51 protein-coding genes (1 of these 51 running past the window's edge) are annotated in these 57,671 nt (G+C 57.1%); 26 read left to right on the top strand and 25 right to left on the bottom strand.

Going from position 1 to position 57,671, the window contains the following annotated elements; genetic code table 11:
- Together H6G07_RS19945 and H6G07_RS19940 are read right to left on the bottom strand one after the other, a co-directional pair.
- Positions 1-1,003 carry the 5' portion of a hypothetical protein gene (locus tag H6G07_RS19945; protein ID WP_073610047.1) on the bottom strand. The gene continues 383 nt to the left of window position 1, outside the view, so 1,003 of the gene's 1,386 nt are visible here — the first part of the coding sequence; it begins with the start codon at positions 1,001-1,003; the stop codon falls past the left edge of the window.
- A gap of 194 nt (positions 1,004-1,197) precedes the next feature.
- Positions 1,198-1,914, bottom strand: a complete 717-nt coding sequence (locus tag H6G07_RS19940) for a hypothetical protein (RefSeq protein ID WP_073610046.1) — start codon at positions 1,912-1,914, stop codon at positions 1,198-1,200.
- Between the two features lie 167 nt (positions 1,915-2,081).
- Here H6G07_RS19940 and H6G07_RS19935 point away from each other — a divergent pair, with 167 nt between their 5' ends.
- The 4 genes from H6G07_RS19935 (at position 2,082) to H6G07_RS19920 (ending at position 5,948) form a co-directional block, all read left to right on the top strand.
- The gene (locus H6G07_RS19935) at positions 2,082-2,993 is read left to right on the top strand and encodes a glycine betaine ABC transporter substrate-binding protein (protein WP_073610045.1); all 912 of its coding nucleotides are present in this window, start codon (positions 2,082-2,084) and stop codon (positions 2,991-2,993) included.
- A 118-nt stretch (positions 2,994-3,111) separates the two neighbouring features.
- Positions 3,112-4,077 (top strand): ABC transporter ATP-binding protein, encoded by a 966-nt coding sequence (locus H6G07_RS19930; RefSeq protein ID WP_073610044.1) that lies wholly within the window; start codon positions 3,112-3,114, stop codon positions 4,075-4,077.
- A complete protein-coding gene (locus H6G07_RS19925) occupies positions 4,074-4,706 on the top strand; it encodes an ABC transporter permease (protein ID WP_073610043.1) in 633 nt (210 codons plus the stop codon). Before H6G07_RS19930 ends, H6G07_RS19925 begins: the two co-directional genes overlap by 4 nt.
- A gap of 204 nt (positions 4,707-4,910) precedes the next feature.
- Positions 4,911-5,948: a hypothetical protein gene (locus tag H6G07_RS19920; RefSeq protein ID WP_139297135.1), complete on the top strand. Its 1,038-nt coding sequence runs from the start codon at positions 4,911-4,913 to the stop codon at positions 5,946-5,948.
- 198 nt (positions 5,949-6,146) lie between these two features.
- On the opposite strand, the gene H6G07_RS19915 is transcribed toward H6G07_RS19920, so the two are convergent.
- The 15 genes from H6G07_RS19915 to purC form a co-directional block, all read right to left on the bottom strand.
- On the bottom strand, positions 6,147-6,800 hold the full coding sequence (locus H6G07_RS19915; RefSeq protein WP_073610041.1) for an ABC transporter permease: 654 nt from the start codon (positions 6,798-6,800) through the stop codon (positions 6,147-6,149).
- A 22-nt stretch (positions 6,801-6,822) separates the two neighbouring features.
- Entirely contained in the window at positions 6,823-7,203 is a 381-nt protein-coding gene (locus H6G07_RS19910) for a type II toxin-antitoxin system VapC family toxin (RefSeq protein ID WP_073610040.1), read from the bottom strand.
- An 11-nt stretch (positions 7,204-7,214) separates the two neighbouring features.
- On the bottom strand, positions 7,215-7,478 hold the full coding sequence (locus tag H6G07_RS19905) for a hypothetical protein (RefSeq protein ID WP_139297134.1): 264 nt from the start codon (positions 7,476-7,478) through the stop codon (positions 7,215-7,217).
- Positions 7,479-7,534: 56 nt separating this feature from the next.
- On the bottom strand, positions 7,535-8,602 hold the full coding sequence (locus H6G07_RS19900; protein WP_073610039.1) for an ABC transporter ATP-binding protein: 1,068 nt from the start codon (positions 8,600-8,602) through the stop codon (positions 7,535-7,537).
- A 138-nt stretch (positions 8,603-8,740) separates the two neighbouring features.
- Entirely contained in the window at positions 8,741-9,625 is an 885-nt protein-coding gene (locus H6G07_RS19895; protein ID WP_073610038.1) for a carbohydrate ABC transporter permease, read from the bottom strand.
- 73 nt (positions 9,626-9,698) lie between these two features.
- Entirely contained in the window at positions 9,699-10,598 is a 900-nt protein-coding gene (locus H6G07_RS19890) for a carbohydrate ABC transporter permease (RefSeq protein ID WP_139297133.1), read from the bottom strand.
- Positions 10,599-10,670: 72 nt separating this feature from the next.
- Positions 10,671-11,933 carry an ABC transporter substrate-binding protein gene (locus tag H6G07_RS19885; RefSeq protein WP_244901952.1) on the bottom strand — a complete coding sequence of 421 codons (1,263 nt, stop codon included), beginning with the start codon at positions 11,931-11,933 and terminating at the stop codon, positions 10,671-10,673.
- Positions 11,934-12,136: 203 nt separating this feature from the next.
- Positions 12,137-12,811: an ExbD/TolR family protein gene (locus tag H6G07_RS19880; RefSeq protein ID WP_073610035.1), complete on the bottom strand. Its 675-nt coding sequence runs from the start codon at positions 12,809-12,811 to the stop codon at positions 12,137-12,139.
- Positions 12,808-13,545 carry a MotA/TolQ/ExbB proton channel family protein gene (locus H6G07_RS19875; protein ID WP_084173412.1) on the bottom strand — a complete coding sequence of 246 codons (738 nt, stop codon included), beginning with the start codon at positions 13,543-13,545 and terminating at the stop codon, positions 12,808-12,810. The genes H6G07_RS19880 and H6G07_RS19875 overlap by 4 nt, the downstream gene beginning before the upstream one ends.
- Positions 13,546-13,679: 134 nt before the next feature.
- Positions 13,680-14,864, bottom strand: coding sequence for a lipid-A-disaccharide synthase (lpxB, locus tag H6G07_RS19870; protein WP_073610033.1), 1,185 nt, complete (start codon positions 14,862-14,864; stop codon positions 13,680-13,682).
- A gap of 19 nt (positions 14,865-14,883) precedes the next feature.
- The gene (lpxA, locus tag H6G07_RS19865) at positions 14,884-15,708 is read right to left on the bottom strand and encodes an acyl-ACP--UDP-N-acetylglucosamine O-acyltransferase (RefSeq protein WP_073610130.1); all 825 of its coding nucleotides are present in this window, start codon (positions 15,706-15,708) and stop codon (positions 14,884-14,886) included.
- A 48-nt stretch (positions 15,709-15,756) separates the two neighbouring features.
- Positions 15,757-16,224 (bottom strand): 3-hydroxyacyl-ACP dehydratase FabZ, encoded by a 468-nt coding sequence (gene fabZ / locus H6G07_RS19860; protein WP_338420719.1) that lies wholly within the window; start codon positions 16,222-16,224, stop codon positions 15,757-15,759.
- 134 nt (positions 16,225-16,358) lie between these two features.
- Positions 16,359-17,270, bottom strand: coding sequence for a UDP-3-O-acyl-N-acetylglucosamine deacetylase (gene lpxC / locus H6G07_RS19855; protein WP_084173410.1), 912 nt, complete (start codon positions 17,268-17,270; stop codon positions 16,359-16,361).
- Positions 17,270-19,648: a BamA/TamA family outer membrane protein gene (locus tag H6G07_RS19850; RefSeq protein WP_073610032.1), complete on the bottom strand. Its 2,379-nt coding sequence runs from the start codon at positions 19,646-19,648 to the stop codon at positions 17,270-17,272. The genes lpxC and H6G07_RS19850 overlap by 1 nt, the downstream gene beginning before the upstream one ends.
- 128 nt (positions 19,649-19,776) lie before the next feature.
- Positions 19,777-20,538 (bottom strand): phosphoribosylaminoimidazolesuccinocarboxamide synthase, encoded by a 762-nt coding sequence (gene purC / locus H6G07_RS19845; RefSeq protein WP_073610031.1) that lies wholly within the window; start codon positions 20,536-20,538, stop codon positions 19,777-19,779.
- Positions 20,539-20,787: 249 nt separating this feature from the next.
- On the opposite strand from purC, the gene H6G07_RS19840 reads away from it, so the two are divergent.
- The 4 genes from H6G07_RS19840 to H6G07_RS19825 all read left to right on the top strand — a co-directional run bounded on the left by H6G07_RS19840 (position 20,788) and on the right by H6G07_RS19825 (position 24,290).
- The gene (locus tag H6G07_RS19840) at positions 20,788-22,023 is read left to right on the top strand and encodes an LL-diaminopimelate aminotransferase (RefSeq protein WP_073610030.1); all 1,236 of its coding nucleotides are present in this window, start codon (positions 20,788-20,790) and stop codon (positions 22,021-22,023) included.
- Positions 22,024-22,124: 101 nt separating this feature from the next.
- Entirely contained in the window at positions 22,125-22,772 is a 648-nt protein-coding gene (hisG, locus tag H6G07_RS19835) for an ATP phosphoribosyltransferase (RefSeq protein ID WP_073610029.1), read from the top strand.
- An 86-nt stretch (positions 22,773-22,858) separates the two neighbouring features.
- Positions 22,859-23,443, top strand: a complete 585-nt coding sequence (locus tag H6G07_RS19830) for a DUF981 family protein (RefSeq protein WP_073610028.1) — start codon at positions 22,859-22,861, stop codon at positions 23,441-23,443.
- A gap of 178 nt (positions 23,444-23,621) precedes the next feature.
- Complete coding sequence (locus H6G07_RS19825; protein ID WP_073610027.1) at positions 23,622-24,290, top strand: class I SAM-dependent methyltransferase; 669 nt, start codon at positions 23,622-23,624, stop codon at positions 24,288-24,290.
- Positions 24,291-24,544: 254 nt separating this feature from the next.
- Here the strand turns inward: H6G07_RS19825 and H6G07_RS19820 are convergent, their stop codons facing one another.
- The gene (locus H6G07_RS19820) at positions 24,545-26,812 is read right to left on the bottom strand and encodes an NACHT domain-containing protein (protein WP_073610026.1); all 2,268 of its coding nucleotides are present in this window, start codon (positions 26,810-26,812) and stop codon (positions 24,545-24,547) included.
- A 79-nt stretch (positions 26,813-26,891) separates the two neighbouring features.
- Here H6G07_RS19820 and H6G07_RS19815 point away from each other — a divergent pair, with 79 nt between their 5' ends.
- The 5 genes from H6G07_RS19815 to H6G07_RS19795 all read left to right on the top strand — a co-directional run bounded on the left by H6G07_RS19815 (position 26,892) and on the right by H6G07_RS19795 (position 30,476).
- Complete coding sequence (locus tag H6G07_RS19815) at positions 26,892-27,152, top strand: hypothetical protein (protein ID WP_073610025.1); 261 nt, start codon at positions 26,892-26,894, stop codon at positions 27,150-27,152.
- Positions 27,149-27,370: a DUF2283 domain-containing protein gene (locus H6G07_RS19810; RefSeq protein ID WP_073610024.1), complete on the top strand. Its 222-nt coding sequence runs from the start codon at positions 27,149-27,151 to the stop codon at positions 27,368-27,370. The genes H6G07_RS19815 and H6G07_RS19810 overlap by 4 nt, the downstream gene beginning before the upstream one ends.
- 104 nt (positions 27,371-27,474) lie before the next feature.
- The gene (locus H6G07_RS19805; RefSeq protein ID WP_073610023.1) at positions 27,475-28,683 is read left to right on the top strand and encodes a 4-hydroxy-3-methylbut-2-enyl diphosphate reductase; all 1,209 of its coding nucleotides are present in this window, start codon (positions 27,475-27,477) and stop codon (positions 28,681-28,683) included.
- Between the two features lie 113 nt (positions 28,684-28,796).
- Positions 28,797-29,000, top strand: a complete 204-nt coding sequence (locus H6G07_RS19800; RefSeq protein WP_073610022.1) for a DUF2281 domain-containing protein — start codon at positions 28,797-28,799, stop codon at positions 28,998-29,000.
- 171 nt (positions 29,001-29,171) lie between these two features.
- The gene (locus tag H6G07_RS19795; RefSeq protein WP_073610021.1) at positions 29,172-30,476 is read left to right on the top strand and encodes an ATP-dependent DNA helicase; all 1,305 of its coding nucleotides are present in this window, start codon (positions 29,172-29,174) and stop codon (positions 30,474-30,476) included.
- A 56-nt stretch (positions 30,477-30,532) separates the two neighbouring features.
- On the opposite strand, the gene H6G07_RS19790 is transcribed toward H6G07_RS19795, so the two are convergent.
- A complete protein-coding gene (locus H6G07_RS19790; protein WP_242026890.1) occupies positions 30,533-31,108 on the bottom strand; it encodes a DUF192 domain-containing protein in 576 nt (191 codons plus the stop codon).
- Between the two features lie 102 nt (positions 31,109-31,210).
- Positions 31,211-31,906, bottom strand: a complete 696-nt coding sequence (gene nblR, locus H6G07_RS19785; protein WP_073610019.1) for a response regulator transcription factor NblR — start codon at positions 31,904-31,906, stop codon at positions 31,211-31,213.
- 326 nt (positions 31,907-32,232) lie between these two features.
- On the opposite strand from nblR, the gene ctpC reads away from it, so the two are divergent.
- On the top strand, positions 32,233-33,531 hold the full coding sequence (gene ctpC, locus H6G07_RS19780) for a carboxyl-terminal processing protease CtpC (RefSeq protein WP_073610018.1): 1,299 nt from the start codon (positions 32,233-32,235) through the stop codon (positions 33,529-33,531).
- A 41-nt stretch (positions 33,532-33,572) separates the two neighbouring features.
- Here the strand turns inward: ctpC and H6G07_RS19775 are convergent, their stop codons facing one another.
- Positions 33,573-33,815, bottom strand: a complete 243-nt coding sequence (locus H6G07_RS19775; RefSeq protein WP_073610017.1) for a lipopolysaccharide assembly protein LapA domain-containing protein — start codon at positions 33,813-33,815, stop codon at positions 33,573-33,575.
- Between the two features lie 91 nt (positions 33,816-33,906).
- Between H6G07_RS19775 and rplI the strand changes: the two genes are divergently transcribed.
- The 3 genes from rplI to H6G07_RS19760 all read left to right on the top strand — a co-directional run bounded on the left by rplI (position 33,907) and on the right by H6G07_RS19760 (position 38,198).
- Positions 33,907-34,365: a 50S ribosomal protein L9 gene (rplI, locus tag H6G07_RS19770; RefSeq protein ID WP_073610016.1), complete on the top strand. Its 459-nt coding sequence runs from the start codon at positions 33,907-33,909 to the stop codon at positions 34,363-34,365.
- A gap of 261 nt (positions 34,366-34,626) precedes the next feature.
- Positions 34,627-36,570 (top strand): DNA primase, encoded by a 1,944-nt coding sequence (gene dnaG / locus H6G07_RS19765; RefSeq protein ID WP_073610015.1) that lies wholly within the window; start codon positions 34,627-34,629, stop codon positions 36,568-36,570.
- A 398-nt stretch (positions 36,571-36,968) separates the two neighbouring features.
- Complete coding sequence (locus H6G07_RS19760) at positions 36,969-38,198, top strand: FAD-dependent oxidoreductase (protein ID WP_073610014.1); 1,230 nt, start codon at positions 36,969-36,971, stop codon at positions 38,196-38,198.
- A 275-nt stretch (positions 38,199-38,473) separates the two neighbouring features.
- Here the strand turns inward: H6G07_RS19760 and H6G07_RS19755 are convergent, their stop codons facing one another.
- Positions 38,474-39,247 carry a hypothetical protein gene (locus H6G07_RS19755; protein ID WP_171973067.1) on the bottom strand — a complete coding sequence of 258 codons (774 nt, stop codon included), beginning with the start codon at positions 39,245-39,247 and terminating at the stop codon, positions 38,474-38,476.
- A 699-nt stretch (positions 39,248-39,946) separates the two neighbouring features.
- Positions 39,947-40,933 (bottom strand): transcriptional regulator PlmA, encoded by a 987-nt coding sequence (gene plmA, locus H6G07_RS19750; protein ID WP_073610127.1) that lies wholly within the window; start codon positions 40,931-40,933, stop codon positions 39,947-39,949.
- 260 nt (positions 40,934-41,193) lie between these two features.
- Here plmA and H6G07_RS19745 point away from each other — a divergent pair, with 260 nt between their 5' ends.
- From H6G07_RS19745 to H6G07_RS19725, 5 genes are all read left to right on the top strand, one after another.
- Positions 41,194-41,949 (top strand): dienelactone hydrolase family protein, encoded by a 756-nt coding sequence (locus H6G07_RS19745; protein ID WP_073610012.1) that lies wholly within the window; start codon positions 41,194-41,196, stop codon positions 41,947-41,949.
- 586 nt (positions 41,950-42,535) lie between these two features.
- On the top strand, positions 42,536-43,771 hold the full coding sequence (locus tag H6G07_RS19740) for an S-layer homology domain-containing protein (RefSeq protein ID WP_073610011.1): 1,236 nt from the start codon (positions 42,536-42,538) through the stop codon (positions 43,769-43,771).
- A gap of 263 nt (positions 43,772-44,034) precedes the next feature.
- Complete coding sequence (locus H6G07_RS19735) at positions 44,035-45,363, top strand: RuBisCO small subunit-like domain-containing protein (RefSeq protein ID WP_073610126.1); 1,329 nt, start codon at positions 44,035-44,037, stop codon at positions 45,361-45,363.
- Between the two features lie 126 nt (positions 45,364-45,489).
- Positions 45,490-46,947, top strand: coding sequence for an ATPase domain-containing protein (locus H6G07_RS19730; protein WP_073610125.1), 1,458 nt, complete (start codon positions 45,490-45,492; stop codon positions 46,945-46,947).
- Positions 46,937-47,971 (top strand): diguanylate cyclase, encoded by a 1,035-nt coding sequence (locus H6G07_RS19725; RefSeq protein ID WP_084173408.1) that lies wholly within the window; start codon positions 46,937-46,939, stop codon positions 47,969-47,971. Before H6G07_RS19730 ends, H6G07_RS19725 begins: the two co-directional genes overlap by 11 nt.
- Here H6G07_RS19725 and uraH read toward each other — a convergent pair.
- Positions 47,968-48,327: a hydroxyisourate hydrolase gene (gene uraH, locus H6G07_RS19720; RefSeq protein ID WP_073610009.1), complete on the bottom strand. Its 360-nt coding sequence runs from the start codon at positions 48,325-48,327 to the stop codon at positions 47,968-47,970. The two genes, H6G07_RS19725 and uraH, sit on opposite strands and share 4 nt — an antisense overlap.
- A gap of 239 nt (positions 48,328-48,566) precedes the next feature.
- Here uraH and H6G07_RS19715 point away from each other — a divergent pair, with 239 nt between their 5' ends.
- The 3 genes from H6G07_RS19715 (at position 48,567) to H6G07_RS19705 (ending at position 53,425) form a co-directional block, all read left to right on the top strand.
- The gene (locus H6G07_RS19715; RefSeq protein WP_073610008.1) at positions 48,567-49,118 is read left to right on the top strand and encodes a Rieske 2Fe-2S domain-containing protein; all 552 of its coding nucleotides are present in this window, start codon (positions 48,567-48,569) and stop codon (positions 49,116-49,118) included.
- A gap of 100 nt (positions 49,119-49,218) precedes the next feature.
- Positions 49,219-52,878, top strand: a complete 3,660-nt coding sequence (gene metH / locus H6G07_RS19710; RefSeq protein ID WP_073610007.1) for a methionine synthase — start codon at positions 49,219-49,221, stop codon at positions 52,876-52,878.
- 85 nt (positions 52,879-52,963) lie between these two features.
- Positions 52,964-53,425 carry a DUF29 domain-containing protein gene (locus H6G07_RS19705; protein ID WP_073610006.1) on the top strand — a complete coding sequence of 154 codons (462 nt, stop codon included), beginning with the start codon at positions 52,964-52,966 and terminating at the stop codon, positions 53,423-53,425.
- 10 nt (positions 53,426-53,435) lie between these two features.
- On the opposite strand, the gene ttcA is transcribed toward H6G07_RS19705, so the two are convergent.
- The gene (gene ttcA, locus H6G07_RS19700; protein ID WP_073610005.1) at positions 53,436-54,362 is read right to left on the bottom strand and encodes a tRNA 2-thiocytidine(32) synthetase TtcA; all 927 of its coding nucleotides are present in this window, start codon (positions 54,360-54,362) and stop codon (positions 53,436-53,438) included.
- 495 nt (positions 54,363-54,857) lie between these two features.
- Here ttcA and H6G07_RS19695 point away from each other — a divergent pair, with 495 nt between their 5' ends.
- Positions 54,858-57,461: a DUF8508 domain-containing protein gene (locus H6G07_RS19695; protein ID WP_073610004.1), complete on the top strand. Its 2,604-nt coding sequence runs from the start codon at positions 54,858-54,860 to the stop codon at positions 57,459-57,461.
- The last annotated feature ends 210 nt before the right edge of the window (positions 57,462-57,671 follow it).

The following is a 57,671-nucleotide window of genomic DNA, read 5'->3' as shown; positions in this document are numbered from 1 at the left end:
CCGTGATGGTGAGTTGGTCAGCTTCGCGGCTGGTGGTGTAGTCAGCCCAGAGGCTGTCGGGGAAGGTGGCGATCAGCGCCCCGTCGGGCTGAATCTCGGTGCGCACATCGCCGCCTGCAAAGCTGCCCAGGGGCCGGGGGGCTTGCCAATTGAGGCTGACATCGCCTTCCACTCGCCCGGTATATTCGCGGTAAATGTCGTTGACCCGTGAGCCTGGGGCCAGCAGGGCGTTGGCTCCCGATTTCTCAGCCCACAGGTTGCGCGAAAGACGTACGGGTTGACTGGCCAGAGTTTGCAGCCCCACCGCCATGGCCGAGTTTTCGCCCAGCAGCGGCTCTAGCTGGTTGACAATCCACACCTGGCCGTCGGCACCGACAGCCCCATCGCGGCCAAAGGAGCCGTTGTCACCGCTGCGGCCATCGTAGCAGCGGTAGCGATTTGCCCCGCATTGATAGTCGGGCTGGCCAGGGGTGCCGGTGCAGGTTTGAATCTCCCAATCGCGCAGGTCGCAGCGACAGCCCATGGTGCCGCTGCCGCCGCGCCCGCCGCGTCCAAAGCGTCCGCCGCGAGCGTCTACCGAGAGCCGTTGCAGAGCCGCGCGATCGCCATAGTAAACCGTTAGATTGCCGCCGATGCCACCGCTGCCGCCGCTGCCGCCGTCGCCGCCGTCGCCGCCGTCAGGGGCGCGCAGATTGTAGTCAACATTGCGGGGCTGACCGCCACAGCGGGGCCGATAGCCATTTTCGCCATGCTCACCGTCTTCGCCATCGCTGCCGGTGAGGCTAAAGCTGGCAGCAGTGCCATCGGCCACGGTGGTTTGGCTCGGCCCAGCGGTGCCATCGCGCCCTGACCTGCCGCTGCGGCCATCGCTGCCATCGCTGCCGTAGGTGCGGGTTTCTTGCGCCCAGGCCAGCATCGAGCAGCCGTTTAACCCCGACAGTGGCAGGGTGGCTGCAATCCCTAAGCAAAGCGGAGCCAGAGCAAAGGCAAGGGCGCGTTTCATAGCAGGGGTTCTCGGTGTGCAAAGCACCCCAAGGGTAGCTAAGGCAGGCGGAGGAGGCGCAGGCCATGTGCCAGAATTTATGGTGAAACTGGCTGGCTGATCTTTGCAACTTTTGTAACTAATGAATACCTTTTGGGGGAGGATGCGACTCAGTTGCCGGGGTTTTAGCTGAGTACAGCAACCTACTGATCTGCTTACTCACTGGGTACAAAGCTACAGGAGCTGCTAAACGTTGTAGGTGGCAACGGTTGGTTGCAAAGCGCTTTGTCGGGCGATCGCACATAGACCCACTGCCCCTCCAGATTTAGCGCCACCTGGTTAGTGTCAGTATTAAAAGCCAAATCCGCCCCGCCCGCAGAAATGATATCGGTAGAGCTGCGATAGATCTGATGGCACAGCCCCGGCGATCGGCAGCTGAGCAGCATCAGCTCGCCGTAGTTGTCATCCAGAGGAAAGGCCACATACACCGTGCGATAGGTAACGCCCCAGGGTGACATGGTCTGGCTAGCCTGGGGGGCATAGCCGACAAGTAAGGCTGGCAGCAAAGCCACCAGTAAAAAAATACCCACAGCCAGCAGTAAGCCTACTTTCGCTAGGCCTCGGCGGATGCTTTGTCGCCACTCTAGTTTTAGGCTCAAAAGCAGCAGGCAGACGGCCAGGCTTCCTGCCCCCAACAGAATGATGACCGCGAGCAGGGTCAGCAGAGCGATCGCAAAGAGTTTGCCGTAGACCCAAGCTAGCCCATGCACCCCAGGCACAGCGCCCCCGACAAAGGGCAAATACCCCAGCCATCCCAGAGCGGCCAGGATGGCCCAACCCAGCAGTAGAGTTCTCCGTCTGGGGCGACGGGTGAAGCGCTGAGCCAGGGTGAGGGATGCGGGATTGCTCGCGGGCGTATTGTGACTAGACATGGGGGCAGAGGGCTAGAACGCTACCCCAAGGTGGCTTAACTCAGGCTCCGCTGTCATCGGCAAGGGAGAATTGCCCAACAAAAACCCGTGCCTAAAAGTCCTGTGATATTCTCAGGGGGACAGTGGCGCGATGCCAAACTTGTCCAGTTTTCAGCCTTTTTAACCCTATGACGTTAACTCGACGGTGGTTTAGCCAGGCCTGCCTGGGGGTAGCGACAGCGCTGGTAGCAGCGGCCTGCGGCGGTGGCGGTGGTAATGGCGGTGATGTGGTCAGCGTGGGCTCAAAAGACTTTACCGAGCAGCTGATTATCGGCGAAATGTACGCCCTGATGCTCGAAGAAAACGGTCTGACCGTTGAGCGCAAGCTCAACCTGGGGGGTACTCCGGTGGCCCAGGCTGCGATCGAGAGCGGCGAAATCGACCTCTACCCCGAATACACTGGCACCGCCCTGCTCACGGTGCTCAAGCAGCCGGTCAGCAGCGATCAGCAGGCGGTCTTCGACACCGTCAAGCAGGCCTACCAGGAACAATTTAACCTAGTGTGGCTCGACCCCTCGCCGATGAACAACACCCAAGCCCTGGCCATGACCGAGGAACGGGCCGATGCCCAGGGCATTCGCACGATCTCTGATTTTGCCGCCCAGGCCAGCAACCTGACGCTGATTGGGCCGCCCGAGTTTGAGGTGCGCGAAGACGGTCTACCCGGCCTGCAAGCGGCCTACGGCAATTTTTCTGTCAAAGAATACAAAGCCGTAGACGCGGGCCTGCGCTACAAAGGTCTGGTGGATGGCGAAGCCGATGTGGCTGTCGCCTTTGGCACCGATGGTGAAATCAGCGCCTTTAACCTGGTGGTGCTCGAAGACGACAAGGGGTTGTTTCCGCCCTACCAGGTGGCCCCCATTGTCAGCCAGACGGCGCTGGATGCCAACCCTGCGATCGCTGAAGCCCTCAACCAGGTTTCACCCCTGCTCACCGATGAGGTCATGCGCCAGCTCAACTACGAGGTCAGCGGCAACCAGCGTGAACCGGCAGAGGTAGCGAAAGAGTTTTTAGTCGATGCGGGCCTAGTCGCAGAATAATGGCGTGGGGTATGGGGTTTTGGGTTCACGGTATCAGGTTCACGGTTCTGCCTCGTATCCGCCCCCTTTGCATCTTGTACTTACCCCCTTGCACCTTACACCTCATACCTAACGCCCCATGAGTGCTATCCAGTTTGACGATGTTTCGCTGCGATTTGCTGGGGGTGCCCGCCCAGCGGTGAACCGGGTGACTTGCCAGGTCAACTCAGGCGAAATTGTGGTGATTTTGGGACCGTCGGGCTGCGGCAAAACTACGCTGCTCAAGATGGTTAACCGCCTCTACGAACCCACCGCAGGCAACATCTTTCTCGATGGGGCGAATATTCGCCAGCTCAAGGCAACCAAGCTGCGGCAGCAGATCGGCTACGTGATTCAGCAGTCGGGGCTGTTTCCCCACATGACGGTGGCCGACAATGTGGCGGTGGTGCCCAAGCTGCTGGGCTGGCCCAAACCCCAGATTCAGGCCCGCATCGACGAGCTGCTGGACTTGGTGAAGCTATCTCCGGGGGAATTTCGCGATCGCTATCCCGCCCAACTTTCTGGTGGGCAGCAGCAGCGAGTGGGCATTGCCCGAGCCCTGGCAGGCAACCCCGGCATCATGCTGATGGATGAGCCCTTTGGGGCGATCGATGCGATCACACGCACAGCGTTGCAGGACGAAATTCTTCGCCTCCAGGGCCAGCTCAAAAAGACGATTTTGTTTGTCTCCCACGATGTGGAAGAGGCCCTGCGCCTGGCCGATCGCATCTTGATCATGCGCCTGGGCGAAGTGGTGCAGTTTGATACCCCCTTCAACCTCTTGACCCGGCCTGCCGATGAGTTTGTGCACACCCTGCTAGGGGCCGACGACATGGTGCGCCAGCTCGGTCTGCTGCGGGTGGGTGCGGCGATGATGGCGCTGCCGACCAACTACAGCAATGGCCACAACCCTACCCTCTCTCACCTAGACAGCCTGCGAGATGCGCTGTCGCTGATTCTAAAAACTGGGGCACCAGCTCTCACCGTGCTAGAAGGAGGCAACCCGGTGGGTCTACTTACCCTCGACCACATTCGCGAGTCGGCGGTTGCCGGGAACGGACGATGAGCTACCTGCTGAGCAACCCCGGCGACGTGCTGACCCTGCTGCTGCAACACCTGCGGATGACGGGGATTGCGCTAGGGATTGCGATCGCCCTCGCCGTTCCCCTTGCCCTGCTGGTCTCGCGCCTGCGCTGGCTGGCGGTGCCCGTGCTCGGCGGGCTGGGGGCGCTCTACACCATTCCCAGCCTGGCGCTGATTATCTTTTTGGTGCCGCTGTTTGGCCTCAACGCCACCTCGGTGATTGTGGCGATGGTGCTCTACACCCAGGTGATTTTGGTGCGCAACCTGACGGTGGGCTTGGCGGGCATTAACCCAGCGGTGCTAGAGGCAGCGCGGGGTATGGGCATGAGCGTGGCTCAGCGCTGGTGGCGAGTGCAGGTGCCGTTGGTGCTGCCGGTATTTTTAGCTGGGGTAAGAATTGCAGCGATTGTGGCCATTGCGATCGCTACCATTGGGGCTAAATTCAACGCTGGCGGCTTGGGCAAGCTGCTGTTCGACGGCATTCAAACCAACCGCTATGACAAGATTGTGGCGGGTGCGATCGCGGTGGCCGTTCTAGCCCTAGTCATCAACGGCCTACTGCTGGCCCTGGAGCATTACGCTCAACCCCAGCGGCGGTTAAAGCATGGGTAAAACAACAAGTACGGTTTGCGACGCCACTATCTTTACAATTTACCTTTCCAAAGTGGATTGTACGGGAACGTTTCATTTTGGAGACACTATCTACTAACTAATGAGCGTCAAAAAAACTCCCTGTAAGATGCAGCCGAATAATTCAAATGCAGCGAATGGGTTAGAGTTTCTGATATTGAGTTAAGGCAGTTCGCCGTCGCAGGCTTGAGTATTATTAGCCGGGGAAAAACAAGGCAAACCATGCAAATAAGAAATGATTTCCAGTCAGTCTCACTTCAACTTAATCGACTGGTAGAATATGCGAGAGTTTTTGATTCTAATAATATGGAGCACTGGCCTCACCTTAAAAACAATGAAGACTTCAAATTTATTTATTCTCTGCAACGGAAAGACCGAGGGCCTATTGAGCAAATATACTGTGATGGCAGAGATTTGGCAATATTCATGTCATCACGATTAACCGAGTTCAACTACGCAGAGTATTTCCCCACGCTAAAATCATTTGTTGATTCATTTCTAGGTGGCTGGGTTTATCAAGTTGACATTCTCCGAAATACGTCTCAAGCAGCCAAGGATAAATCTAAGAGCCTTCAGAGCTGCCCATGGGCGGTCAATCAAATGATTAATTTATTTGATCGTCAAATTGAAATCTTAATTGCCATTAGGCAATGCCTTGATTCACTTAGACAATCTGATTTATACAAATGGGAAGATGGTCATGCACAACCAACATTTCAGATCCTAGAATACAACAAAGCTCTCGATTGCATTCATTCTGTTGGGAAAATGTTTGAACGGTTGCCCAGTACGTACGCCAATAAGGATGAAGAGGCACTAAGAGATCATATACTGGTTTCTCTTGAAAGTGTTGTTTATGGATCGGCTACGGGAGAGTCCTTTAACAAAAGAGGGAAAACAGACATCTTAGTGCGAGGAGAAGGTGCGAACGAGTTTGTTGGAGAATGTAAGTTCTGGAGAGGGAAAGAGGTATTCCTGGATACGATAAATCAACTCCTGAGCTATTTATCTTGGCGTGACACTAAGGCTGGCATCATACTATTTGTTCAGAATAAAGATTTTGGAGCCGTAATATCCAAAATTCAGAACCATATAGTTGAGCATCATAACTATTTAAGGAAAATTTCTGAAATTGACGAAACTTGGCACAACTATGAATTTCGGATGAATGATGATTCAAGTCGTGTTGTTAAGGTAGCTGTAATGCTCTACCACATGCCATAGAAGCCAAAAAATTGCTACACTCGGGAAAATTGCTTACTGCACTCCTGATTTTCTGGTGAGCAAAGCGTTATTTAGAAATTCCATCATATTGATAGCTAAATTTGTTATGCATGCGCTGCGTGTCTGGTTGTGTGATTAGAGACGTTATCTAAGCAAAACTTACATGGTACTACTGAGTCTATAAAGCTAAGATTACCCCTAAACCGATCGCACCCCCGGCGGCTGAGCGGCTCGCTGCACCGCGCTCAACCCCATCTCCGCCAGTAGCGCCAGCAGCGCCACCGGCACCGCCCCCACCAGCAAAATCGCTGGGTCATAAGCGGCGAACCCCAACACAATAAACGCCCCTAACCCGCCCGCCCCTACAAAGGCGGCCAGAGTAGCGCTAGCAATCACCTCCACCGTGGCAGTTTTGATGCCAGCAATCACCACCGGCAGCGCCAGGGGAATTTCGACGGTTTTGAGAATGTCACCGGGAGGCATCCCCATCCCCGTCGCCGCCTCACGAATGGCGGGGCTGATATTGCGAAACGCTACGTCGGTGCTGATCAGAATGGGCGGCATCACCAGCAGCGTCAGGGCCAGCACCGCCGACCAAAAGCTCAGACCCAGCACGGGCACCGCCAAAAACAGCACCGCCAGGCTAGGAATCACCCGTAGGGCATTGAAGCTATTGAGCATGACCGTGGAGATCAGGCGCGATCGCGCACTCCACAACCCCAGCGGCAGCCCCACCAGTAGCCCAATCGCCAGGGGCACCGCTACTAACAATAGGTGTTGTTGCAGGGCGGTAAGAATGCGATCGCTGTTATCCAGCGCGTACTGATAGGCGTTTTGTAAAGTGGAGGGCATAGGCAATCTTGCAAAAAATGACTTAATCCTCAAAAGGATTCGCTAGCCTTAAGGATTCAATTTTTGAGAAGTCTGCTGTGTTACGGGTAATAAGTTGTAAAGAATATTCCAGAGCGGTTGCAGCGATAATAGCATTAGGTACTTTGATCTTAAAATGCTTCCGCAGTTGAATAGTTCGTTCAGCAACTTCGGAAGTCAGGGGTAGCTCAACCAAGCGCGACAAAAGCTGTTTTGCCCGAGCCTCTTCCAGCTTAGATTGCTGGAAGCCCAAAACTTCAATTCTGGAAATGACTGAGTAAGCGCCTTGTCCCATCAGGCCTGTTCTCAAAAGATTCTCGCCAGATTCATTGAGCTGGTTATTGAAGTGGTAAATAAAAATATTGGTATCAAAAATTAGCTGCACCAGATCAATACCTAATCACCCCAGCTTAATTTTCGTTGTTGCTCTATCTCTGCATTAATTTCTTCAACACTTGATTGCCCCCAGCTCCCTCTAGTCTCGTCCAACAGCTTATTAATATCTGAGGAACTCCCTGAGCCTTGAACCTCTAAAGCTGAGTCTTTAAGCGAGCTTGTACGCGCGTGAAGTTGACTCACTAAATAGCTGAGTAAAGTCCACTGTTCTTCTGAGCTGAGCTGGGTTAGCTCACTCATCACGCGCTGTAATGATGGGCTCATAGGTAGCCTTCTTGTGGGGCAGCATGCTCACCTTAAATTCTAAGCCCGTAGCAGCTTTAAGTTGTTAGACGTTGCTCGGTATCGCCGTCGAACCAGTGGATTGACTCGGGCGGCAACGCCAGCTTCAGATTTTCCTTGCTCCAGACAGCATCGGCGGGCAGCAGCGCCCGCAAGGTCAGGGTGGGGTCGCCCTGCACCCGCAGGCTCACCAGGTCGTGCATGCCCAAGTTTTCTACCAAAAACACCTGCCCGCTGACGGTGTGGGCATCGCCCTCGCGGGGCAGCCGCAGATGCTCGGGGCGAATGCCTAGTACCACGGAAGCCGCCTGAACTCCGACGGGCAGCGGTATGGCAAAATCGCCCAGGGTCACACTGTTGCCGGTGCGGGTGAGGGTAACCAGGTTCATCTGAGGGCTGCCGATGAAGCTAGCGACAAACCGATTGGCCGGAGTTTTGTAGATATCGTGGGGGTGACCTAGCTGTTGCAGATAGCCATTGTTGAGCACCGCTACCTTGGTCGAAAGGGTCATGGCCTCGGTCTGGTCGTGGGTGACGTAGACAATGGGTGATTTTTGGTCGGCAAAAATCTGCTTGAGGTCGGCCCGCACCTGCTCGCGCAGCAGGGCATCGAGGTTGCTCAGGGGTTCATCGAGCAAAAACACATCGGGGTTGCGTACCAGGGCGCGGGCCAGAGCCACCCGCTGGCGCTGACCGCCCGAGAGTTTCGCAGGCTTGCGATCGAGCAGCGGGTCGAGACCCAGCACCCCAGAGACTTCCTGCACCCGCTTTTGAATGTCGCCCACTGGCAGGTGGCGCAGCTTTAGCCCCGAAGCCACGTTCTCGCGCACCGTCATGTGAGGGTAAAGGGCGTAGCTCTGAAAGACCATAGCGATGTTGCGATCGCCCGGTGGCAGCGGGCTAACATCGCGATCGCCAATCATCACCCGCCCCTCCGTGGGCTGGTCCAACCCCGCAATCAGCCTGAGAATGGTGGATTTACCACAGCCCGACGGCCCCACCAGGGTCAAAAACTCGTTGTCTTCCACCACCAAATTGAGCTGCTTGACCGGCACAATGTCGCGGCTGTAGGCTTTAGCGAGGTTTTGGAGTTCGAGTTTAGCCATGATCGTAGAGGTAGGTGGGTGGATGGGTAGATGGGTGGGAGGGTGGATGGGTGGGAGAGTAGGAGGGTGGATGGGAAGGGTGAGGGGTTGGAGTTTTTAGGCTCGTCTACCCGCCTACCCACCTACCCATCCACCCATCTACCCCTTCACCGACCCCGAGGTCAGGCCTTGCACAATGCGGCGTTGGAAGAACAGCACCAGCAACACCAGGGGTAGGGTACCGACCACGGTGGCGGCGGCTAGGGGGCCGTAGGGTACTTCAAATAGGGTGGTGCCGCCGAGCTGGGCGGCGGCGACGGGGATGGTTTTCATGCTCTCACGGGTCATAAAGGTGAGGGCAAACAGGTACTCATTCCAGGCAAAGATAAAGGCCAGAATGCCGGTGGTGACTAGGGCGGGCAGAGTCATGGGCAGCACGATGCGCCAGAGCATTTGCACTGTGTTATAGCCATCCACACGGGCCGAGTCTTCTAGGTCTTTGGGCAACTGCTGAAAAAAGCTGCGCATGACCAAAATCGTCAGGGGCAGATTGATGGCGGTGTAGGGAATGATCAGCGCCAGGTAGTTGTTGGCCAGGCCAAAGGCCCGCACGAGTTCGAGCAGGCCGAGGAACAACAGAATGTAGGGAAACAGGGTCACGACCAGCACGATCGCCAAGATCGCCTGCTCACCCGGAATCCGCAGACGGGCAAGGGCGTAGGCCGCCGGGGAACCCAGCGCCAGACACAGCACCGTGGAGACAATCGCCACCAGCGCGCTGTTAAACATGTAGACATGGAACTGGTTGAGCCGAAATAAGTCTAGATAGTGGGTCAAGGTGAGCTGGTCGAACCCCGGCAGGTAGACCACCGGGGTCTGGGTGATGGCCGCATTGGTCTTAAACGAGGTCAGCACCTGCCACAGCACCGGGGCGAGGCTAAAGATGACGGTAAATGCGATCGCCAGCCCCAGCAGCACCCGTCCCCAGGGAATACCGCGATCGCGGGTTTGGGGAGGGGCAGTGGTTTGAGGGACGGTAGTCATAGGGGTGGATGGGTTAGGGGTGGATGGGTTGGGGCAGACCAACGTGTCTGCTGCTGAGGGAAATCGACCAAAGTTACTCGGTCTTGGCTCTTAGGCGAGAGATATATAGCCAACTCAGAGCCACAACCGCCACTAGCACCAAAAATGTCACGGTCACAAGGGCGGCCCCATAGCCAAAGTCTAAATAGCGCATCACGGCGGCGTAGATATAGATCGACACCGTCTCTGTGGCACCGCCAGGGCCGCCGCCAGTCATCACCTGAATCAAGTCAAAAATGCCAAAGGACTGAGCAAAGCGAAACAACATGGCAATCACAATCTGCGGCGCAATCAGCGGCAGCGTAATTTGCCGAAAGCTTTGCCAAGGGCTGGCTCCGTCTAAAGCGTGAGCCTCGTACAGATCCTGGGAAATCGACTGAAGCCCTGCTAGCAGCAAAATCGCCACAAAGGATGTCGTCTTCCAGACATCGGCGGCGATCACCGCCACCATGGCCCAAAAGGGCTCTCCCAACCAGTTCACCGGGTTGCCGATCAGATGCAAGCGCATCAGCATGTCGTTCCAGACGCCAAACTCGGTATTAAAAATCCAGCGCCAGGCCAGGGCAATTAGGGCAGTGGGCAGCGCCCAGGGGAGAATGGCGATCGTCCGCGCCAAGCCCCGACCGCGAAAGGCCTGATCGAGCGTCAGGGCAATGATCAATCCCAGCCCCAGCTCAAAGAACAGCGTGAACAGGGTGAAAACAGCTGTATTCCGCATACTCTGCCAGAAACGACCATCCCCCACCATCAACCCGTAGTTGTCTAGGCCGCTAAACACCGGCTCTAGATTAGTGCTCAGGTTTTGGGTAAAGAAGCTCAGCCAAAAGGCCCGCAGAATCGGAAAGGCATACACCAGCAGCAACACCAGCAATGCTGGCAACATCAACAGCCACCCGGTCCGCTGTTCCCGCTGCCGCATATAGTCCTTAGCCATCATTCCTGATCCCCATTTCCCCATCACTCCTCTATTCCCATCCACCCATCCACCCGCCTACCCATCCACTCCCTACCCCTCTACCCCCAACACCCGCCGACTCTCGCCCGCAGCGGCTCGCATAGCGTCCTCAGCCGTCATCTGGTCACTGATAGCCGCGCTCAAATAGCGTTGCAGAATGTCTGAAACTTGGGCGTACTGACCCACGGGAGGGCGAGGCACCGCTGTTTCTGCCACCTCTAACAGCTGCTCATAGTGAGGAAACGTCGCCAGCACATCGGGATCGGTAAACAGGGCGCGACGGCTGGGCACGTAGGCAAATTCGGTGATGAGATCCTTCATTGGCCCAGGGCTAGTGAAAAACTCCACTACTCGCCAGGCCTCCTCGGGGTGGGGAGTGGTGGCCGAAATTCCAAAGCCCCAGCCCCCTAGGCAGGCAGCGGGCTGCTGGCCAGTGGCATGCACCATGGGTTTGAGGGCAATTTTACCGGCGACCGGAGTGCCGTCGCGGTTGGCCTCGGCCCAAGCGTAGGGCCAATTCCGCAGAAAGGCCACATTGCCGTTCTGGAACTGACGAAGAGAGTCTTCCTCAATGTAGTTGGTCACACCGGGGGGAGAGATGCGCTGGTCGATCAGGCCCTTCATAAATTCAACCGCCTGAACCCCAGCGGGCTGATCTAAGCCCACTTCCAGGGTGGTCGGATCGATCCAAAAACCGCCGTAGCCTGCGATGATTTCAACGAAGTTGGTGACTAAGCCTTCGTACTGCAAACCCTGCCAGGTATATCCCCAGTCCACGTCGGTCTGCGCTTGAATGGTTTCGGCGGCAGTAATTAGATCGTCAAAGGTTTCGGGAGGTGCTAAACCGACTTGATCGAGCAGATCAGTGCGGTAGTAAAGCATGCCCATGTCGGAGCGAAACGGCATGCGGTAGAGGCCACCTTGGTAAAGGCCAGCGGCCACGTCGGCAGGCAAAAAGTCGGCCAGATCGGTTTCACTGACGCGATCGGAGAGATCTAACAGCCACCCGGCAGCGGCAAATTTGGGAATCCAAACGACATCAGAGAAGAGGATGTCGTAGGGTGAGTCGCCCAGCAAAAAGGACGTGGTGTAAAGGTTTTCGACCGCATCGGCGGCGTTGGGGCCGCGCACCATCTGAATGCGAATATCGGGATTTTCGGCCATGAACTGCTCGGCTAAGCCCTGCATCTGGTCGGCTTCCACCGCTCGCAGCAGAAAGGAGATGGTAACTGGCTGCTGCGACCAGACCTGGGCAGCGATCAGCACTGTGGCGGCGATCGCAACCAACGCTAATAAAAATCTGCTGAGACGCACCCGACTGCGCCTCAGAAAGGGGAACCGGTATTCACTCAAAATTTAAGCCCGGAAATCGAACGTTCCCGGGCTACCCAATCAAATATTTTGTCGATGCCGGTCGAAGCTTAGAGTTCGACAGTGGCTAACCCAGGTCTCCCCATAAAACTGGAATGTTGGCAGCCTGGCCTCTACCTAGGGAAAGATTTTCTCTTTAGGTATACCTATGGTCGCGCCGGACTGGGCTTGGGTGCAGGCTGGCGCGGCGAGGTCGGTTCCTGGAACGGCGAGGCCGGTTCCTGAAGCGGCGAGGCCGGTTCACTGGGAAACAGGGGCGAGGACGGCGATTGGGGTTGGCTACCGGGCTGACCAAAACCAGGTGGTAGCTGACCCTCGGGGGCCTCCTGAGGAAATCCCTCGGGGAGCTGAGCGGGATCGTCACCGGGAGCAGCGTCCTCAGGCCCCAGGTTAGTATCGGCGGGCAGAGTTGCGAGGGCAACGCGATCGCCCCCGACCGCTCGCAGCTCGTCAAGCACCACCACCACATCTTCATAGCGCGCATCGCGGGCAGCATAGAGCACAATTAGCCCACCAGGGTTGACCTGGTTAAACTGACCCAGCACATCTCTGAGCAGCTCGATGGGCACGGGCTGCTGGTCAAGATATACCTGGCCAAAGGCGTCAATGCTGACGTAGAGGCGATCGGCCCCCTGTCCTACCTGTCCGGGCAAGGCTTGACCCGTTTGGGCCGTAGGCAAGTCTAGGTCGATGGCCTGCTGCCGGGTCAGACCCACCGCCGCCAAAATGAAGAACGTCAGAATGCAGAAAATCACGTCGATCAGCGGCACAATCTCGATGTGCACATCCCTGGAGGGATTGTCGAGCAGATCTATTTTCATAGTGAGGGGTTCTCCGCAGAGGGCGTAGCATCGAGCACAGAGGAATTTGGCTCAACTAGGGCATCTGCGGGCACCGGTACTGGCACCGGCATGGGCGACACTCCGTGGAGATGGGCCCAGCTCTGCCGGTAAAGCAGCTCTAGCTCGCTACCCGCCTGGCGAAACATTTTGGCCTGGCCAAACACAAACCCCTGAAACAACCGATAAAAAGCCAGGGCAGTAATAGCAATAATCAGGCCCGTAGCGGTGCTAATCAGCGCCTCGCTGATACCCAACGAGGTACCTGCGGTGGCATCCCCGCTACCCAGGTCAGTAATTTGAATAGAACTTAGGGAGTTGATCAGGCCCAGCACAGTACCCAGCAAGCCCAGCAAAGGGGACAGGGTAGCAACGGCCTCAAGAATTTTTTCGCCCCGGCTCATAGTCAGCAGTTCTTCGTTGGCCGAGGTTTCTAAGGCCAGGCGAAACACCTCCGGATCGGGGGATTGCAGCTTAAGGGGGGCCGACAAAAACCGACCCATGGGCAATGTCGCAGAGCGATAGGCAATATCGGCAGCGGCAGCCCAGTCTCGCCGAGCGGCCTCTAGCACCCGCCCGGATACCTCGCGTTCGCGGGTCAAGATGCGCGACCAAAACCAGATGCGCTCCAAAATGGTGCCCACAGCCAAGACTGAAAGTAGGAGCAGCGGCCACATGGCAGGCCCGCCACGGGCAAATAGCTCAGGTATGTTCACGAAAGATCCTCCTGTCACCACCGGGTCGGGCTGTCAAACGAGACAGAGCGACCTCTCTCGGGCAAAGCATAACAATTGTAGTGACTTTGGGGACGCTTCAACAGTTTCAGGTCGATTCTATCGAGGGTGTCCTGTCACGACAACTCAGGCAGGGCATCAAGGATTAAATCTGCGGTGCGTTGGCAAACGCCGGGTGGCCCTAGCTCTTCGCGCATTTTGGCGTAGCCCGCTCGCATAGTCTGGCGCGCGGGTTCGCTGTGCAGCAGCTCTAGGGCCGCTGCGGCGATCGCCTCGGGGGTCGCCTGCCACTGCAAAAATTCGGGCACGATGGGCTGGTTCACCACGAGGTTGACCGGCGACACGTAGGGCACGTCAAATTTCAGCAGATAGTGGGCAATGCGGGCGCTGAGGGGGTGAATGCGGTAGGCCACCACCTGGGGCACATCCATCAGGGCAATTTCAAGATTGGCGGTGCCTGACTTGGTGATGGCGACATCGGCAGCGGCGATCGCCCCCTGACTGCCCTCGCCCACCACTCGACCATTTAATCCGTGGGCAACCAACCCCTGCTCAAAACTGGCCTGCAACGCCGGAATCGACACCGGCAGCAGGAAAGTGACCTTGGGGTATTGGGCCTGAATAATCTGCGCCGCCTTGAGCAGCACCGGCATCAGGTACTTCACCTCCTGCTGCCGGGAGGCGGGCAGCAGCGTCACCACTGGGGTATCTAAGGGTAAGCCCAATTGCTGGCGGGCGGCAGCCTGGTCGGCGGGGCCAGGATAGCGATCGACCAGGGGATGGCCGACCCAGGTGGTAGCAGCCCCAAAGCCCTGGTAGTAGTCGGCTTCGGCCTTGAAGATAGCCAGCATGCGATCGCTGCACTGCACCAAGTTGCGGGTGTCTTTCTCAGAAAAGGCCCACACCCACTGCTGGGGAGCGATGTAGTAAATCACCGGCACCTGGGGATGGTGGGTTTTGACGTAGTTGCCCATCACCAGGTTGGGGTTCATGTAGTCGATCAGCACGGCAATGTCGGGCGGCTGGGCATCGAGCGCCGCCTTAGCCACCTTCTGAAGGCGCAGTGTAGGCATGAGGTAGGGCAGCGCCTCAAAGATACCGACCGAGCCAATGCCCGTGGTTTCGCCCACCAGCGTTGCCCCCGCCTTGGCCATGCGGGGCCCGCCCAGGGCCGTGATGTCTAGGGTGAGGTGGCGATCGCGCGCCCGCTGCACCAGCGCTTCAATCAACAGCGCCCCCTGCAAATCGCCCGACACCTCGCCAGTGCTAATAAAAATCCGTCGCCGAGTGAGGTCAGCCATGCCCTACGCGGCCCCCCAACTACTCATCATCGCTGGCCTTGTTCCGGCGGCGACCGGGGGTCAACCCGCGGCGATCGCTCTGCAGGGCCGCCCGCAAAAATTCGCTAAAGTGCCGCACCAGGTCGTTAGACTCATCCTGATTGAGCTTGCTTACCGCCTCACTGAGCGATACGCCCGAGCGATAGACCAGCCGATAGGCCTGCTTCAGTTCACGATAGGCCTGGGGGTCAGCGGTGAGGCCCGCCCGCTGCAAGCCAATTTGATTCAGCCCTCGCACTTCGGCCGGGTTGCCGTTGACCAGGGTAAAGGGAGGCACATCGCGATCGATGCGGCTCAGCCCGCCAATCATCACCAACCGCCCCACCCGCACAAACTGGTGAACGCCCACCATGCCGCTAATCCGCGCCCCCGACTCCACATACACGTGGCCCGCCAGCGCTACCGAGTTGGCGAGAATGACGTGATCTTCAACCACACAGTTGTGAGCCACATGGGAGTAGGCCATCAGCAGGCAGTTGCTGCCCACCAGGGTCACCGCCCCGGCATCGGTGGCCCGGTTAATGGTGACGTACTCCCGAATCAGGTTGTTGTCGCCGATCACCACCCGACTCATCGAGCCGTCGTACTTAAGATCCTGCGACTCTAGACCAATGGCCGCCCCCGGAAAAATCCGGTTTTGCGACCCAATGGTTGTGTCGCCATCAATGATTGCGTGAGCGCCAATTTCGGTGCCAGGGCCAATGCTCACCTGCTCACCAATCACCGCATAGGGGCCAATCTTGACGCTGGGGTGCACCTTGGCCCCCTCGTGAACCACTGCTGTGGGATGAATCAGGGTAGTCAACGGCCCGCCTCCAAAACCCAGAGATTGCAACATAGATACATGTTCTTCCTATTTCCCCTCGGGAGTTGTTGCCGTCTCCACCACAGAGAACATGAGCTCACCTTCGCAGACCAGTTGCCCATCGACCTCAGCTCGACCGCGCATCTTGCCAAACCGCTTCCGTTTTAGGGCCAGAAGTTCTACGGTCATTACCAGCTGATCCCCAGGCACCACGGGACGACGAAACCGCACCTTGTCGATGCCAGCGAACACGCACAATCCCTGAACCCCTGGGATCTGCATCAGCACAATGCCCCCCACCTGGGCCATGGCCTCGACAATCAACACCCCAGGCATGATCGGGTGTCCCGGAAAATGCCCCTGAAAGTGAGGCTCGTTGAAGGTGACATTTTTGATGCCAATGGCATGCTTGGCCGGAACATAGTCGATGATGCGATCGACTAGGGCAAAGGGATAGCGGTGGGGCAGCAGGGCGTGGATCTCTTCAGCGCTATAGCTAGTCTTGGGAACCGCGATCGGCTCCGCCGCTTCAGCAGTCTCGATGCCGTCTAGGGCTGTGGTCAGGGGGCTCGATGCAGTTGCGTCAATCACAATAGGTGGGTCAGTACGGTAAGGTGCAGCAGGCAAATGTGCCTAGATTGATTTTGCCACTAGAGGGTGCCATAGACGAGGGCAGGCACCAGCGCCGCCGCCAACTCACCGTGGAGACGGTGACTCGCCTTGTAGGCCACAATGTGGGCCGTGGGCAAGCTGCCCAACAGACTCAGATCGCCAATCAGATCGAGCATTTTGTGGCGAGCGGGCTCGTTCTCAAACCGCAGGGGTGGATTCAGCCAGCCCTCTTTTCCGCACACTAGGGCGTTGTCAAGGCTCCCCCCCTGAATCAGACCGCTGGCGCGCAGCTGCTCGATCTGGTGGGCCAAACCAAAGGTGCGGGCCGGGGCAACGGTGGTGGCAAACCCCTCAGGGCCAAAGGGATCGGCACTGGGTGACCAGCTAAACCACTGATTGCCGATCGCCGCTACCTCAAAGTCAATGCCGTAGGTAAACCGCGCTACCGGAGCCGGAAAAGCGGCGACAAAGGCATCGCCCTGGTGAATCGTCACCGGCTCTTCCAAGCACGCTACCGTGCGAGGAGACTCAAACTCTTGCCGCCCCGCTTGGCAAATCGCCTCTACCCAGCCCAGAGCCGACCCATCCAGCAGGGGCACTTCGGGGCCAGTAATGTCAATGCGAACATTGTCAATGCCCAAGCCTACCAAAGCCGCCAGCAAGTGCTCGACTGTGCGCACTGCTGCCTCCCCTTGGCGCAGCTCCGTCGAGAGCATGGTTGGGTTGACGGCGGCAAGGCTAGCGGCGATCGAGGGTTGGCCCGGCAGATCGGTGCGGACGAAGAAACGCCCTTGGCCCGGTGCTGCTGGCCTCAGCGTCACTGTGGTCGCAACACCCGAATGGAGGCCCACACCCTGCCGATCGACTACGGTGGCCAAGGTGGTTTGCCCGGCGGCTAGGCCCCAGCTCGCCTGGGTCAATTGATTGGAGTCAAGACCTGTCTGCACCATTAAAAGCGCTCCCCAAATCCGAAGTGGATACGGCCTTCGCCCTGATTATTAAAGCCGTAGTCAACCCGCAGGGGGCCCAGGGGAGTCGAAACCCGCACCCCAGCTCCATAGCCAATGCCGCTGCCGGGCTTACCCCGCGACGGCCCAGGAGCACCGGGTACAGAATTGCCGCTGCCCAGGTCACTACCGACATCTAAGAATAAAGCGCCGCCCAAAAACGAAAACAGCGGAAAGCGGTATTCAGCGGTGAACTGAGCATAGCTACGTCCACTGCCCACTTCGCCTTCGTCGTAGCCACGAATGGAGTTGGTGCCGCCTAGAGAAAACGCCTCATAGGGCGGTAGTTCGCCGACAATGGTACCTGCCTGAAAGTTGAGGGCCAAGGCCTGGGGTCCCTCAGCAAAGTTCAGCAGACTGAGGGGAATGTAGTAGCTGTAGCTCCCCCGCAGCCGATTCATAAAGATGCTGCCCCGCCCTAGGGGCACCGACTGCTCGGTGTTGAGCCGCAGCACGCTGCCGCTGGTGGGGTTAAAGGCGTCATTGCGGCGATCGAGAGTAGCACTGACAGGAAATGTCCAGAGGTCATCAACCCCACGACTGCTTGCTGTCAGGGGGTTGCCAGCGGCGTCTACAGCATTGACCCTACCATCGGCATCGCGAGCCGACACGTTTTGAATCAAAGTACCTACCGCCACCGTCCAACCATTGTCAAAGGGACGACTAAAGGTAATGCCAGTACCCAGGCGGCGAATGCGCACCTGGTCGCCGTTAGCTAGGTTGATAGGGTTAGGGCCGTCCTCAAAATTGAGGTTGTTGGCTGAGCGAGCAAAGGCGTTAACAGTGTAGGAAGTTCGGAAGGGATCACCCGCAATCCAAGGATCCGTAAAGGACACGTCAAACAGAATGTCTCGGGTGCTGAGCTGAGCCTCAGCGCTAAATTTTTGGTTGTTGCCGCCAAAGTTGTCTTGGCGGAAGCTGACTGTGCCGAAGAGATCGCCGGTAAAGTTAAAGCCTAGACCAGCCGCTACAGAACCGGTGTTGCGCTCAGATACGTTAACGATCAGCTTAACTTTGCGCGGATCGTCTTCGGCGGGTTCTAGCCCTGGCACCACATCTTCAAAAATTCCTAGACCAAACACCCGCTGAAAGTCTTGCTCAATGCGGGCCTGGTTGAAGACTTCGCCAGGCTCGGTCTCAAACTCGCGGGTAATGATGAAAGGCCGAGTTCGTCCTCGGACTGGGTTGCCCTCATCGTCGACGGCCTGACCCAGGTCGTTGATATAACGCACCTCAATGCTTTCAATTACCCCTTCTGCGACCTCTAGGGTGACGACCCCATCAGGCGAAACCTGGGGAGCGGCTACCACCTGGGCCAGCACGTAGCCCTGATCTTGGTACCACTGGTTGAGTTCTAAAATGCCTTCCTGGAAGTCAATCAGGTTGATGATCTCGCCCTTTTGTTCGTCAAAAATGTCATCGACGATGGCTTGGGGCAGCACCTCATTGCCCTCAAGTCGCACGTCGGTGAGCACCGGGTTGGGCTGCACGAGGAAGGTGACTCGCACGCCTAGGTCGGTGTCTTCGGGCTGGGCATCGACATCGGCGAAGTAGCCGGTGGCAAAAATGCTGTTGATATCTTGCTGAAGCTGGGTGCGGGTAGTCGTGCGCCCAGCTTGAGTTTCAATTACGCTGTAGATCAGGTTTTCAAGGGCCGGATCGAGTTCGCCCTGATTGGGCTGAACCTGAACTTCGGCGACTAAAACCCGAGGTTCTTCAACTTCTTCGGCGGCGGGTTCGTCAGGGGTTTCATCGGCAGGCTCATCGGCGGCTTCGTCGGTAGACTCATCCGTAGGCGCAGCTTCAGGGGTTTCGCTTGGCCCAGGCTGGGGCTGGCTACGACGCTGCACAGCTCCATCTAGGATGCGCTGGGCCTCTTCGCGGGTGATGTCGCGCTGGGTGCTGGGGGTTTGGGCTAGCTGAGCGCTCTCTAGCTGGGCACTCTGTTCGACGTTAGACTCTGAGCCAGGGGCAGGCGAGAGGGCTGTTGTAGCATCGGCGGCGGTCTCACCCTCAACGGAGCGGTAGCCGTCGATCGCACTCTGGAGATTTTCGCCGACGGGGCTAGGGCCAAGCTCGGGCTGAGGTTGGCCAAAGTCGATGGTGCTGGCGGGATCGGTGGTGCCGATAACCGGCTCAGCCAGGGCAGCAGCGCTTTGGCTATAGCCCGGTTCAAGAACCTCTGGTGGTTCAGCGTCTGAGGAAGCCGACTGGACAACTGATTCTGGGGCGGCTGGATCGGCTTGGGCCGGGGCTGCAATCAACCCTACCAGCCCGGAGGTGGCCAACACGGCCAATAAATAATTAGGAGAAACCCGCATCTAAACACACCTGCTAAACACGTCCACACACCAATCAAAGAGCCCTCTCCCGGGCTAAGAGCCAGGGAAAACTGCCCTGGGCGGGCCGCTGCCCCCACAATCGGACAAATTCTACCGCATTGATGGTGCTAATTCTTGGCCGATTGTGCCGCCACCTTTTCTAGCACACGCTGATAAGCCGATTCGACTTGGCCCAGATCTTGCCGAAAGCGATCTTTGTCGAGCACCCGTTGAGTTTCGTCATCGGTGGTTTGATCCCATAGACGGCAGGTGTCAGGGCTGATTTCGTCGCCCAGCAAAATCTGCTGTTGGGAATCGAGGCCAAACTCCAGCTTGAAGTCAACCAGAGTGATAGCGCAGCCCATAAAGAAATCCGTCAGGATTTGATTGATGTTGAGGGCAAGACGGCGCAGGGTGGCGATCTGTTCCTCGCTGGCGATCGCCATGGCGCGAATGCGATCGCCCGTCAGCAGCGGATCACCCAGGGCGTCGTCTTTATAATAGAACTCCACCAGGGGCGGATCGAGGCGCTGGCCCAGGGGCAGGCCGGTCTGCTTACAGAGGCTGCCCGCCGCCAAATTTCTAACGACGACTTCGAGGGGAATGATCTGGAGGGCTTTGACCCGCATGGTGCGATCGCCCGTCGTCTCCAACCAGTGAGTAACAATACCCGCCGCCTCAAGCTGCTGAAATAGATAGGTGGAAATGGCGCAGTTGATCTGCCCCTTACCCACGATCTGGCCTTTCTTTTGAGCATTAAAGGCAGTGGCGTCGTCTTTAAAATAAGTGAGCAGCACCGCCGGGTCGTCGGTGGCGTAGATAATTTTGGCCTTGCCTTCGTAGAGTTTTTCGCCGAAGGGTTTTTCGTCAGCAGGGTCAGCAGCAACCATGATCCTAGGCGGTAGCGGGGACATCCCATAGTAGCGTCCCCAGGGGTAGGTGAATGGGTGGGAGGTGATGGGGCGATCGAAGTTTTGAGTTATTAATTTTGAGTTTTGAATTAAGGCAGGGCATTCAAAACTTAAAACTCAACATTCAAAACTACTCTCTACCCATCCACTCCCCCACTCCCCTACTCCCCACACCCCCCATCGCGCTGTACCCTTAGTTAAGTAACTGTCACCATCGCGCAACGCTCCATGGCCACCATCAACGACAACTATCTCAAGCTTAAAGCGGGCTACCTGTTCCCCGAAATTGCTCGCCGGGTCAGCGCCTTTGCCGAGGCCAACCCCGACGCCCCAATTATTAAGCTGGGCATTGGCGATGTGACTGAGCCCCTGCCCGAAGCCTGTCGCACCGCCATGGTCAAAGCGGTGGAAGATATGGGCGATCGCACCTCCTTCCACGGATATGGCCCCGAGCAAGGCTACCTTTGGCTGCGCGAAAAAATTGCCCAGCACGATTTTCAAAGCCGGGGCTGCGACATTGACGCCAGCGAAATTTTTATCTCCGACGGCTCCAAGTGCGACTGCGGCAATATTCTCGACATTTTTGGCAGCAACAACTCGATCGCCGTCACCGACCCGGTCTACCCCGTCTACGTTGACACCAACGTGATGGCAGGCCACACCGGCCCCGCCAACGAAACCGGCGAGTACGGTGGCCTCACCTACCTGCCGATCAGTGCCGCCAATGCCTTCACTGCCAGCATTCCCCACGAAAAAGTAGACCTGATCTACCTCTGCTTTCCCAACAACCCCACTGGGGCGGTGGCCAGCAAAGAGCACCTGCAAGCCTGGGTCAACTACGCCCGCGCCCACGGCTCGATCATTCTGTTCGACGCCGCCTACGAAGCCTTTATCACCGACCCCACCATTCCCCACTCCATCTATGAGATTGAGGGAGCGCGGGAATGCGCTATTGAGTTCCGCTCCTTTTCTAAGAATGCGGGCTTTACCGGCACTCGCTGCGCTTTGACCGTCGTGCCCAAAACCCTGATGGGCAAAGCCGACGACGGCAGCGAAGTTGCCCTCCACGGCCTGTGGAATCGCCGCCAGTCTACCAAGTTCAACGGCGTATCCTACATCGTGCAGCGTGGGGCCGAGGCGGTGTATTCACCAGAAGGGCAGGCCCAAACCAAAGCCCTGATCGACTTTTATATGGAAAACGCCCGCATCATTCGCGAGCAGCTCACCGCCGCTGGCATTGCCGTTTACGGCGGCGTCAACGCCCCCTACGTATGGGTCAAAACCCCCAACGACCTGACCAGCTGGGACTTTTTTGACAAACTGCTGCACACCTGCCACATAGTCGGCACCCCCGGCTCGGGCTTCGGGGCTGCAGGCGAAGGCTACTTCCGCATTTCGGCTTTCAACAGCCGCGAAAACGTCAACGAAGCCATGCGCCGCATCACCGAGAAATTCCGGGTGTAAGAACAAATCAATGAGGCTTCTATCTGATGGGCAGTGCCCACCAGATAGCCTTTTTTTAATCTAGTCAAACCTCCTTTAGAGCACCGTTGAGGAAAACTTCCATGCTCACCATCGCGCTACCCAAGGGCGGCATGCTCAAAGACAGCATTCGCCTACTACAAGCTGTTGGCCTCGACTTTAGCCTGTTCCTCGATAGCGCTAATCGGCAGCTGCAAATTACCGACGCCTCGGGCCAGGCCACAGGGCTACTGGTACGCGCCCAGGATGTGCCCGTCTATGTGGAATACGGCCAAGCTCAGCTCGGCATGGTTGGCTACGATGTGCTGCGCGAGAAAAAGCCTGCCGTGGCTCACCTGGCCGACCTGGGCTTTGGCGGCTGTCGCCTGTCGGTGGCTGTCAAAACCACCAGCCCTTATCGCTCGGCCCTCGATCTGCCCGCCCACAGCCGGGTGGCCTCTAAGTACGTCAACTGCGCCCGCGACTACTTCCAAAGCCTCGATTTGCCAGTAGAAATTGTGCCTCTCTACGGCTCAGTCGAGCTGGGGCCGATTACGGGGATGTCGGAGGCGATCGTTGATCTAGTGTCCACGGGCAAAACTCTGAAAGAAAACAACCTGATGGAGCTAGAGGTGCTGTACCACAGCACTGCTCGTCTGATTGCTCACCCCCTGAGCTACCGAGTCAACCCCTACGGTCTAAAGGATTTGATCGATCACGTGCGCACCCAGGCAGAGGCAGTGACCGTGTAGATCGACCTCAAACGTCGTCGGCATAGCATAAACATCAAGCGATCGCCCGATAGGATGTAAAACATTGCTCTCTAAAAATTGCTGACATGTTTATCGACTACATCACCCTGATGCTGATCAATATGGTTGCGGGGCTGGTGCTGCTGGCCGACTTTGTCTATCGCGGACTAGATGGGGCCAACCTAAAGCGGTGGATACCGGGCTTTGGTCTGGTGGGGGCGATCGCCCTCGTCACCGGCCTACACATGGTCTTGACCTGGCCCGTACCGGGCAGCTTCAACATTTCCTTTGGCGAAACTACAGTGCTGTTTGGGGGGCTTTATCTGGCAGCGGCGATCGCGATCGCCCAGGGCTGGGACTTGCTCTCGCTAGCGGTCTATGCCTTTTTCGCAGGCCTCACTGCGGTTGTGGTTGGGGCACGCATCATTAATCTAGGGCAAACCCAACAGCCGTTGGTGGCCGGATTGGGGTTTATTTTGACTGGCCTGGGCGGGGTGCTGGCCGCGCCTACCCTGGTATACCTGCGCGGCAACAAAAGCTGGCGCATTCTGGGGGCGATCGTGCTGCTGGTGGCGGCGTTGGTGTGGGCTTTTGTTGGTTTTCTGGGCTACTGGGGCCATCTAGATGTCTTTAGCGACTGGCAGCCGCCAGTGATGCGGGGCGAACCTTAGCCAACTTGCGATCGCCATCCCCAAGCCAGACCATTCTCCAGACGGGGAACGGGGCAAACACTCACCGAAATTCAACAAAAATCCTTCAGCCCAGAGCCACACAACCGCAGGGTAAACCGATGTGGCCCTGGGCTTAATCTTTGTTTACACTCAAAGAAAGCCTTTAACCCCTACCACCATGCTGCTTCAGCCCAACCAGCGCACCAAGCTCGATGAGTCTAGCGACACCGCCTTCTACGATGTGCCCCGCTTCGTCACCCACGTAGACGATGGCTTTATTCAGCAGCTCACAGACCTCTACCGCCAGCGGTTGACCCCCAACAGCCGCATTTTTGACATGATGAGCAGCTGGGTTTCACACCTGCCCGCCGAGGTTGACTTTGAGTGGGTCGAAGGCCACGGCCTAAACGCCGAAGAGCTGGCCAAAAACCGCCGCCTCAACCACTATTTTGTGCAAAACCTCAACGAAAACCCAAGGCTGCCGCTCGATGATCAATCCTTTGATGCCGTGCTGAACACGGTATCGGTGCAGTATCTGCAACAGCCCGAGGTAGTGTTTGGTGAGATCTACCGCATTCTCAAGCCGGGCGGCATTGCCATTATCAGCTTCTCGAACCGGATGTTTTATCAAAAGGCGATCGCGGCCTGGCGCGACGGCAGCGAAACCCGTCGGGTCAACCTGGTCAAAGGCTACTTTGGCTCAGTGCCGGGCTTCAGCAACCCGGAGGTCGTGGCCCACACCCCCAGCGTTCCGTCTATTCTGCAAATGCTGGGCATGGCTGGGGGCGATCCCTTCTACGCTGTCATCGCTGAACGCATGGAACCGCTGGTATCTAGCCAGCTCTAAAATGTAGTAGCGGCGGCAAGCTGGTTTGGCCGTCCAGCCGTGTTGACTAGAACAATCTACCTATCAGCGCAGCAGCCGAACAGTCAGCTGCGCGAAAAAATTGGCACACTCTCGACTAGCTCAACTAGAAGAGTACGACAGATTCTCGATAGGGTGCATCTTTTGCTAGACCCTTATGAACTAGACAATTGGGAAAGCTGAATAGCTCTAGAAGCTTGCTCTACCTTAGAAATATGGGCGTAGGCTAAAGTGAGTTATTCGGTGGGCACTGTGACCATGCGCGACTCAATGCCCTCCCACACCTGCGGCGACACCCGCACCGCCGCTTCTTTGCAGCGAATTATGAGTTCTAAACTACTAAAATAATTAAGTAACTGCTCTGCTTCCCGTTCTGTAATAATTGCGTTTTCAAATGGAATGTGTAGATTCTTGGAAAAAACGTCTAGAACAGAAGTAGACAAGCTTTGGATTGAATGATTCGAAATATTAATGCGTACCAAGGCTAAATCATCAACGAGTCCGCCGACAAGATGCTCTTTGAAAACACAATAATTCCACAACGTGTCAGTGATTTCACTCGCACGCAAAAGAACTCTTTCGAAGGCACTATCTACAACATGATTGAGTATATTATCGACCTCGAAATTAATGGCATTATCAATTTGCTCAGCTAAAAGAGCAGTCAGGTTGTTGTGGTAGCCAAACAAGAAAGATCCAAGCTCCAAATCCTCACCAAGAGCTAAGGCAAAACCTAAGGAGGAATCAAGGTGATGAAGAATATTCTCGCTATCTCGATTGAAAGGGTTTAAGTAGGTGTTGGTATTTGCCTCATAAGCAATGTCAATGGCAATTGCAAGGAAAATGGCTAAAGCTCTCTTTAGGTGTTCTGAAATTTCTTCTGGCTCTGAGCCTCTAGTGACTTCTTCAGCCCAAGAGAAAAGCATTTTCAGCTCTTCGCTGATCACGTAAGCTAGTGCTTGAGTTTCCATCTTTAAAAGCATTCTGTCAGCCCCGCCCTTGCCCGGTGCCAGCCCTGCCACTAACAAAAATACTTCTCGCCAGTGCTTCTCGGTGATGTGATCGCGTACCAGTTGGTCGATTTTGTTGTTGTCCACAATACATTTGGCGGTTAGGTATTCCTGAAACGTCAAGTGTGAGAACGAGTAAGCATCCCTGGCCCGCTCCACCAAAATACCCTGCTGAATTTCGATTTCGCGCAGCACAGTTTCGGCATCCAGGTGACTGGGGGCGTTGAGGTTGTCGATTAAAAATTCTCGAATTTGGTTGATTAATCGGTCTTTGGAAAAGAAAAGTTGGTCGTCTACAAAGCTGGTGTAGGCAATTTCCGCCAGCATATCTAGCTCTAGCTCGGCGCTGAGTTCTTGGTAGATGGGGTTGCGCTGGATTCGCTTCTCGGAGGCCCACTTTCGCAGCAGCACGTCTAGTGCTTCACCGTAGAGGGCGTGGCGCTTTTTAGGGAAGTCTTGGAACTCGTCGTAGACCACGCACAGCAGAGTTAGCAGCAGCGGGGTTTGAGCCAGTTCCTTGGCAGCCTGGTAGTCGGGACTGTTTAGCAGTTCCCAGCAGCGATCGGCAGTGTTGATTTCGGTGTCACGTTCTTTTTGAAACCAGTTTTGGATGAACTGCTGAATCTGCTGATCTTCAAAGGCGGCCATGGCCACATCTTTGAACCGCCGAAAGCCGCCAAAGGTGTAGGCAGCCACCCGGCAGGAGGCGATGTAGCGGTTATCGCTGTGGCGATCGACCAGGTTTTCGATTTCGGTAATGGCGTGGTTGAGGGTGGCGCTGGGTACTTCATCTAGGCCATCTAGCAGCACCAGCAGCTTGCCATTTTTGAGAAATAGTTCGGTCAATTCCTCGGGATGAGGAAAGCCGCAGGTGTCTAGCTCGGTGGCAATCACGGCCTGAATGCTGACATTGGCCTTGTCGAACTGGCGCAGCTCCAGCATCACCGGAATGAAAGGGTGCTGGTAGAAAATCTGTTGTGGCACCAGTAGATTGCCAGGATCTTTGCCTGCAAAGTCGCGGCGACCCAAGGTACGCAGCGCCTCCAGACCCACCTTCCGCAAAAACGTCGATTTGCCGACTCCGGGGCCACCCAACACCATCAGGTATTGCTGTTCGTTGGCGACTTGTAAACCCGGTTTTTTCTCAGATTGGGTAACGCTAAAACTTCGTTTGCCGCTTTCGCGGTACTGCACTTGCAAGGCCTCTTCTGACTCAAAGTAGCGCAGGGTCGAACGATCGAGCAGTTGCACGGCGGTATAGATTTCGTCGAGCCGTACGGGATAATCCATTCGCACACAGGCGACTTTGAGTGTGCCGTAGCGATCAATATAGCGGCGCACGTAGTCCACCATGGCTTTCTTCAAAGCCAGGTTTTTGCCAATATCCCAATCGAGTTTTTTGAGGGTTTCGGTACCTTTGTCTTTGACCAGGCTAGTGATCAGACCACCCAGGCCAGCGGCGGCGGCTCCGATCAGGGGTTCAAATCCGGTCATGGTGGGGCGGGGTGGCGGTTGCCCATTACTATAGCCTGGTAGGAAATGTCACCGCGGTTGATTGGCGGGTCATGCAGACATGAAAAGCACTGACTACTTTCGCAACGTCGTGCCCCGCAAGCATCCTGAGGTACAGCTAGAGTGGGTACAGCGAGTGTTAGCTAACCCTGTCAAACGAGCTACCCAAGCCGATGGGCGAATTGTCTACTGGGGCAACATCGCTGAAAAAGAGGGCCGGGCCTTGAGGGTTGTTACTCTAGAAGATGGAGAAACCGTTCACAACGCATTCTTCGATCGCAGCTTTTACCGTCGCCAACTTAGGGGAGAAGAACCTCAATGAAGCTGACCTACTTCCCCGATACCGACACCCTATATATTGACCTGGCCGATCGCCCCAGTACTGAATCAGAGGTGCTGAACGAGAACCTGATTATCGACTTCGACAATCAGGGCCGCCCAGTGGGCATCACAGTGGAGCACTACAGCCAAACCGTAACCACCCCTGCCATAGAAGTGAGTCTGTCAGGGGAGCTGCTACCGACATCGGCAGCGAACTAGACCGCCGCTAGGGGCAATCATTGAAATTTACTGGGCGATCGCACCTCAACCCCCCACCCACAACCCGCTATCCTAGATAACGTGCTGCACCCGGTGAAGATTCGATGGATACCAAGGCCTTTAAGCGCTCTCTCAACCACTCCGACAAGTACTTTCGCCAGGGGTTTGGCCACGGGGAAGAAGTTGCCGGGCAAATGCAGACCGAGTACAACAGCGGGCTGATTCAGGAAATTCGCGATCGCCAATACACCCTGACTCGCGGCAACGTCACCATCAAACTGGCCCAGTCCTTTGGCTTTTGCTGGGGGGTCGAGCGGGCGGTAGCCATGGCCTACGAAACTCGCCAGCACTTCCCCACCGAGCGCATCTGGATTACCAACGAAATCATCCACAACCCCAGCGTCAACCAGCGCCTCAAAGACATGGCGGTGGAGTTCATTGAAGTCGTCGATGGCGAAAAAGATTTCTCCACTGTGGGCCAGGGCGACGTGGTAATTCTCCCTGCATTTGGGGCCAGCGTGCAGGAAATGCAGCTACTCAACGACAAGGGCTGCACCATCGTTGACACCACCTGCCCCTGGGTTTCTAAGGTGTGGAACACCGTCGAAAAGCATAAGAAACGCGACCACACCTCGATCATCCACGGCAAGTACAACCACGAAGAAACCGTGGCCACTAGCTCCTTCGCAGGCAAATATCTAGTGGTGCTGAATCTAGACCAGGCTAACTATGTGGCCGACTACATTCTCAATGGCGGCGATAGGGCCGAATTTATGGCCAAGTTTGACAACGCCTGCTCCGCTGGGTTCGACCCCGACACCGACCTCGATCGCATCGGTGTCGCCAACCAGACCACCATGCTCAAGGGCGAAACTGAGCAAATCGGCAAACTCTTCGAGCACACCATTCTCAAAAAGTACGGCCCCCAGGCTCTCAACGATCACTTTCTCAGCTTCAATACCATCTGCGACGCCACCCAAGAGCGCCAAGATGCCATGTTTGAACTGGTTGATGAAAAGCTGGATTTGATGGTGGTGATCGGCGGCTACAACTCGTCGAACACTACCCACCTGCAAGAGATTGCGATCGATCGACACATTCCCTCGTATCACATTGACAGCGCCAGCCGCATTGGCCCCGGCAACCGCATCGAGCACAAGCCGCTCCACGGCGACCTGACGGTGACCGAAAACTGGCTGCCCGATGGCCCCATTACCGTGGGCGTTACTTCCGGCGCTTCGACCCCCGATCGCTCGGTGGAAGAAACCATTGGTCATATCTTCGCCATCAAGGCCGATATGGCGGTGGTTTAGAAAAAATTAGTAGATCACAAAGTCCCCGCAGCCCTCTCCCCTAGTCCCTCTCCTCCTTGGGAAAGGGGAGTCGGAACCAAACTTCGAAGTCGCTGTAGGTTGAGGCCAGAGCCATGACCACCACCGCTGCCACCCTCAGAAACCAAATTCTAGAAGAGATCAACGACTTGCCCGTGGAAACGCTGGCTGAAATTTTCGCCTACGTTCAGAGTCTAAGAACTGGCCCGAACATGACCTCTCAAGACGAGGTGTGGCAAGCCTATCTAGAGTCTGAGCAAGAACGCGAAGAGGTCTATCGTCGCCTTGCCGACTTCTAGGTTTTTAGGTGCAGAAGCAGTATTGCGGCTTCATGCCAGGCAGATTGAACGGTAAACCGGCGTTGGCCAGCCTGATTGCGGCTGCCATTCAAAGCATGGCCTAGGATGAAGTCTCCCCCGTCTGAAACCGTGAATCAGGCTAATCTGGGATAGAACATCTGTTCCCTGCTCATGGCTGCATCCCCACCCAAATCTGCCAACGCTGACCTGGCGCTCACCACCGAGCAAGAGGTCGCTTTGGATGCTCTGGACGCCTTTGTGCAGGGCAACGAGAAGCTGTATCTGCTGACCGGCTATGCGGGCACAGGCAAAACCACGCTGCTCCAGGTGTTTGTGAATGGGCTGCGCGATCGCGGTGACGATCGCCCCATTGTGCTCAGCGCCTTTAGCAACAAAGCCACCAAAGTGTTGGCGGCGATGGCGGCCCAGTGGCGGCTCGATATTGACGCCATGACCTGCTGCAAACTGCTGGGCCTACGCCCAGTGATCGACGAAGAGAACGGCAAGCAGGTGTTTGCGATCGATCGCCAGCAGGCCAGCCAGATCGATCGCTACCGCCTAGTGATCATCGACGAATGCTCGATGATCAACCAGGAGCTGTGGGAGCTGCTGGTGAATGCCGTGTCGAACCTGTATCGGGGCACCCAGATTTTGTTTGTGGGTGACTCGGCTCAGTTGCCGCCGGTCAACGAGCCCGAGTCGGCCTGCTTTCGCCAGATTATTCACCGATCGCAGCTCACTGAGGTGGTGCGCTACGGCGGTGCGATCGGCGTGATTGCCGAAGACATTCGCCGCAACCTGGAGCGCAGTGCCCTGCCCCAGTTCGCCAACGACACCAATGCCGACAACACCGAAGGCTGCTTTGTGCTGCCCCGCCAAGCCTGGCACGATCTGCTGATTCGCGCTTTTACCAGCCCCGCCTACCAAAAAAATCCTGACCAGGTGCGTGCTCTGGCCTACACCAACCGGCGGGTGGCTCAGCTCAACCAAACCATTCGCGCTGCCATCCATGGCCCCAGCGCCAAACGGTTTGTGCCCGGCGATCGACTGATTGCCATTAACCCCTGTTTAGAAAAAGAGGCGATCGTGCTACCCACCTCCGCCGAGTGCGAAGTGCTCAACATTGCTCGAGGTCGCGAGGGTGAGTGGCCCCTGTGGATGCTCGAAGTTGAGACCGAAACCGGCGACTACAAAATATTGCAGGTGCTGCATGAGTCGGGCCAAGCCGAGTTCAAAACCCGGCTCGACTTCTTGGCCAAAGAAAAGCGCTGGATGGAATTTTGGGATTTGCAGCAGCGCTTCCACGCTGTTGACTACGCCTACAGCCTCACCATCCACAAAAGCCAGGGCTCAACCTTTCAAGATGTGTTTGTGGATGTGCCATCGATGGTGGCCAACCGCAATGCGATCGAGCGCAACCAGCTCTGCTATGTCGCCTTCACCCGCGCCGCTAAACGGCTGTTTTTGTATCAGTAATGGTGCGTTGCGTCCCAGCGCAGGGGATTAAGCGATCTGTGGCCTAACCCTACTCCCTACTCCCCTACTTCTCTAATCACCACTTCATCCCCCACGGCCAGGCCCAGCTCGGCGGCCCGCCCGGCCCGCAGCTCAATCACCTGATCGACGAGCTGACTGCCGGGGCCGTAGGTGGGGCAGGGGTCAGCGGTGCAGGGGGGAGCTTCGATCAGCCCCACAATCTGCCCCTGGTGGACAAACACCATGTCTAGCGCCACGGGCACATTCTTCATCCAAAAACTCACCGGGCGCGATCGCCCCATGGGGAATAGCATGCCGCGATCGCTCGGCAGTGCGTCCCGATACATTAGCCCCAGGGCCTGCTGCTGGGGGGTAGCCGCCACCTCTAAAAAGATCTCTTCACCGCCCAGGGTGGTTACCGCCGTGACGGCAAGCTGTTGGCCGCGAGGATCAGCCATAGGAGTTTCGGTGGCCGTCGGCGTCGATGGGGCATTGTCGGTCGTGGCGGGCGGCTCGGTTGTAGAGGGGGTTGGCCCACAACCCGCCCCCAACACCAGCGCGCTCAGCATCAGGCTCAAAACCAGACTCTGCCTGAGCCGTTGAGATGCCAAACCAGCAAAACAATAGGACATGAACAAACCAGGGAAAGTAACTGCGGTTGCCCAACTAGGGCGCTAACATTCTAGTCGTTCACCCCCTGGATGTTGCCGCCTACCCATCCACTCACCCACTGCCTAGCTCTCCCGCAGCACATACCCCACACCCCGCACGGTCTGAATCAGGCGCTTGTCGTCTTCGCCATCAATTTTGAGCCGCAGGTAGCGCACGTAGACCTCAATCACGTTCGACTCGCCCACAAAATCGTAGCCCCAAACATTCTCAAGAATTTGCTCGCGGGGCAGCACCTCGCGGGGGTGCTCCATCATATATTTGAGCAGCTCAAACTCTTTCATCGTCAGCTCGATAATGCGATCGCCCCGCAGCGCATGGCGATTGTCTAAATCCAGCGTCAGGTCGCCAAAGCGCAGGTGCTCAACCTCTCCTGGGGTCGATTGCAGATAGAGCTGCACCATTTTCAAAAAAGCATCGGCACGGTAGGGCTTGAGAAAATAGTCGTCGGCCCCGCACTCAAGGCAGGCCACTCGGTCTTCGAGGCTGTCTTTGGCCATCAGCAGCACAATCGGCGACTTGATGCCCTGGTTGCGGAAGGTTTGACAGAGTACCAGCCCCGACTCGCCCCCCAGCAGGCGATCGACCACAATCAGCGCCGGTTGGCTTTCAGTGGCTAGGGCCAGCCCTGCCTTGGCACTGCTGGCCACTACAGGACGATATCCAGCCTCTTGGAGGTCAAACTCCATTTGGCGAGTTTGGCTTTCGTTGGTGCCTACCAGCAAAATGTGGGTGCCCTGATCGGCGATAGATGTGCCCATAGGATTTAAACGTCTCAACGCCTGGGGCTTGGATCAATTAAATTTATCGAGTTAGCGTTTCACAGACAGCGCCTGCAACGGATCGCGATCGATTATAGCGTGGCACTCTGGGCGGCACGGTGGTTAGGGTCATGACCACTGCTGTCGCCATACCGACTTACCGCTGAAAAATAGGATTAAACGCCTATTTTTCCCTTAGTTTCCTTCTCTAAGTGTCTATTGTTACCATTAGTAACGAGGGCAAAATCCCTCACAAAATCTTCCCCTTGCTTCTCAATTGTGTGTGTTAGATTGGGCGTAATTTGCTGCTAGAACCTATATCACACATGACATTTGCAAAGCGCGGACTAATCCTAGGTGCCACAGCCGTTGCGGTGGCGGCGGTAACTGTAACCGGCGCTGGGATTCACCTGTCCCAAAGCAAAGCTTTCTTTGAAGAAAGCCCCAAGGAACTAATTGATCAAGTTTGGCAGCTAATTGACCGCAATTTTGTCGATGCCACCTTTAATCAGGTCGATTGGGATGCGGTGCGGACGGACTACCTAGGGCGCAATTACACCGACCAGGAAGAGGCCTACGGGGCTATCCGCGAGATGCTAGAAAAGCTCGAGGATCCCTACACCCGCTTCATGGATCCCGAAGAGTTTCGCAGCATGCAGATTGACACCTCCGGCGAACTCACTGGGGTCGGCATTCAAATCTCTCAGGATGAAGAGAGCAAAGAAATCGTCGTCGTCGCTCCCATCGAAGATACCCCGGCCTTCGATGCGGGTATTCGCCCCCAGGACGTGATTTTGGCCATTGATGGCGAATCGACTGAGGGCATGGAACTCAACGATGCAGTCAGCAAAATTCGTGGCACCGTTGGCTCTGAGGTCACCCTCACGGTTCGCCGCGGCGAAGAAGAGCTAGAAGTATCTTTGGTGCGCGCCCGCATTGAGATTCATCCGGTGCGCTACAACGTCCAGGCTGGCCCCGAGGGAGAGGTAGGCTACATTCGCCTCAACCAATTCAGCGCCAATGCCGCTGAAGAAATGGGGGCCGCCATCGAAGATCTCGAAAGTCAGGGGGTAACAGGCTACGTCCTCGATCTGCGCTCGAACCCCGGCGGGCTGCTGTACTCAAGCATTGACATCGCCCGCATGTGGATTGACAGCGGCATTATTGTCTCGACGGTCAATCGTCAGGGAGTGGCTGACGAAGAAACAGCCAATAGCCGCGCCCTCACCGACAAACCCCTCGTGGTGCTCGTTGACGGCGGCTCGGCCAGCGCCAGCGAAATTTTGTCAGGGGCCTTGAGAGATAACGAGCGGGCCATTTTGGTGGGCACGCGCACCTTCGGCAAGGGTTTGGTGCAGTCGGTACGCAGCCTGGGCGATGGTTCTGGGGTAGCCATTACGGTGGCCAAATACCTCACTCCCGACGGCACCGACATCAACAAGCACGGCATCGAGCCCGACATCTCGATCGAGCTGACCGAAGAGCAGCAGGAAGAACTCTCAACCAATCGCGAAGCCATTGGCACCGAGGCCGACCCTCAATATGCGGCAGCATTGGAAGCGTTAAGCACCGAAATCAAGGAAGCCCGCGCTGGCGACAGCGTCACGACAGCACCGGGCAACTAGCCGAACAACAGGTTGATCAATCAACTCTGCAAAGGTCTGGGCTACGGCTCAGACCTTTTTTGTCGGCGAGGGGCCCGCAGGGGATTTCCCCCCAGCACCAGCAGCACCAGGGCGGCGGCCAGCATACCGGCGGCGACACAAAACGCCAGCAGTACCCCAAAAGGAATCTCAATCGATTGCAGATTGAGCAGGCGAAAGGAGACGGGGGTAGCGTTTTGCACAGCGATAATGGCGATCGCAATCACCCAGACGGCGGGTACCAGGGCAAGCACAAGTCTAATCATGGGCCAGGTTAGGTTGTGGGGCGACAGGGAAGGGTTGCCAAGAGACAACGCCTTTGGGTAGTATAGTCAACTGGGCTATACGAGAAAAATCATGGCAAAACGGGTACAGGTAGTTCTCACAGAAGATGTTCGCAAGCTGGGCTATAACGGCGACTTGGTAGATGTGGCCCCTGGCTATGCACGTAATTATCTTATCCCCAACGGGAAAGCGGTGCGCACTACCCCCGGCGTGCTAAAGCAGGTAGAGCGTCGGCGCGAGGCGCAAAAGCAGCGGCTGCTAGAGATTAAGCAAGAGGCTGAAGCGACCAAGACAGCGCTGGCCACCATCGGCATGTTCACCATTCAAAAACCTGTGGGTGAAAACGAAGCCATTTTTGGTACCGTCACTTCTGGCGATGTGGCCGACGTGATCAAGTCGCTAGCGGACAAAGAGGTTGACCGCCGCGATATTTCGCTCCCCGACATCAACAAGCTGGGCGAATACCAGGCCGAAGTGAAGCTGCACCCCGAAGTGACGGCTGTCGTCAACCTGCGGGTAGTTGCCGAATAAGCTGAACTGATCGCCTGCTTGGTCAAACAACGGGACATAGACTACAGTACTGACTTGAAATTGCCGTTGGGGACGCTGAGACGCCTCCAGCGGCAATTTTTTGTCAACAGGGTGGCTGCGGCTGACCTGTTTCCCTACCATAAATTAGGAGCACCATCAGGCAAATGGTAGATGACTGATTTCTGATTACCATGGGCTACAATCAAGCCACGCCCCAACATGTAGTGGTCTGACTCCCGGCCACCGCGCAGCCTCAACACTATGGATACCCCTCGGCTCCACCCCGACACTATCGAAGCGGTGCGCGATCGCGCCGACATTGTCGATGTGGTTTCCCAGCATGTGGTGCTCAAAAAGCAGGGCAAAGATTTTGTTGGCCTCTGCCCCTTCCACGAAGACAAGTCGCCCAGCTTCAGCGTTAGCCCCGGCAAGCAGTTTTACTACTGCTTTTCCTGCGGGGCGGGGGGCAACGCCTTTAAGTTTTTGATGGAGCTGAACAAGCGCTCCTTTGCCGATGTGGTGCTGGACTTGGCCCAGCGCTACCAGGTGCCGGTGACAACGCTGGAACCGGCCAAACGGCAAGAGCTTCAGCGGCAGCTCACCCTGCGGGAGCAGCTCTACGAAATTTTGGCGCTGACCGCTAGATTTTATGAGCACGCCCTCCAGCAGATCGACGGGGCTACGGCCCTGGCCTACCTCTACGAGCGGGGCCTAAACGACGCCACCATTCAACAGTTTCAGCTGGGGTTTGCGCCGGGGGGCTGGCAGACCCTCTACGGCTATCTGGTGGAGCAAAAGCACTACCCCGTCGAGCTGGTGGAAAAGGCGGGGCTGATTGTGCCTCGCCAGAAGGGGGATGGCTACTACGATCGCTTCCGCGATCGCCTGATGATCCCCATTCGCGATGGGCAGAGCCGAGTAATTGGCTTTGGTGGCCGCGCCCTAGGTGACGAAAAGCCCAAGTACCTCAACTCGCCTGACACCGAGCTGTTCGACAAGGGTAAGACCTTATATGGCCTAGATTTGGCTCGGGCGGCGATCGCCAAAGATGACCGCGCCATCGTGGTTGAAGGCTACTTTGACGTGATTGCCCTCCACGCCGCTGGGTTAGAAAACTCCGTCGCCGCCCTGGGCACCGCTCTTAATGCCGCCCAGGTGCGCCAGCTTCTCCGCTATACCGAATCCAAGCAAATCTTGCTCAACTTCGACGCCGATGCCGCCGGGGTCAAGGCTGCCCAGCGAGCGATCGGCGAGGTCGAAGAGATGGCCTACCGGGGCGACGTGCAGCTACGGGTGCTCAACATTCCCGATGGCAAAGACCCCGACGAGTTTTTGCGGCACCACAGCGCCGCCGCCTACCACGACCTGATCGAGGCCGCCCCCCTCTGGATTGACTGGCAAATCCACAACCTGATCGGCGGCAAAGACCTCCGCCAGGCTGACCAGTTTCAGCAGACTAGCCAGGCGGTGGTCAAGCTGCTCAGCGACATCGCCAACGCCGACACCCGCACCCACTACGTGCGCTACTGCGCCGAAATCTTTAGCAACGGCGATAGCCGCTTGGTGCCCTTACTTGCGGAAAACCTCGTCACCCAGGTGCGCCGCCAGCGTCGCACTACCTCCTCAGAAGCGCCTACCCGATCTGCCCCTGCCACCACCCCCAGTGCCAGTTCCTTAGAGCAAGCCGAAGCCGCCCTGCTACGCATCTTTCTCCACGATGCTGCCCACCGCGACGAGATTTGCCAGGTGCTCGAAGACCGTGACTTGCAGTTTAGCTACTCCCATCATCGCGCCCTGTGGCGGCAGATGCAGCGGCTGCTGAGCGAGGCCGAAGACCCCAGAGTTGACCTGGTCAACCGCCTCCGCAACCAACTCGCCGATACTGGCTTGGCTACCACGCCCCTGCAAGCCCTGCTGCACCTCAGCGAAAAAACCAAACGCGACGTCATCCGCGCTCCCCTGATCATTCGCGCCGCCGCCGCCTGCATGGAAAAAAATCTCTGCGAAAAGCGCTACCGCCACTTTCTCGCCCTGTGGGAAAAGACCGACTGCACCATCGACCCCGAGCAGTTCACCGAATACCAGCGCCAAATTTACGCCGAAAAACGCCGCATCGAAGTCCTAGAAAAGGATCGCCAGGTCAGCTTCGAGGATCTAGCGATTATGCCCTGGGTCGGCGAGCAATACGATTCTCTCGATCGGTAGGCCCCAGTTTAGACGGTGGGCAATGCCCACCCTAGGGTGATTCAAGGAACAACAGGGTTTTTGTTAACCCCTAGCCCCATTGGCAGAACAGAGATTTAAACCGATGATCGATCGCTCCTTTCCGTGGGGTGAAGGGCGGCGGAACGCCTTTCTCGTAGGCCGTAGGGCGAAGCCCGTGCGAAGCAGGACGCGCGGAGCTGGGGGCCTGGGGCCAGCGAAATGGCCGCAGCGGCAGATCTGGCTCTGATCCCCATTGTGCGCCGCTATTACTGCGCGATCGCTGATAGGCAGCCTATGGCTACAACCCTGGAATGGTGCACTGCTTCGCGAGTGCACCCTACGATTTTCCTAATCGCTGGGCGCTATCCTAAACGGAGTTTCTGATCAACATTGCACCTATGCCCAATGTGGTTATTGTCGGCGCTGGCCCCACCGGAGCAACCCTGGCCCTCCTACTGGCTCGGCAAGGCATCCCCGTCACCCTAATCGAGGCCGCCCGCGACTTTCAGCGTCAGTTTCGCGGCGAGGGGCTCATGCCCAGCGGGTTGGACGCCCTACACCAGATGGGACTCGACTCACTGCTTGCAACTATCCCCCACCGCCCCCTCAGCGCCTGGGAATTTTGGCTCAACGATCGCCGCCTGTTCCGCACCGACGAGCCCCTGGGTTCAGCCCGCCCCTGCACTCTGGTTTCCCAACCGCCGCTGCTAGAGGCCCTGGTGCAGGCCGCCCTGCGCGAACCCAACTTTGAGTGGATAGCCGGAACTGCGGTAAAAGATGTGCTGTGGCAGAGCGATCGCGCCACCTCCCAACACGAAAATCGCGTCACAGGAGTTTCCCTGGCTGACGGTCGTAGCCTCAATGCTGATCTGGTCATTGGAGCCGACGGTCGCGCGTCCCCCATTCGCCAGCGAGCTGGGCTAGCGTTGGAAACCCAGCCCAAAAGTATTGATGTGCTCTGGTTCAAACTGCCAGCACCGCCGGGTTATGCCGCCGACAATCGCTTCTGCACCGTGGTGAAAAGGGGACGAGTCTTCAGCCTCTTCCACGGGGCGGAGGAAGGCAAACTGCACCTGGCCTGGGCGATCGCCCCCGATGAATCCACCGAGCAAAAAGACTGGGCAAAGACCTTCGCCACCCTCGTACCGCCCGAGTTTGTAGAACACTTTCACTCCGCTAAAGACAGCATTTCTCCACCCATGCGCCTCTCGGTACTGGTCGGTCGCTGCCCCCGCTGGCACCGCCCCGGCCTACTGCTGCTGGGCGACGCCGCCCACCCCATGTCGCCCGTGCGTGCCCAGGGCATTAATTTGGCGCTCAGGGATGCGATCGCAGCCGCCAACCACCTAATCCCACTCTTTAAAACTGCCGACACATCGACTCCAGACCCCACGGCTGTCGATCGCGCTATAGCCTGCATTCAGGCCGAACGCGAGCCTGAGATCATCCAGGCCCAACAGCTCCAGGCCCACGAAGCCAGCCGGGGAGAACTGCTGCGCCGCCTTGGCATATTACGACAGGGGCTCAGCACTTTCTCACCCCTGGTTGGCCCTGTAGTCAAACAAATCTGGACTCAGCAACAGCAGCCGCTGCGCGAGGGAATGACGACCGTACGACTGCAAGTTTAACTAGGCCCACGCCCCTACCCAAAAAGGATTTTCACTTTGAATTTTGCATTTTGAACTCCGCGTGGCGGTACTGTACTAGTGGTTTACAAAAACCCGCTGCTGTTAACCCAAGAATAGGTCAACAGCAGCGGGCAAAACTACTATTGCAGCCGTTGATTTAACCAAGAGGCCTTGACAAAAGAAGTTTTCTGATAAGAGCGTTGCAGTGCAACACCCCCACATCAACCTGTCTCAACTCAATGGCTGGCTGCAATCGTAGCATCACAGTATCAAGGCTAGTCAGGAATAGCCGAGGAGTAAACGGCGGTCGCAATCAGAACCGGCCTTTCGCTATAGTCTGCCTCCAGTTGCTCCTGCACCCCAGCATCCCAGGTCAAGTCGTAATCGCGCTCCAGTTCGCTCACGACAAAGGGACGCAGCACACCGGTCACGGCAACCTGCTCATCGTCAGTAATGGTAGGCGGCACCGCCTCCGATGCCGATGTGCCTGCTTTGGGCTGGGCATAGATCACCAACAGATCTTCTGCCCCTAACAGCCGATCTTCATCCAGGGTAAAGGTGCCTTCACTTTGAATCTCTCCCACCTCACCAGTTACAGCTAGGGTCTCACCATAGTACTGCTCAGGATTTGCAGAGATTTCGCCCGGCTCTGGGGCCAGCGCGATCGACTGAGCAATGATCACCGCCTGATCCTCGTACTCTTCGTAGAGGTTGGGGTCAAGGGTTAGATCAAACTCTTGATCGACTTCTGAAATCAAGAAATTCCGAACTTCTCCAGTCACCTGCACTTCTACACCGTCTTCTGGCAGCAGCAGGGGTTCGCCCGAAGCATTGATGACTAGAATGGGCTCGCTGCCAAAGAACTGTTCATCGTTGACGGTGAAGGAATTGTCGCCTACTTTCTCAACTGGTTCACTTCTGATAGTGACGACTTGACCAATATAACTTTCGGTATCTTCAGCAACTTCCTCGGTTTGCACATTCGTCGAACCGTCGGAGGTTTCCCGCTCAGGTGCGCTCTCGCCACAGGCACCTACCAACACGGTCATCAACCCAAGGGCGAAAACGCTGCGACAAAATCTTTGGGTTCTAATGTTAAAAATGTTGCCCGACAACTGTTTGTTATCGTCACTGGTCTGCTTTCTACTAGATTGAGACATATTCATAAACTCCAAATTCGATATGACTATTACTACAAACTGCTAAGGGAGAGCATTGCTGTGGATGCCCCTGAGAATATAGGCTCTCGACTCAGACAGTGCAGTGTCAGTAGTTAATGCTTGCTCTCATCTGGTCTTTTCTGTTCAAGCCTATTTTGGTCACGTCTTAAGTTTTAGTCTGCTACCAAAATACGGATAGAAGGCTCTATCTATTGATAGAAAATAGTGTTTTTGAAGGAAACTTGCCGTCCCATCTGCCGAGTTGACATGCCCGACTGTACTTTTCTCATGCTTAATAGATTAGGGAAATCGGCACGTTCTACGACATGATAGTTGGCCTGCTAAATCAGCCTTAGCAGCTCAATATTCTTGAAAGTTAATGTTTTTTGAGCTAAGTTTTGTGAATCTTGAATTTGTGAATCTTTAAAAAGCAACGCAGAGTTTTAGTTAAGCCATTAGGCGTAACCTTTCTACACATCCACTTTCTTTTAGGCAAAGAAATTACGCCAGACCCGTTGCTGAGTTGGGGCAGATGACCTGTGGCAACGCCCCATCGGCAAAACATCTACGGCCTTGCTCAAGCTCCCATCAGTCTAGCCCCAGCTCGCGCTTGAGCAGGTTGATCGACTTTTCGCCGATGTAGTTGTCACAGACAATCAGCTTGGGCGGGCGAATCAGGTCTTCGCGGGCTTCGGCGATCGCCTCTTTGACCGTGGGCAAGCTGGCCTCGTCAAACACCACAATGGTCTGAGCGCTGTGGATCACGGCGTTGAGCTTGTAGGGGTCATCGGTTTGGGCCGACATCAGCAAAATTTCGTCGCCCCGCAGGCTGTAGCTAATCACCTCCGCCGCTCGCAAAATGCCGGTGCTGACGCTGACCATACCCAGACAGGTGCCCTTGGGCAGATCTTTGAGCAGACCTAGCTCTTTTTTGTAGTCGTAGATATCGACGGGGATGACGCGCACTGATTTGGGGGCCGCGATCGCCTCGGCTTCACTAATGAAGTAGCGGCTGGTCACCACCGTGCCCGAGCGGGTCTGGGCCAAAATCGTGTCGAGTTCTTCCAGCGGCACCAGCTGCACCGGAATGTGCAGAGCGCTCTCTAGCTCGCGCACCATTAGCTGCCCCGCCCCGATGTCTTGACCAGGGGCCGTCACCAGCACCCGAGCACTACAACGCAGCCGCCAGTCAATCTCAGCCAAAAATAATTCTCGCGCCTGGTTGAGCGAGCAGCCCTGGCGCAGCAGCTCGTCGAGGCCCGTCTCGACCACGTCGCGGGCCTGGGGAAACTCAGCCCACAGCACGGTCTGGGGGCGGGCGCTGTCGGTGCTGTTTTGCTCGCGCACGTAGATGCCAGAGCCGGGCATGGCCTCGACCACCCCAGCATCTTCGAGCTGGCGGTAGACCTTGCTGATGGTGTTGCGGTGCAGCCCCGTCTGCATGGCTAGCTGCCGGGTGCTGGGCAGCCGATAGCCGGGTGGGTACTGCCGAGAGGCGATCGCGAACCAGATCTGGTCGTAGAGCTGGGTCGACGCCGGAATCTCGCTATCGGGCTGAATGTGAAACTGCACCACCAAACCACCTCCAGGCTGTTGTCAGACAAACCATCATGCCCATTCTGAGATCAAACCCGTAAGGTCAGACCAACATCAGGGCCACTGAGAACTAAATACACCGCCCGTACTGACAATTTAGGACGATTCTAAAAAAGTGGCTGGTTTTTGTTAGCGACCCCCGTCTGCCGCAATGTTTTTTGACAATTGTAGCCCTCTCTACCTAGAGCTAGGGCCAAGGTTAAAGTGAGAGTGATCAGTCTAGACAACGTCAACTCGCCATGCCGTCCCTAGTGCGTACCGAGACCATCACTATCCCCAGCGGCGACACCGAGATTTTGGCCTACCTGGCCGAGCCCTCTAATCCGGGCCGGTTCGGGGCCATTGTGGTGATTCAAGAGGTGTTTGGGGTCAACAGCCACATCCGTGAGGTGACCGAACGGCTGGCCAGGGCGGGCTACGTGGCGATCGCCCCCCACATCTACCACCGCCAGGCCCTTGGCTTTGAGGTGGGCTATAGCCAAGCGGAGCTAGAGCTGGGCCGCAGCTATAAGCAGGGCACGAGGGCAGAAGAATTGCTGGCGGATGTGCAGGGGGCGATCGCCCACCTCTACAGCAAAGCTAACGTCATTGCTGAAGGGGTCGGCTGCATCGGCTTTTGTTTTGGTGGCCATGTTGCCTACTTAGCCGCCACCCTACCCGACGTTAAAGCCACCGCATCTTTCTATGGGGCGGGCATTGCCACCATGACTCCCGGTGGCGGTGAACCTACCCTCAGCCGCACCGCCGAGATCAAAGGCACCCTCTACAGCTTCTTTGGCGTAAACGATCCCTTAATTGCGGCTGACGAGGTCGATCACATCGAAGCAGCTTTGAAAAACCATGGCGTGCCCCACCAAATCTTTCGCTACCCCGGTGCCGAGCACGGCTTTTTCTGCGATCAGCGCTATAGCTACCACCCCGAAGCCGCCAGTGATGCCTGGCAGCAGGTGCTGACGTTGTTTGAGACTACCCTGCCCGCCGCACCCCCCAGCTAGCCAGCTCGGCGGGCAGCCGCTGGGGTTGCGAACGACTCCCAAGCTCCGTCCTTGATCAGAGGGCGTTGAACACCCTGCCTTATGCTCTTGCAACTAGCCTCCTGCGACCTCTCCAGACAAAATTTAGACCTAAATCAAATCGATTAAATAGCCGGAACTTTTTGCAAAGACTATGAGTCAGTTGGCGATCGCTCACTTGCACCCAGGCAATTGCAGTAGCAAAAAAGTTTCTAATGTGACAGTTGAAATAGCGGAAAGTCTGCTCGTCACATTGTCAAAAGCAGCTTTAGATTAAGGAAAGCGAGACACAATTATCGATTCGCCTTTAAATCAAGAGTCACCAAGGTTATGCAGTCATCCTATTCCTATAGAAAAGCTTACTTTGGCTGACTTCTCTACTTATTAAAGGGCAAAAAGCAATTCTTGAAGCCAGATAGACAGAGTGAAAACGACGGGCAAATGCTCTGTTTACCACGAAGAGAGATGCACAAAAGCATCTTGAGTCGAATCTGCTGAGATGAATTTGCCAAGGCGAATTTGCTAAAGCCGTGTCCGCCCGTTGGTTGTCTTTGGAGTTTTTTCAAATATGTCTAATTCTCTTCGTCTAAAGTCTGGAACTGCTCTGATGTTGGCCCTGGGGTTGACCGTCGGTGCCTTTACGCCAGTGCTTACAGCCGCTCCGGTGGTTGCTCAAACCCAAACCCAAACCCAGTTTGTCGATGTGTCTGCTAACCACTGGGCGCGTGAGTTCATTACCAGTTTGGCGGGCCGGGGCGTGATCGCTGGTTTTCCAGATGGCACCTTCCGTCCCGATGAGCCGGTGACCCGCGCTCAGTATGCCGCCATGGTGCGTCAGGCGTTCAGCCAGTCCTCCGTGCGCACCGCGACCACCTTTGTCGATGTGCCAGCCAACTATTGGGCGGCGGCAGCCATTCGTGAGGCCGACATGATGGGCTTTCTGTCGGGCTATCCCGGCAATATCTTCCAGCCCGACCAAAACATTCCTCGGGCTCAAGTGCTGGTTTCTCTCGCCAATGGGTTGAACTACACCGCCAGCAGCCAGTCCAGCGTTAGCGTCTATCAAGATGCCTCATCCATTCCTGACTATGCGGTGGCCAGCCTAGCTGCTGCTACAGAGCGGCGGCTGGTAGTGAACTACCCCAATGTGCAGGTTTTAAGACCTAACCAAACGGCGACGCGGGCCGATGTGGCGGCCTTTATCTACCAAGCTCTGGCCAGCCAAAACCAGGTGGCCACGGTCAACTCTCCCTACATTGTGGGGCAGCAGGTCGCGGCTCAAGCTAGCCTACCGGCGGGCACCACCCTGACCATGAGCTACGCCGAGAGCGAAAAAATCGTCGTCCTCCCTGATGAAACCTCTGCTCTGACCCTGACGGTGGCCCAGGCCATCACCGATAGCACCGGGCGCGTCTTGGTGCCAGCGGGCAGTCAGGTGGTGGGCGAACTGCGCCCCAGCGGCAGCGGCTCGCAGTTTGTGGCCCAGGAACTGGTGCTCACTGGGGGGCAGCGGGTAGCGATCAGCGCCACGTCGCAGACCGTGACCACGACAGAAACCATCCGTCGGGGAGCTACCTTGGGTGAGACCCTGGCTGGCGCGGTGCTGGGCTCAGGTGCAGCGGCGGCGATCTCTCGCACCACTGGCGACCAAAGCGTTGGTGCCCTAGAAGTTTTAGCCGGAACCGCCACCGGAGCTACCCTGGCCCGCCTATTTGGTCGTGACCGGGTGGAGGTGATTGCCATCAATCCCAGCCAAGACCTTAACTTGACCCTCAACCAACCCCTGGTGCTGTCGGCCCGGTAATTGGCTCGGTCACGGCGTCTAACTCGGTGGCTGCCCTGTAGCTAAACAACCCCTCAGTTCTCAAGCGAGAACTGAGGGGTTTGCCTTGGCAGGCTGACCCATAGCGATCGCTTATTGCAGTCTTCAGCCTTTTGAACCATTCGCGGCACCACGCTGCGGGATAATGTAAACGCGGATACTTCTAAATTTTCTGGGAGGTGCAGGGGCAAATCGCTCCGCACCTCCCAGACCTATATCCCCGCTACCCCACCGCGTTTAACCCCATGGCCTACTATCTCTCCCCCCGCTTTCTCGAAAAGCTGGCGGTGCACATCACCAAAAACTACCTCAAGCTGCCTCAGGTCAAAATTCCGCTGCTGCTAGGGGTGCATGGCCGCAAGGGGGAGGGCAAAACCTTCCAGTGCGAGCTGGTGTATGAGCGCATGGGCATTGAGGTGGTGCATATCTCGGGCGGTGAGCTAGAGAGCCCCGACGCGGGCGACCCGGCCCGGCTGATTCGCCTGCGCTACCGCGAGGCCGCCGAGCTGGTGCGGGTGCGAGGCAAGATGGCGGTGCTGATGATCAACGACATCGATGCTGGGGCGGGCCGCTTTGACGCGCTGACGCAGTACACCGTCAACACCCAGCTAGTCAACAACACCCTGATGAACATTGCCGACAACCCCACCAATGTTCAGCTTCCCGGCAGCTACGACGAAAATGAGATTCAGCGGGTGCCGATTATTATGACCGGCAATGACCTCTCGACCCTCTACGCGCCGCTGATTCGCGACGGGCGCATGGACAAATTTTATTGGCAGCCCGATCGCGACGATCGCATCGGCATTGTCGGCGGCATCTTTAAACCCGATGGCCTCTCCTCCCAAGACATCACCCTGCTGGTGGATACCTTCCCCACCCAGGCGATCGACTTTTTTGGGGCGGTGCGCGCCCAGATCTACAACGAGCAGATCCGCGACTTTATCTATTCGGTGGGGCTTGAGAATGTCTCCCGCAGCGTGGTCAACACCACCACGCCGCCCAGCTTCCGCAAGCCCGACTTTAGCATCTCGCATTTGCTTGAGGTGGGCGATCGCCTGGTGCGCGAACAGCGCCGGGTCGATGACATGCGCCTCGCCAACGAATACAACCGCGTTTTGCAGTCAGGTGGTGCGTCCTCAGCCCCCGATGGCAGCTTTTACCGCGCCTACGACCCCGCCGCTGCCGCCCCTGACCCCGCCAGCCCCAGCGGCAACGGTGACTCGCCCCAGTGCCCCATGCCCACCGCCCGCGAAACCACCTACTCCCCCAGCCCCCCGCCCCCTCACTCCCCCACCCCCCACTCCTCCCTCCCCCCCGAGGTGCGCGACCAGGTCAACCACATCCTGGCCCAGGGCTATCGTCTGGCTCTAGAGCATGTCAATCAGCGGCGGTTTCAAACCAACGCCTGGCAGAGCGGCCCCACCATTTCCGCCCAGGATGCTGCGACCGCCAGCGCGGTAGTGGCACGCTGTCTGAGCGACCATGCCCAAGACTACGTGCGGCTGATTGGCATTGACCCAAAAACCAAACAGCGGGTGATGGAGCAGATCATTCAGCGGCCCCAACGCTAACGGTTTTTCTCAACCGTGCTGCGCCAGGCCAATTTGGTGGCAGGATAAAAAGCTAGGCGACTCTCTGATGGTGCTGGCGGAGGATTGCTGCGCGTTTGCATTAACTTTGAGAGCAGTTTGGCCAAGATGTCAAAATATGATCGAATTTCTTCGGGAATTGAAGGGCTAGATGAGGTTTTAGAAGGCGGCTTTCCAGCCGGGCAGGCCTATTTGGCCAGGGGCGGGCCGGGCTGCGGTAAAACGACCCTGGGGTGGCACTTTCTCACCACCAACCTAGACGACGGCACCCCGCGCCTTTTCATCAGCCTGGGCGAATCGATGGAACAGCTGCGGCGCAACGGGGCGGCGTCGGGCTTTCCGGTGGATGCGGTGCAGGTCTTAGATCTGAGTCCCAATGCCGACTTTTTTGTGCAGAACCAGGGCTACGACATTTTTGCGGCGGCCCAGGTTGAGCAGGGGCCGCTGACCGAGCGCATCGTCGAGCAGGTCAGCGCCCTCAAGCCCCAGCGGGTATTCATCGACTCAATGACCCAGCTACGCTACCTGGCCACCGACGCCTACCAGTTTCGCCAGCAGGTGGTGGGGTTTTTGCGCTTTTTGCTGCACCAGGGGGCGACGGTGCTGTTTACCTCGGAGGGCAGTCAGGAGGCTCCCGATGAGGATTTGCAGTTCATTAGCGACGGCATTCTCACGCTGCAAATGCAGGATGAGGGCCGCTATGTGCAGGTGTCTAAACTGCGGGGCGGCACGTTTCGCAAAGGGCTGCACTCGATGCGGATCGGCGATCGCGGTCTGGTGGTCTTTCCTCATCTGGTGGCCGCTGAAAATCCGGTGGCCTCAGCCGCGCCGCGCCTCTGCCCGGCGGGCATTCCGGAAATTGACGAGCTGCTCAGCGGCGGCATTGAAACCGGCACGGTGACAATTATCTCTGGCCCCAGCGGCGTGGGCAAAACCACCCTGGGGCTGCAATTTATCAAAGAGGCGGCGGGGCGGGGCGATCGCTCGGTGGTCTACCTGTTTGAGGAGGCGGTCGATACCCTGCTCAACCGCTGCGAGGGCATCAACATTCCGGTGCGGGCGATGGTCAACCGGGGCACTTTGGCGATCTTTAAAGTTGACCCGCTGCTCTACTCCCCCGACGAGTTTGCCCACCAGGTGCGCCTCGAAGTTGAACAGGCCGGTACCCAGCTAATCATGATCGACAGCGTGCTGGGCTATAAGCTGTCGTTTAAAGAAGACGACCTGATTCGCAATATTCACGGCCTCTGCCAGTACCTCAAGGGGCGCGGGGTGACCACCATTCTCACCAACGAAGTTGAGTCAATTACCGGCGACTTTAAGGCGACGGAGCTGGGCGTGTCCTACCTGGCCGACAACATTATTTTTCTGCGCTACCTCGAAATGCGGGGCCAAATGCGGCGAGCGATCGGCGTTTTAAAGAAACGCCTCAGCGATTTTGAGAAGACTTTACGGGAGTTTGAAATTTCTCGCTACGGTATCAAGGTGGGTCGGCCACTGACTCAGCTGCGGGGCATCTTAAGCGGAGTTCCTGAATTCATTAAGTCCCACGAAAATGAGCCATGATGTTTCACCGCCCTGCGCTGGTTCTCTCCCAGATTCTGACCATCAATGGCAATATCGCGTGCTGCTGGGAGTAGACCATCAGCAAAATCGCCAGCTTTTGTCAGCGCTGTTGAGTCGGTTTTATAGCCTGCAAGATCTGTCGGCGACAGCGCTGAAGTGGGGCCAAGCGTTTGACCTGTGTATTTTTGATACCGCGTTTTTGGGGCGCTGTGGGGAGCACATTGCCCAGCAGCGGGCGGCGGCTAATCCGGTGTTTTTGCCCTTTTTGCTGCTGCTCAAGCGCCCTCACCTGCCCCTGATGACGGCACCCCAGCGCCAGCAGGTGGACGATGTGATTACCATGCCCGTTGACCAGACCGAGCTGCTGCTGCGGGTGGAGTCGCTGCTGCGCGCCCGCCAGCAGGCGCTTAAGCTGAGTGCCCTGCTGGCCCAGGAGCGGTTGCTTGAGCAGCAGCTGGCGGCCGACAACCAAATCCTTCAGCAGCTAGCGGTTCAAGATAGTCTGACCGGCATTCCCAACCGGCGTGCCTTTGACGATAAGCTGGCCTACGAGTGGAAGCTTTGCCGCCGCGAACAAACTCCGCTAGCGGTGGTGCTCTGCGATGTCGATTACTTCAAGCCCTATAACGACACCTGCGGCCATATCTCAGGGGATCGGTGTTTGCGAGCGATCGCAGCCGTGCTCGACACCGTGATTCGGCGACCAGCCGATCTGGCCGCTCGCTACGGCGGCGAAGAGTTTGCCCTGATTTTGCCGAAAACCGATTTAGAAGGAGCGCTGCACCTGTTGAACCGCTTGCGCAGCACCCTGCGAGCCCGCGCCATTGCTCACCCAAAGTCGCCGGTGAGTCCCTACGTCAGCTTGAGTTTTGGCGTAGCTGCGGCTGTGCCCGATCAGCAATTACAGACTGAAGATCTGCTGCGGGCTGCCGATGCGGCCCTCTACCAGGCCAAAGCCGAAGGCCGCGATCGCATCGTTGTGGCCTCTACCCTCACCGAGGCGTCTCCGCGACAGGCGACCTAGCTGCCCCGGTAGGTGCTGTAGGACCAGGGCGACACCAGCAGCGGCACGTGAAAATTGCCGCTAGGATCGGCGATCGTGAATCGAACGGGTATTTGGTCTAAAAATGGCGGTTCAGAAAGCGCTGCACTCGTTTTGGCAAAATAGGCCGCCACGTCAAAGGTGATTTCGTAGGTGCCTTTATGCAGCTCGTCACCCTCTAGCAGCGGCTCGTCGGTGCGGCCATCGCTGTTGGTTTCAACGGTTTTGAGCGCCGTTTTGATGTCGGCTTCATTGTTAATGGCCCAGACTGTGAGCCGCAGCGAGGCGGCGGGCTTACCCAGGGCTGTGTCAAGAACGTGGGTGGAGAGTCTGCCCATTGTGGTGATCAATCATGCCAGATAACTACAGACAAAGCATATAGTAAGAAACCCTCGGCTGGGGGTGTAACCCAAATTATTCGCCATGCTGTGCCCAGACAACATTAATCTGTCTTTTCTGGCCACACACAATCTTGCCCCATCCTTGGCTGAGAGGAGAATTGTTCGTTAGCCTGGCTCTAGATGAATAGATTGGCTCTCAGGATTTCTACGGCTATTTGATAGGCGATTTAGACAATATGACCCATTCCTCAAATTCCCAGTCCAAGCCCAGCCACCCTAGTCGGCGGAGTCTGCTTAGGTATATGGCTGGGGGCAGTCTAGGGGCGATCGCTATGGTTTTCTCACGGCCCCAGCCAGCGGCGGCCCAAGACCTTGAAGAGCTGTGCTCAACATTTCCGCAAAATTCTCGCTGCCTCGACTATTTGCCGGGGGTGCAGGCGCTGGATGCAGCGGGTGAGGCGATCGCCGTTGATGCCTTCTTACCCACTACTACGCCTGGAATTCCCCAGCCGGTGCAGGGATTGCCCAACGTGACCTATCTGGTGATTCAGGAGGGGCCTGCGATCGCCCCCTATGGCCTGCGCCCCGTCTGCCCCCATCGGGGCTGCGCTGTGATCTGGCAGGCCGACCAAAACCGCTTTGCCTGTCCCTGTCACGGCTCTAAGTTTGACGCCCAAGGGCGCGTATTGCGAGGGCCAGCCCGCAAACCGCTGCCGCTGGTCACCGTGGTCGAGCGACAAAACCAGATTCGCCTGGTCGATCGAGCCCCCTCAATCGATCCGCGCTAGGGAATCCGCTGTGGTTCTGGGAAGCTAGCTTTCGGATGCGTTCTTTGGGGGCAATGGTTGATAATAGGTGATCTCTGTCGCAATCCCCCTCTAACGCCCCATGTCTAGCGCCTTTCTCGATCGCCTCCACAGCTCCGATCGCCCCGTCATGGTCTTCGATGGCGCGATGGGTACCAACCTCCAGGTGCAAAACCTGACGGCGGAAGACTTCGGCGGCCCCGAGTACGAAGGCTGCAATGAATACCTGGTGTTCACCAACCCTAAGGCTGTGGAGACCGTCCACCGAGGATTCCTCGAAGCCGGGGCCGACGTGATTGAAACCGACACCTTCGGCGGCACTGCGATCGTGCTGGCCGAGTATGACCTGGCTGACAGAGCCTACGAACTCAACAAAACTGCTGCCGTCCTGGCCCGCCGCGTTGCAGATGAATACTCCACCCCTGACAAACCCCGCTTCGTCGCCGGTTCTATGGGGCCAGGGACTAAACTTCCTACCCTCGGCCATATCGACTTCGACACCCTCAAAGATTCCTACGTCGATCAGGCAAAAGGACTAATCGACGGCGGTGTAGACCTGATGCTGGTCGAAACCTGCCAGGACGTGCTGCAAATCAAAGCCGCCCTCAACGGCATTGAAGAAGCCTTTGTCGCCACCGGCACCCGCCTGCCTCTAATGGTCTCCGTCACCATGGAGCAGCAGGGCACCATGCTCGTCGGCACCGAAATGGCGGCGGCCCTGGCAATCCTCGAACCCTACCCGATCGACATTCTGGGCCTCAACTGCGCCACCGGCCCCGACCTGATGAAAGACCACGTGCGCCACCTGGCCGAACAGTCGCCCTTTGTGATCTCCTGCATCCCCAACGCGGGCCTACCCGAGAATGTCGGCGGCAATGCCGTCTACCGCCTCACCCCGATGGAGCTGCGGATGTCGCTGATGCACTTCATCGAAGACCTCGGCGTGCAGGTAATCGGCGGCTGCTGCGGCACCCGGCCTGAGCACATTGCCCAACTGGCAGAGCTGGCGAAGGATTTGCGGCCTAAGCAGAGACCTGTGCGGTCAATTCAAAATTCAAAACTCAAAATTCAAAATTCAGACCCGCGCCCCGCGCTCAATTACACCCCCTCTGCCGCCTCCATCTACAGCCCCCAGCCCTACGAGCAGGACAACTCATTTTTGATTGTGGGCGAACGCCTCAACGCCAGCGGATCTAAAAAATGCCGCGAGATGCTGAATGCGGAGGATTGGGATGGGCTGGTGGCCTTGGCTAGGGAGCAGGTTAAAGAGGGTGCCCACGTCCTGGACGTGAACGTGGACTATGTGGGTCGCGACGGTGAGCGCGACATGCATGAGCTGGTGTCGCGGCTGGTCACCAACGTCACCCTGCCGCTGATGCTCGACTCCACCGAGTGGCAGAAAATGGAGGCGGGCCTCAAGGTGGCTGGGGGCAAATGCATTCTCAACTCCACCAACTATGAAGACGGTGACGAGCGCTTCTTTAAAGTGCTAGAGCTGGCGAAGAAGTACGGCGCTGGTATTGTCGTCGGCACCATTGACGAAGACGGCATGGCCCGCAGTGCCGAGAAGAAGTTTCAAATTGCCCAACGGGCCTACCGCGATGCGTTGGAGTATGGCCTTCCCGCCCACGAAATTTTCTTCGATACGCTGGCTCTGCCGATCTCGACCGGTATTGAAGAAGACCGGGTCAACGGGCGCGAAACCCTTGAATCCATTCGACTAATTCGTGAAAACCTGCCCGGCAGCCACATCATGCTGGGGGTGTCGAATGTCTCCTTTGGCCTCAGCCCGGTGGCCCGCGTCACTCTCAACTCGGTGTTTCTCCACGAGGCGATGCAAGTGGGGCTGGATGGGGCGATCGTCAGCGCCGCCAAAATCCTTCCTCTAGCGAAGATTGACTCCGACCACCAAAAAGTGTGCCGCGACCTGATCTACGATCGCCGCGAATTCGACGGCGACATTGTCTCCTATGACCCGCTGACCAAGCTCACCACCCTGTTTGAGGGCAAGAGCCTGAAGAAAAAGGAGGCGATCGCCAAAGACCTGCCCATTGACGAGCAGCTCAAGCAGCACATCATCGACGGCGAGCGCATCGGCCTCGACGACGCCCTGGCCAAGGCGCTAGAAACCTACCCGCCGCTGGAAATCATCAACACCTTTTTGCTCGACGGCATGAAGGTAGTGGGCGAACTGTTTGGCTCCGGGCAAATGCAGCTGCCCTTTGTGCTGCAATCGGCCCAGACCATGAAAGCCGCTGTGGCCTACCTCGAACCCTACATGGAAAAAGCCGACAGCGACGGCTCCGGCAAAGGCACCTTCATCATCGCCACGGTCAAGGGCGACGTGCATGACATCGGCAAAAACCTGGTCGATATCATCCTGTCGAACAACGGCTACAAGGTGGTCAACCTGGGCATTAAACAGCCCGTCGAGGCGATCATCCAGGCCTACCGAGAGCACAACGCCGACTGCATCGCCATGAGCGGCCTGCTGGTCAAATCGACCGCCTTCATGAAAGACAACCTGGAGACCTTTAACCAGGAGGGCATCACCGTTCCTGTCATCCTCGGCGGCGCGGCGCTGACGCCCAAATTCGTCCACGAAGACTGCCAGAACACCTACAAGGGCAGGGTCGTCTACGGCAAAGACGCCTTCTCTGACCTACACTTTATGGACAAGCTGATGCCCGCCAAGGCAGCAGGGAATTGGGATGACGTGAGCGGGTTTTTGGATGAAGAGGAAGAAATTCAAAATGCAAAATTAGAAATTCAAAATGGAGAGCAGACCCACCTCGACTCCTCCCAGGAGGAAACAGATACCCTGCAAATCCAAAATCCAAAATCCAAAATCCAAAATCCCGAAGACACCACTCGCTCCGAGGCCGTAGACCCCACCATCCCCCGCCCCACCCCGCCCTTTTGGGGTAGTCGGGTGCTCACGCCAGCCGACATCTCCCTGGAAGAGGTGTTTGGCTATCTGGATCGCCAGGCGCTGTTTGTGGGCCAGTGGCAATTTCGCAAATCCCAGGAGCAATCGCGCGAAGCGTACGACGCCTTCCTGCAAGAGACGGTTCACCCGATTCTCGATACCTGGAAAGCGCGTATCCTGGCAGAAAACCTATTGCATCCGGCCATCGTCTACGGCTACTTCCCCTGCCTAGCCGAAGGGAATTCCCTACACATCTATGATCCCAAGATGATGGAGTCACCCACTCACCCAGCCAGCCACCCGGAGCCTGTGGCGACGTTCACCTTCCCTCGCCAAAAATCCCTGCGGCGGCTGTGCATTGCCGACTTCTTTTTGCTTAAGGAGCTGGCGAAGCCGGGTGAGTTTGACGTCTTCCCCATGCAGGCGGTAACGGTGGGCGAAGTGGCTACGGAGTTCGCCCAGAGCCTCTTTAAGGACGATCGATATACCGATTACCTCTACTACTATGGGCTGTCGGTGCAGATAGCGGAGGCTCTAGCGGAGTGGTGCCACGCTCGCATTCGTCAAGAACTGGGCTTTGGCGATTTGGAGCCTGCTACCCTGCGAGAGGTGTTGCAGCAGCGCTACCAGGGGTCGCGCTATAGCTTTGGCTACCCGGCCTGTCCTAACATGGCTGACCAGCCGGTGCAGCTAGAGTTGCTCAAGGCGGAGCAGATTGGCCTGACCATTGATGAGAGCGAGCAACTGCATCCTGAGCAGTCAACGACGGCGATCGTGGCCTACCACCCGGCGGCGAAGTACTTTAGTGCTTAAAGATGGCCGTTAACTATCTCGCTTTCTCCGCATCGTCCTCTGCGCTCTCTTACAATGACAGTGCAGGTTTATTACAACTGTCGCTATGCTGCCTCAAACTGCTGCCCTGGCTGCGATCGCCAATCTCTATGAGCAAGACTATGCTCTGTGGCTCGACACTACGGGCCAGTTGCTTAAAGCGGGTAGACTTGCGGAGGTAGATATTGCCAACTTACTCGAAGAACTAAACGATATGGGGCGTAGCGAAAAACAGGCCTTGACCAGCAACCTAATTGTGGTGCTGATGCATTTGCTCAAGTACACCTACCAGCCTGGACAGCGTTCCAACAGCTGGCGGTTTACCCTCAAAGAGCATCGTCGCCGGTTACAAGAAGCCTTGAGCACTAGCCCTAGCTTGACGCACTATTTTGAGCAGATATTTGCCGACTGCTACCAGGAGGCTCGTGACCTAACCGCCACTGAAACTGGGGTTGGCCTGGAAAATTTTCCGATCGAGAGTCCATTCACCCAGGAGCAGGTGCTCGATCGCAAGTATCTGCCCAAGTAGGCTAAAAGTCTCAGCGTTCTCTCGCCCCAGTGCCAATGGGTAGCGGCAATCCATCGGCGAAGAGCGCCATGGCTGGGTCAAATTCTGCCTCCAAGTTAGTGCCGATCGCATCCCCATCCCCATCGTCAGGCGGAATCATCTGCGCTGACTCTAACCCGCCAAAGTCGAATAGGGTCGGGTCAGCTAGCTGCGACGGATCAACGTTTTGCAGGCTGCGAAACAGGGTTTCGGTGCGGCCCGGCCACTGTTTTTCCCAACTTTGCAGCATTTCCTTTAGCTGGGCGCGTTGTAGATTGGCCTGCGACCCGCACAGCGTGCAGGGAATGATCGGAAACTCGCGGTAGCGGGCGTAGCGGGCAATGTCGGCCTCAGGGCAGTAGGCCAGGGGGCGAATGACGATGTGGCGGCGATCGTCGGTGAGCAGTTTGGGGGGCATGGCCTTGAGCCTGCCGCCGTGAAACATATTCAAAAATAGAGTCTCGATCATGTCATCGCGGTGGTGGCCGAGGGCAATTTTGGTGGCCCCTTCTTCGGCAGCGACCCGGTAGAGAATGCCCCGGCGCAGGCGCGAGCACAGGCTACACATGGTTTTGCCTTCCGGGATCACACGCTTGACGGTGCTGTAGGTATCTTGTTCGACAATGCGGTAGGGCACGCCGATCGCCTCAAAATACTCCGGCAGCACGTCGGCAGGAAAGCCGGGCTGCTTCTGATCGAGAGTCACCGCTAGCAGGTCGAAGTGAATTGGGGCGCTGCGCTGAAGGTGACGCAGAATATCGAGCAGCGTGTGGGAATCTTTGCCGCCGGAGACGCAGACCATGACGCGATCGCCCTCGCCAATCATGCCGTAGTCGGCGATTGCCTGGCCAACGCGCGATCGCAAAAACCCCTGGAGCTTCTTAAAGCTGTTGGAAGTAGGCTGTTTAACTCCGGCCATGGGCCTGCTCTCCTGCGATGCTTGACGTCTAAAATTCCCCACCCTCAAGCGTTCTATTTTAAAGCGCCGAGGGCACCCCCCACCGTCGGTTAGGGGCGATGCGCCAGGCCTTAAGACAAGACCTATATAAAGCTTGTGCAAAGACCCGGTAGCTTAAAGCACTTTTAAACAGCCCTTTACCGACTACCGCTGCCCCTCTGATAGTCTATTTGTGTAAAAACACTGACATTCCAGACCCGCTTAATGACGTTTCTGGGAACAAGTTTTGGAGCCTCAATGCCTGCCTAGAGAATAGCTAGCTGAAACTTTGCTTAGGACGAAGTTCACTGTTGGGCTGACCTGATTCTGCCTTTTACGGGTCAGTCTGTCGCGCTCTGCTGTCTAGAGCGCCCAAGGATTTGGAAGGCATAGAAACCTGCATAAGATCTAAACTCCATATTTTTTGGGGTTAATTTTGTGCGGCTAAAAACTGTTTTTTGGGAGTAATTGGTTCTCATGGCAACTTCAGTTTTTATTAGCGAACTGCATTACGACAATACCGGCACCGACGTCGGCGAATTTATCGAAATCGCGGCCCCCGTGGGCACCGATTTAGCCGGCTACAGCCTAGTGCTCTACAACGGCAATGGCGGCACAGTCTACGGCACCGTTGCCCTTAGCGGTGTGGTGGCCAACCAGAGCGATGGTTGGGGTACAATTGTGGTCGATTTTCCCAGCAACGGCCTTCAGAATGGGGCACCCGACGGGGTGGCCCTAGTCGATGCCGAGGGCACTGTGCTGGAATTCCTCAGCTATGAGGGGGCGTTCAGTGCGGTGGGTGGCCCGGCCAATGGCCTTACCAGTGTTGATATTGGCGTGGCAGAAGATGGCGACACCCCCATTGGCCAATCGTTGCAGCGGATCGACGGGGTCTGGACTGGCCCCCTGACCGCCACCAAAGGAGCGGTCAACAGCCCAAATAACGGCGGCGGTGATGGGGGCGGCGATCTAGAGCCGACAGCAATTTACACCATCCAGGGGGCTGGGCACAGCTCGGCGCTAGTGGGCCAAGCGGTCTCGACCATGGGTATTGTCACCGCCGTGGATACCAACGGTTTTTACCTGCAAGACGCTGTGGGCGACAGCAACATTGCCACCTCCGATGCGATTTTTGTCTTCACCGGCAGCGCCCCCACCGTGGCGGTGGGCCACGAGCTGCAGGTTACGGGCACCGTGTCTGAATTTACCCCTGGCGGTGCGTCTACCCGCAACCTGTCTACCACCCAGCTAGGCGGTAGCCTGACTATTACGACTCTCAGCACCGGCAATGAGCTGCCTGAGGCGGTAGTTTTGGGCCAGGGCGATCGCGTGCCCCCCACCGAAAACATTGACAACGATGACTTCGGCAGCTTTGACCCGGTCACCGACGGCATCGATTTCTTTGAGTCGCTGGAGGGCATGCGGGTGACAGCCCAAGATCTGCGGGTGGTGAATGGCACTAATGGCTTTGGCGAAATCTTTGGGGTGGTGGACAACGGCACCGGGGCTACGGGCTTGAGCGATCGCGGCACCCTCAACCTCAGCCCCGACGACTTTAACCCCGAGCGGGTGCAGGTGCAGTTTGACAGCGGTGTGTTTGACTTTGCCTTCCCCGACGTGAATGTGGGCGACAACCTGGGCGATGTTACTGGTGTCGTCAACTACGACTTCGGCAATTTCCAGATTGTGGCGACGGAAGATTTCACCGACCAAATTCAGCGGGGCGAACTAGCGCCAGAGGTCAGCACCCTGGTGGGGGGCAACGATCAGCTCACCGTGGCCAGCTACAACGTGCTCAACCTCGACCCCAACGATGGCGATGGTGACGCCGACATTGCCAACGGGCAGTTTGCGGCGATCGCCCAGCAGATCGTCAACAACCTCAACACCCCCGACATCCTTGCGCTGCAGGAGGTGCAGGACAACTCGGGCAGTGCCAACGATGGTGTGACGGCGGCGAATGTGACCTTGCAGACTCTGGTGGAGGCGATCGCCGCTGCCGGTGGCCCCACCTACGCTTTTCTTGACAACCCATTCATTCTCAACAACGCCAGCGGTGGCCAGCCGGGAGCCAACATTCGCACCGCCTACCTCTACGACCCCAGCCGAGTTGATTTGGTAGAGGGGTCAGTGGCCACCATTGGCGGGCAGGCCCAGGGCGAAACCTTTGCCGGTGCCCGGCTGCCCCTGGTAGCCGACTTTGAGTTCAACGGCGAAACCGTGACCCTGGTGAACAACCACTTCTCGTCAAAGGGCGGCAGTGCGCCGATTCTCGGCACTGAGCAGCCTTTTGAGGCACTTCAGGAAGACCCCACGGTCAACGGTTCCCTCGACGAGCGCCAGGCTCAGTCGGAAGCAGTGCAGGACTACGTTAGCGGCCTGCTGGGTGGCGACCCCAGCGCCAATGTGGTAGTGCTGGGCGACCTGAACGAGTTTGAGTTTGTTTCTCCGGTGACGGGGCTAGAGAGTGCTGGGTTGACGAATCTGACCAACAGCCTAGACCCCAACGAGCGCTATTCCTACATTTTTCAGGGCAATTCCCAAACGCTCGACCACATTTTGGTCAGCGACAGTCTGGCGGCCACGGCGGAATACGACGCCGTGCATGTCAACGCCGAGTTTGCTGAGGCGCTCCAGGCCAGCGACCACGACCCGGTGCTGGCCCGATTTACCATTGAGGCTCCAAACGTAATCGAGGGCACACCCCAGCGAGATGTGCTGACGGGCAGCAATCGCAGCGATATCTTCCTGGCCAGCGGTGGCCCCGATCTAATTACCACAGGCGGCGGGCGCGATCGCATCGTCTACACCAGCACCGATCAAACTGGGGCCACCATCACTGACTTTGAGGTAGGTACCGATAGGTTGGTGTTTACCGACCTATTGGCCAGCGTGGGCTACACCGGCAGCAACCCGCTAGTCGATGGATTGGTGCAGATTCGCAGCCTGGGCAACAGCGATCGCACCCAGCTTTCGCTAGAGCTGGAGGGCGTGGTCAGGCGCAACCAGTTTACCAACTTCGTCACCTTCCAGGGAGTCGATGCGGCTGAGTTAGGTAACGCCGAGAACTTCGTGTTCTAGCGCTTACAAACCGGGTTTCTAGGGCATGGTCAAAGCCATCAAAAGTCAGCCTTAGAAACCCGGTTTCTCTCTTGCTCAAAGCCTCAGGTTTCTGAAAAAACCGTCTGTTCACGACTTGGAAGGTTAGCCTGAAGGGCTACTTCGGGGCAGAGTTATCGAGTCTAAGCAGGCATCAGCACCTCCAGGACCTCAGCCACAGATTGCCCCTGG

The organism is Phormidium tenue FACHB-1052 (assembly GCF_014696675.1).
Classification (GTDB): Bacteria; Cyanobacteriota; Cyanobacteriia; order Phormidesmidales; family Phormidesmidaceae; genus Nodosilinea; species Nodosilinea tenuis_A.
The sequence above is the reverse complement of the archived record's forward strand: the minus strand, read 5'-3'. Positions and strand labels throughout refer to the sequence as shown.

Coding starts and splice junctions, on each gene's coding strand:
- H6G07_RS19940 (WP_073610046.1), bottom strand. CDS start 1,914: ATGTCTAGTCACAATACGCCCGCGAGCAATCCCGCATCCCTCACCCTG.
- H6G07_RS19935 (WP_073610045.1), top strand. CDS start 2,082: ATGACGTTAACTCGACGGTGGTTTAGCCAGGCCTGCCTGGGGGTAGCG.
- H6G07_RS19930 (WP_073610044.1), top strand. CDS start 3,112: ATGAGTGCTATCCAGTTTGACGATGTTTCGCTGCGATTTGCTGGGGGT.
- H6G07_RS19925 (WP_073610043.1), top strand. CDS start 4,074: ATGAGCTACCTGCTGAGCAACCCCGGCGACGTGCTGACCCTGCTGCTG.
- H6G07_RS19915 (WP_073610041.1), bottom strand. CDS start 6,800: ATGCCCTCCACTTTACAAAACGCCTATCAGTACGCGCTGGATAACAGC.
- H6G07_RS19905 (WP_139297134.1), bottom strand. CDS start 7,478: ATGAGCCCATCATTACAGCGCGTGATGAGTGAGCTAACCCAGCTCAGC.
- H6G07_RS19900 (WP_073610039.1), bottom strand. CDS start 8,602: ATGGCTAAACTCGAACTCCAAAACCTCGCTAAAGCCTACAGCCGCGAC.
- H6G07_RS19895 (WP_073610038.1), bottom strand. CDS start 9,625: ATGACTACCGTCCCTCAAACCACTGCCCCTCCCCAAACCCGCGATCGC.
- H6G07_RS19890 (WP_139297133.1), bottom strand. CDS start 10,598: ATGGCTAAGGACTATATGCGGCAGCGGGAACAGCGGACCGGGTGGCTG.
- H6G07_RS19880 (WP_073610035.1), bottom strand. CDS start 12,811: ATGAAAATAGATCTGCTCGACAATCCCTCCAGGGATGTGCACATCGAG.
- lpxB (WP_073610033.1), bottom strand. CDS start 14,864: ATGGCTGACCTCACTCGGCGACGGATTTTTATTAGCACTGGCGAGGTG.
- lpxC (WP_084173410.1), bottom strand. CDS start 17,270: ATGGTGCAGACAGGTCTTGACTCCAATCAATTGACCCAGGCGAGCTGG.
- H6G07_RS19850 (WP_073610032.1), bottom strand. CDS start 19,648: ATGCGGGTTTCTCCTAATTATTTATTGGCCGTGTTGGCCACCTCCGGG.
- purC (WP_073610031.1), bottom strand. CDS start 20,538: ATGGTTGCTGCTGACCCTGCTGACGAAAAACCCTTCGGCGAAAAACTC.
- H6G07_RS19840 (WP_073610030.1), top strand. CDS start 20,788: ATGGCCACCATCAACGACAACTATCTCAAGCTTAAAGCGGGCTACCTG.
- hisG (WP_073610029.1), top strand. CDS start 22,125: ATGCTCACCATCGCGCTACCCAAGGGCGGCATGCTCAAAGACAGCATT.
- H6G07_RS19830 (WP_073610028.1), top strand. CDS start 22,859: ATGTTTATCGACTACATCACCCTGATGCTGATCAATATGGTTGCGGGG.
- H6G07_RS19825 (WP_073610027.1), top strand. CDS start 23,622: ATGCTGCTTCAGCCCAACCAGCGCACCAAGCTCGATGAGTCTAGCGAC.
- H6G07_RS19820 (WP_073610026.1), bottom strand. CDS start 26,812: ATGACCGGATTTGAACCCCTGATCGGAGCCGCCGCCGCTGGCCTGGGT.
- H6G07_RS19815 (WP_073610025.1), top strand. CDS start 26,892: ATGAAAAGCACTGACTACTTTCGCAACGTCGTGCCCCGCAAGCATCCT.
- H6G07_RS19810 (WP_073610024.1), top strand. CDS start 27,149: ATGAAGCTGACCTACTTCCCCGATACCGACACCCTATATATTGACCTG.
- H6G07_RS19805 (WP_073610023.1), top strand. CDS start 27,475: ATGGATACCAAGGCCTTTAAGCGCTCTCTCAACCACTCCGACAAGTAC.
- H6G07_RS19800 (WP_073610022.1), top strand. CDS start 28,797: ATGACCACCACCGCTGCCACCCTCAGAAACCAAATTCTAGAAGAGATC.
- H6G07_RS19795 (WP_073610021.1), top strand. CDS start 29,172: ATGGCTGCATCCCCACCCAAATCTGCCAACGCTGACCTGGCGCTCACC.
- H6G07_RS19790 (WP_242026890.1), bottom strand. CDS start 31,108: ATGTCCTATTGTTTTGCTGGTTTGGCATCTCAACGGCTCAGGCAGAGT.
- nblR (WP_073610019.1), bottom strand. CDS start 31,906: ATGGGCACATCTATCGCCGATCAGGGCACCCACATTTTGCTGGTAGGC.
- ctpC (WP_073610018.1), top strand. CDS start 32,233: ATGACATTTGCAAAGCGCGGACTAATCCTAGGTGCCACAGCCGTTGCG.
- H6G07_RS19775 (WP_073610017.1), bottom strand. CDS start 33,815: ATGATTAGACTTGTGCTTGCCCTGGTACCCGCCGTCTGGGTGATTGCG.
- rplI (WP_073610016.1), top strand. CDS start 33,907: ATGGCAAAACGGGTACAGGTAGTTCTCACAGAAGATGTTCGCAAGCTG.
- dnaG (WP_073610015.1), top strand. CDS start 34,627: ATGGATACCCCTCGGCTCCACCCCGACACTATCGAAGCGGTGCGCGAT.
- H6G07_RS19760 (WP_073610014.1), top strand. CDS start 36,969: ATGCCCAATGTGGTTATTGTCGGCGCTGGCCCCACCGGAGCAACCCTG.
- H6G07_RS19755 (WP_171973067.1), bottom strand. CDS start 39,247: ATGACCGTGTTGGTAGGTGCCTGTGGCGAGAGCGCACCTGAGCGGGAA.
- H6G07_RS19745 (WP_073610012.1), top strand. CDS start 41,194: ATGCCGTCCCTAGTGCGTACCGAGACCATCACTATCCCCAGCGGCGAC.
- H6G07_RS19740 (WP_073610011.1), top strand. CDS start 42,536: ATGTCTAATTCTCTTCGTCTAAAGTCTGGAACTGCTCTGATGTTGGCC.
- H6G07_RS19735 (WP_073610126.1), top strand. CDS start 44,035: ATGGCCTACTATCTCTCCCCCCGCTTTCTCGAAAAGCTGGCGGTGCAC.
- H6G07_RS19730 (WP_073610125.1), top strand. CDS start 45,490: ATGTCAAAATATGATCGAATTTCTTCGGGAATTGAAGGGCTAGATGAG.
- H6G07_RS19725 (WP_084173408.1), top strand. CDS start 46,937: ATGAGCCATGATGTTTCACCGCCCTGCGCTGGTTCTCTCCCAGATTCT.
- uraH (WP_073610009.1), bottom strand. CDS start 48,327: ATGGGCAGACTCTCCACCCACGTTCTTGACACAGCCCTGGGTAAGCCC.
- H6G07_RS19715 (WP_073610008.1), top strand. CDS start 48,567: ATGACCCATTCCTCAAATTCCCAGTCCAAGCCCAGCCACCCTAGTCGG.
- metH (WP_073610007.1), top strand. CDS start 49,219: ATGTCTAGCGCCTTTCTCGATCGCCTCCACAGCTCCGATCGCCCCGTC.
- H6G07_RS19705 (WP_073610006.1), top strand. CDS start 52,964: ATGCTGCCTCAAACTGCTGCCCTGGCTGCGATCGCCAATCTCTATGAG.
- ttcA (WP_073610005.1), bottom strand. CDS start 54,362: ATGGCCGGAGTTAAACAGCCTACTTCCAACAGCTTTAAGAAGCTCCAG.
- H6G07_RS19695 (WP_073610004.1), top strand. CDS start 54,858: ATGGCAACTTCAGTTTTTATTAGCGAACTGCATTACGACAATACCGGC.